This window comes from Jannaschia maritima (genome assembly GCF_030973515.1).
Lineage (GTDB): Bacteria > Pseudomonadota > Alphaproteobacteria > Rhodobacterales > Rhodobacteraceae > Jannaschia > Jannaschia maritima.
The window spans coordinates 1-57,671 of record NZ_JARGZA010000008.1; the positions used below are offsets into that span (position 1 = coordinate 1).

Below are 57,671 nucleotides of genomic sequence, written 5' to 3' on the forward strand. Positions count from 1 at the left end.
CTGATGCAAAGCGAGGGGTTCTCCGCCACGGAAGCCATGCTGGAGGCGGACGGGGCGTTCGCGGCCGCCGCGGCCGCCGCCCGTCCGGACGTGATCGTGCACCTCGCGGCGCAGGCGGGCGTGCGCTACTCGCTGGAGAACCCGCGCGCCTACGTGGACGCGAACCTGATCGGCACCTTCAACGTCATGGAAGGCGCCCGCGCCGCCCGCGACGGGGCCGGCGTGGACCACCTTCTCATGGCGTCCACGTCGTCGGTCTATGGCGCCAACACCGAGATGCCCTTCGCGGAGGTCCAGAAGACCGAGACGCCGCTGACCTTCTATGCCGCGACCAAGAAGGCCAACGAGGCGATGGGCCATTCCTATGCTCATATCTACGGCCTGCCCGTGACGATGTTCCGCTTCTTCACGGTCTATGGGCCCTGGGGACGGCCCGACATGGCGCTGTTCAAGTTCGCCGACGGCATCCGCGAAGGGCGTCCCATCGACATCTACAACCATGGCGAGATGTACCGCGACTTTACCTACGTGGAGGACCTAGTCCGCGGCATCGCGGGCCTGATCGACGCGGTGCCGCCCGCCCCGGACGCGCGGGACGGCGACCCCGTGCCCGGCGACAGCCTATCCCCCGCCGCCCCCTGGCGCGTCGTGAACATCGGCAATTCCGCGAAGGTCCGCCTGCTCGATTACGTCGAGGCGCTGGAGGACGCGATGGGCCGCAAGGCCGTGCGCAACTACATGGACATGCAGCTCGGCGACGTTCCCGCGACCTGGGCCGATGCATCGCTCCTCCAGGCGCTGACGGGCTACCGTCCCGCGACGGACTACCGCGACGGGGTCCGGCGCTTCGTCGAATGGTACGAGGACTGGCGCGGGGCTTGAAGGCCCCGACCGTCATCATCGCCACGCCTCCCCGGCACGCATCGGATCGGCACGAACGTCCCCCGCGCGGAGACCTCCGCTCCCGACGGCGTCGATGGCGCCGCCCTGCATCGTGCGAAGCCCGTGCGGGGCGGGCCGGAACGACGACCCGTCGGGCGACGGGTCCGACGGGTCATCCGACCAGATCGTGGGTCAGGGCGGTGCCCCGCGCGATGGCCACGCGGGCGGGGCGACCGAGGATCTCCGGCAACAGGGGCGGCGCCATCCCATAGCCGGGCCGGATCGAGCGGACGTTGGCGCGGGTCAACGGCTCGCCCGCCGCGATGTCGGCCACGGCATAGAGCGAACGGCGGAACACGCGGTTCGCTTCCTCGGCGGGCTTCGTGCGGTAAGACACTTCGCCCAGGGCGGCCCAGCCGTCGCGGCAATCCCGGCACAGGCGCGAGAACTCGTCCGGCTCCAGGCTGAAGGCGGCGTCTGGGCCCCCATCGGCGCGCGCCAGGGTGAAGTGCTTCTCGATCACGGCCGCGCCCAGGGCCACGGCCGCGACCGACGTGGCGGTGCCGTGGGTGTGGTCCGACAGGCCGCCCACGACGCCGAACGCCTGCGCCAGATGCGGCAGGGTCCGCAGGTTCGACTGATCCGTCGGCGCGGGATAGCTGCTGATGCAGTGCAGGAGGATCAGCTCGTCGCAGCCGTTCCCGCGCGCCGTGGCGACCGCGCGCTCGATCTCGCCCAGATCCGCCAGGCCGGTCGAGACGATCATCGGCTTCCCCTTGCGCGCGACATGGGCGATCAGGGCCAGGTCGTTGGCTTCGAAGGACGCGATCTTGAAGGCGGGCGCACCCAGCCCGTCCAGCAGGTCCGCCGCGCTCTCGTCGAAGGGGGTCGAGAAGATCGTGACGCCGCGGGCGCGGGCGCGCGCGAAGATCGCCTCGTGCCATTCGAAGGGCGTGTGCGCTTCGCGGTAGAGATCGTAGAGCGTGCGTCCGCCCCACGGCCCCCCCTCGATCCTGAAGTCGTCCCGATCGCTGTCGATGGTCATCGTGTCGGGCGTGTAGGTCTGCACCTTGATCGCGTCGCAGCCCGTGTCGGCGGCGGCGTCCACCAGCGCCAGCATCCGGTCCAGCGACCCGTTGTGGTTCCCCGACAGCTCGCAGATCACGTAGGGCGGGTGGTCCGGGCCGATGGCGCGGCCGGCGATCGTCACGGTTGGGTTCGTCATGTGTCGTCCTTCGGGTTCGGTCCGGGGCCTGCGTCGATCTGGCGGATGACGGTGAACGCCTCCGCCGCCGCCAGGCCCACGGAGGCGCCGCGCCATTCGGCCAGGGCGCGCAGGGCGCGGGCCGAACGGGGGTGGGGGAAGTCCCTCATCTCTGCCGCATAACAATCCAGCGCGCGCATCTTGGCGTCCAGGGTCGCCGCGATGTCGACGAAGTGCTGCGGCTGAAACGGGTCGGGGGTGCCGAAGGCCCATTCGGTCGAGGACGCGACCTCGAAGCCCAGGATCGCGCGGACCGGGCTGCCGGACATCGGGCGGAACGCGGTCAGCACCGCCCGGTGGCAGATCCGGTGGTCCACGTTCAGGTCGCCGCCGTGATGGGTGTAGATCAGGTCCGGCGCGCCCGCCGCCCCCTCGATCGCCTGCACAACGTCCAGCAACGGCACCGCGTCGATCCGGTTGTCGGGGAAGTCCAGCTGCACCACGTCCGCCGCGCCCAGCACCGCCGCCGCCGCGCGCGCCGCGTCCCGACGCGGGGCCGCGCCCCCGTCGCCCCGCGCGCCCACCCCGTCGGTCAGGAACAGCAGCCGGACCCGGTCGCCCGCCCCCGCATGCCGCGCGATCGTGCCGCCGCAGCCCAGGGCCTCGTCGTCGGAATGGGCGGCGACCACCAGGACGTCACGGGGCATGGTCGGCCTTCTGGGCGGGGCCGTCGTCGTGGATCGCCAGGCGGTAGCGACGGCCGCGATGCTCGAAGAAGGCCGGATAGCGTTCGTTGTCCACCACGCGCAGCAGGTCGAACTGCGCCGCCAGGGTCGCGTGGGGGTCCAGGCGGCTGTCGGCCGGACGGCGGCGGGGATGCCAGCTGGGTGTGCCGGTCTGTGGACGTCCCACGGGGGGGGCGGGACGGCGCAGGACGTCCAGGCATATCTCCACCGTGGCCGCCCCCTGCGCGGCCCGCAGGGCGTCGCACAGCTCGGTCCCGTCCAGGACGATCTCGGTCGTGGCGAAGACGTCGCCTTCGTCGGCCGCCTCGGCCGCCTCGATCAGCGAGACGGGGATGCGATCCGCCCCGTCCAGCACCGCCCAGGTCATCGGCGCGAAGCCGCGGCCCCGGGGCAGCGCGCTTTCGTGGACCACCAGGGTCAGGCGGTTGCGGGCCAGCACGTCGGGGGGGACGATGTGAACGCAGCCTAAGAGGAATGCGACCTCGCCCCGGGGCACGTCGTCCGCCCGGCGCGCCAGCACGCATTCGTCGCCATCGGCCCGGACCGCCGCCACCAACCGTTCCGCATGCGGCAGGATCCAGCTGTCGTTGTCCACGAGCGCGCAGATCCGCCGCGGCCGACGCCACCAATCCGGCGCCGTTCCGGTCATGCGCCGTCGTCCCGCCGGCGGATGGTGGCCCGGGCCGTCACCGTGCCGTCCGGCGTCAGGGCGGCGTCCCGCAGCGTGATCCGCAGTTCCCCATGATCCAGATAGGCGTGCGGATAGCCGGGCGCGTCCAGCATGCGGATGTGGTCGTGGATCCCCTCGGGCGTGGCGGTCCCCGGCAGGACGCTCTGAGCCGGGGTGCGGCGGGCGAAGGCCTCCTGACCGGTGGCGTCGGGCTGGGGTTCGGGCCGCGGTTCGTCGCGCGCGATGCGGGCCATCAGGTCGATCGCCCGGTCCGCCATGCGCGCGAAGATCGCGTGGGCGGGTCCGTCCAGCGACAGCGGCGCCTTCAGATAGACCGGCCCCGCATCCAGAACGGCCGTCATGCGCAGCGCGGTCAGCACGGTCTCGCGGTGGCCGCGCGCGATCAGGTTCTGCAGCGGGCTGCCGCCGCGGCCATAGGGCACGTCGGTCATGTGGAAGCACACGCATTCCGTGGCCGCCAGCACCGCTTCGGGTACGATATGCGACCAATGCGGAAAGAACGCATAGCGGGGGCGTACGGCCTCCACCGCGGCGGCCAGGTCGGCCTTGACCGTGACGAGCGTCCAGGTGCCCGGCAGCTCGGCCCGTCGGGCGGAGAAGGCCTCCAACGCCCAGGGCCTGTCCGTGGCATACAGATAGCGCGTCATGCCGCCGCCCCCCGCGCCGTCCGGGCCAGGATGACGTCGGCCACCCGCCCCGCGCCCTGCCCGTCGCAGAGTGCCGCCGCCGCCGCCGTCATCGCGGCGCGCGCGTCGTCGTCCAGGAGCGTATCCACCGCTCCGCGCAGCGCGGCGTCGTCCTGCGCCACCGCGCGGGCGGCCCCGGCCCGGTCCAGGGCGCGCGCGATGCCCCGCTGGTTGTCGGCCCAGGCCAAGGTCGCGGCGGGCAGGCCCAGGCAGCAGCGTTCCCACGAGGTCGAGCCGGCCGCCCCCACCGCCAGGTCGGCCTCCGCCATCAGCGCGGCCATGCGGTCGGTGCCGACCAGCAGGCGGGCCGGTCCGGGCCAGGCCTCGACGCGTATGCGCACCGCGTCCAGGTGGGGCGCGGCGGGCCCCAGCACCACGGTCAGGTCCAGCGCGGCGGCGGGCGGGTGGCCCGCCAGCGCGTCCAGCGCCCAGCCGGTCGTGTCCCCCGGATCCGTTCCGCCCATCGTCACCAGCAGCCGCCGCGCGGCACGGTCCCGGCGCGCGGTCAGGGCGGCGTCCCGGGCCCGCTCGAAGTCCGGGCGCAGCAGCGCGTGGTCCGGCCCGATCAGCAGCAGCGCGTCCGCCGGGACGCGGTCCGCGTAATCCGCCGCCGCCGCGCCCAGGTTCTGATCCAGCAGGATGTCGCAGCGATGGTCCCGGCCCACGTCGTCGATCGTCATGACGGGAACGGACATCGCGGCCTCCCACGCCGCGCCCAGGTCGTAATGGTCCACGATCACGCGGTCCGCGTCCCGCGCCAGCCGGGCGGTCGCGGCGGCATCCGCATCCTCGGGCATCACCGGCAATGCGTTGCAGGCGAAGCCCCCGGCGCGCACGGCGTCCATCATGTGGCCCGGCCGGTCCGCGCAGGCGAAGGACACCCGCGCGCCCCGATCCCGCAACGCCCCCGCCAACGCCAAACAACGCGCTACGTGCCCCGCGCCGATGTCGATCGCGGCGTCGGCGCGGATCAGCACGCGGGTCACGCCGCGGCCCCCGCGCGGAACAGGGCCTCGGCGCGGTCCCAATCCTCGGGCGTGTCGATGTCCTGGACCCGGTGGCGCGGCAGCGGCAGGGCGGCGGAATCCGGTCCGATCAGGGGCGCCTCCCCGAACCAGGCGTCACGCGTCCCCCAATAGAACTGCCCCGCGTCGTGCCACGTCTCCGGCAGGTCCTGGCTGCGGGTCAGGGCATGTTCGGGGTGCAGCATCTCCATCCGTCCGTCGCGGCGCAGGGTCACGGCCCGTTGCACGGGAAACGGAAACGTCGCGACGGGCAGCACGAAGCGCGCCCCCGATCGCCGCAACAGGGCCAGCCCCGCCGCCAGATCCGCCGCCCGCACGAAGGGGGCGGTGGCATAGAGGCAGCAGACCGGTCCCGCCCCCGCGTCCAGAGCCTCGATGGCGTGGCGGATGACGGGAATGGTGGGGGTGTGGTCGTCGGCCAGGGCGGCGGGCCGCGCGAAGGGCACATGGGCCCCCGCCGCGCGGGCCACCTCCGCGATCTCGGGGTCGTCGGTGGAGACGGCAACCCGGTCGAAGACGCCGCTCTCCAGGGCCGCGGCGATGGACCACTCGATCATCGGACGACCGGCGAAGGGCCGCACGTTCTTGCGCGGCACCCGCTTGGATCCGCCCCGCGCGGGGATCACGCAGAGCGTCACGCCAGTTGCCGCCGCAGCGCGCGGGTCACGGCCTCCTGCTGATCGTCCGTCATCTGCGCGAAGAGCGGGATGGAGATCGCGCGCGCGTAGTAGTCCATCGAAGCGGGGAACGCGTCCGGCGCGAAGCCCATCGCGGCATAGTAGGGCTGCGTGTGGATGGGGATGTAGTGCAGGTTCACGCCGATCCCGTCCGCCTGCAGGCCCTCGAACACGGCGCGGTGGCGGGACGGGTCGTCCAGCCGCACGACGTAGAGATGCCAGGACGACGACGCCCCCGCCCGCCGCCCCGGCAAGGCCAGCGGCAGACCCGCCAAAGCCGCGTCGTAGGCGTCGGCCCGCGCCATGCGGGCGGCGACGTAATCGTCCAGCCGCATCATCTGCGACACGCCCAACGCGGCCTGCATCTCCGTCATGCGGTAGTTCAGGCCCAGGGCGACCTGCTGGTAGTACCACGGCCCGTGGGAAGCTTCGGTCATCGCCGCGGGGTCGCGGGTGATGCCATGGCTGCGCAGCATCGCCATGCGCCGGGCCAGGGCCGCGTCCTGGGTGACGGCCATGCCCCCTTCGGCGGTGGTGACGATCTTCACGGGGTGGAAGCTGAACACCGTGATGTCCGCCTGCCCCGGCGCGCCCACGAAGGCGCCGTCCCACCGCGCGCCGATGGCATGGCTGGCGTCGTGGACGACCTTGAACCCGTAGCGGTCCGCCAGCCGCCGGATGCCGGCCAGGTCGGGGGGCAGCCCGCCCATCGCCACGGGCACCACGACCTTGGGCAGCGTGCCCGCCGCCTCCGCCCGTTCCAGCTTGGCGGCCAGGGCATCCACGGACATGGCGAACGTGTCCGGTTCGATGTCGACGAAATCGACCGACGCCCCGCAATAGAGGGCGCAATTGGCCGAGGCCACGAAGCTGATGGGCTGCGTCCACAGCCGGTCGCCCGGCCCCAGCCCCAGCGCCAGGCAGGCGACATGCAGCGCCGAGGTGGCCGAGTTCATCGCCACCCCGTGCGCCGCGCCGACATGGCCCGCGACCGCGTCCTCGAAGGCGGGGACCCGGGGCCCCTGGGTCAGGAAGTCGGACCGCAGCACCGCCGCCACGGCGTCCAGGTCGGCCTCCGTGATGTCCTGACGGCCATAGGGGATCATTCACAGAACCCCGATCTTGCTGCGGTTCGCCTCGATCCAAGTGGCCAGCGCCGCCGGATCCATCCAGTCGTCGTTGGTGTCGGATGCATAGCGGAAGCCTTCCGGAACGGGCGTGCCGTCCTTTATGCGCGCGGGGCTGGCGGACCAGTCGTTGATCGCGGGCAGGATTTTGAAGTGCTCAAGATACTCGAACGTATGCGCCGCGTCCTCGGGGCCGATCATCTGCTCGTGCAGCTTCTCGCCGGGGCGGATGCCCACGACGCGCTGCGCGGCCTCGGGCGCCACGGCGCGCGCGATGTCGGGCACGGTCATGGACGGGATCTTTTTCACGTAGATCTCGCCCCCTTCCATGTCGGCCAGGGCGTGCCAGACAAGCTCGACCCCCTGCTCCAGGGTGATCATGAACCGCGTCATGCGCGGATCCGTGATCGGCAGCGTGCCAGTATCCTTCACGGACAGGAAGAACGGGACGACCGATCCGCGCGAGCCCATCACGTTGCCATAGCGCACGACGCTGAACGTGGTCCCGTGCTCGCCCGAATAGGCGTTGCCCGAGACGAACAGCTTGTCGGAGGCCAACTTCGTCGCGCCATAGAGGTTCACGGGGCTCGACGCCTTGTCGGTGGACAGGGCGACGACCCGCTTGACCTTCTTGTCGATGCAGGCGTCGATCAGGTTCATCGCGCCCATCACGTTGGTCTTCACGCATTCGAAGGGGTTGTATTCGGCCGTCGGCACGATCTTCGTGGCGGCCGCGTGGACCACGAAGTCGACGCCGTCGAGCGCGCGGTACAGCCGTTCGCGGTCGCGCACGTCGCCGATGAAGAACCGCACGCGCGGATCGTCGCCGAACCGTTTCGCCATCTCCCACTGCTTCATCTCATCGCGCGACAGGACGATGATCTTGCGGGGACCGAAGCGTTCCAGGGTCATGGGCAGGAAGGCGTGGCCGAACGACCCCGTGCCGCCCGTCACCAGGATGGTACTGTCTCTAAGCATCGTCGCGCTTCCATCCCATCGCCGAACCCCTCCACTCGCGGTGGTCCTCTAATAACATAGGGTGGACCTGCGCCAGACCCCGGTCGGGAAATCGGCCCGGCGCCGCGCGGGCGCCGGACACCGGCGGACCGGACGAACGCCCGTCCCCTGCCGGTCCGGCCCCGTCCGCACGCCGGGCGTTCCCCGTTCCACCCATGGTCGGGCGAACCCCCACAGGAGAGTGATCGCCGCCCCGACGGGGTCCGCCCTTGGCCACCCGCCATAAGGGTTTGTTGTGGCCGGGGCCCATCCGTGCGAGGACGGCCGGAACGGAACGGGGGCGCGACGGCCCCGGCCTAACGTGGGGGCGGGGCGATGAACACCGTATCCAATCGCGCGGACCGACGCGGCGGCCCCATGTCCACCGTGGAAGGGATCCAGCCGGTCCCCGGCCCCTCGGGCGCCGGTGAGGAGATCGACCTCGTCGCGCTCCTCGGCACGCTTTGGCGCGGCAAGCTGTGGATCGTCCTCGCCGGCATCCTGGCCGTATCGATCGGGGGGTTCTACGCCTTCCGCGTCGCGGTGCCGACATACAGCGCCACGGCCGTGGTCTCGCTGACCGGACAGGAACAGTCGATCGTCGACTTCGAGAGCGTGCTGTCCAGCCTCGGCGGGGACCAGGCCTCCGTCAACACCGAGATCGAGGTGATCCGCTCGCGTCAGTTGATCGAGATGGTCGTCGACCACCTGGACCTGCTGGACGACCCGGAGTTCAACGCCGCGGTCCGTCCCCATGAACCCGGCCTCCTGGACCGCCTGCCCTTCTACGAGGCGGCCGGGCCGGAGCCGCCGCCGACGCCCGAACGCCAGCTCGACCGTACCGTGGACGCGGTGCTCGACGTGCTGTCGATCAGCAACATCCGGCAAAGCATGGTCTTCCACATCACCGCCACCTCGGAGGACCCGCGCAAGGCGGCCGCGCTCGCCAACGCCGTGGCCCAGGCCTACATCGACGACCAGGTCGAGGCGAAGCTGGAGGCGACGGCCCGCGCCACGGAATGGCTGGGCGAGCGGATGGTCGAGTTGCGCGGCGATTTTGAGGATGCCCAGGCGGCGCTTCAGGACTTCAGCACCAACTCCGAGATCGTGACCTACGAAGGCCTCGCGGTGCTGAACCGGCAGATCAACGACCTGCGCGACCGGCTGTCCGGGGTCCGCGAGCAGCTGGACGCGACCGAAGGCACCGCACGCACCCGTCTGGAGGCGCAGGCGGTCGCCCTTCGGCGGACGCTGGACGACCTGGAGGAACGCATCGGCGCGCAGTCCGTCGCCCTGGCGGAGCGCCAGGAGCTGGAAAGCCAGGTGGAGCAGTTCCGCGTCCTGTTCGAGTATTTCCAGACCCGCCTGCGGGAAACCGCCGTGCAGCAGGGGATCCAGCAGGCCGACGCCCGCGTGCTGTCTCGTGCGGTCGTGCCGTTCGATCCGGTCGCCCCCCGAAAACCCCTCATCGTGGCCCTTTCCCTGATCCTGGGTCTGCTCGCGGGCGCGGGTGGCGTCCTCGCCAACGAACTGCGCCAGACCGGAGTGCGCAGCGGCGACGAGTTGGAGAAGATGTCGGGGCTCGTGGTCATGGGGCAACTCCCGCGGACCCCCGAGATCCGCAAGCGCGACAGCATCGCCCGCTACCTGCACGACAACCCGACGTCGCGATTGGCCGAGGCGATCCGCAACCTCCGGGTGTCCATCCTGCGATCCGGCTTCGACGCGACCTCCCGCGTCATCCTGTCGACGTCGTCGGTGCCCGGCGAGGGAAAGACGACCCAGTCGACCGCGCTCGCCCAGAGCTTCGCCGACACCGACATCCGGGTGCTGCTGGTCGAATGCGACATCCGGCGGCGTACGATGTCGCGCGCGATGGGGTTCTCCGACGAGTTCGGCCTGCTGGCGGTGCTGTCCGGCGAGGCCGAACTGGCCGACATCGTGCAGCGCGACGACAACATGCCCGGCGTGGACGTCCTCGTAGGCGACCGGGGCAAGACGAACCCGGTGGACGTGTTCTCGTCGGACGCGTTCGACCGCTTCCTCGACCGCGTCCGCCGCGACTACGACGTGGTCGTGCTCGATGCCCCGCCTGTCCTGGCGGTGCCCGATGCGCGCGTGCTGGCGCCCAAGGCCGATACGGTCCTGTATGCGGTGAAATGGAACGATACGCCCCGTACGGCGGTGCGCGAAGGGCTGCGTCTGCTGGAAACCGTGGGCGTGCGGCCTTCGGGACTGGTGCTGACCCAGGTCGATCTGAAGGGGCTGGCCCGCTATGGCTATGGCGATTATGGCCGGTACGGGCAGGGCTATTATGGCGATTGAGGGACGCGGCGGCCACAGGTCGCCGCCGCCTCGATGACCGTGGTACCCTCGGGAGGAACGATCCGTATCCCCGACCGGGTGCGGGGGAACGGTGGAGTACGGTGCATGGGGGCGGGATCGGCTTTGCTGCGGGCGATGGCGGGGCTTGCGCTGATGGCCACATGTGCCACGGCCCAGACGACGCGCGTCTTCGACACGTCGCCCGACCGGCCCCGCCTGACCTGGAACCTCTACGGTGCGCCCGGCCTGATCGACATGCCAACGGCGCGCGGCGCGCCCGACGGCGAACTTGCGTTGACGGTCAGCCATTTCGGTGGGCTGACCCGCAGCACCCTTACCTTTCAAATCCTGCCACGTCTGACGGGGTCGTTCCGCTACAGTCATCTGGAGAGATTCTCGGACCGAACGTCGGGCAACTACGATCGGTCCTTCGATCTGCGCTTCCGACTGCTCGACGAAGGACGATGGGGCTCCTGGACGCCTGCCGTGGCTGTCGGGTTGCAGGACTTCATCGGGACCGGATTGCAAACAGGCGAATATGTCGTTGCCACGAAAGCGATCACTCCGCGCTTCGATGCCAGCGTCGGCATCGGCTGGGGCCGGTTGGCGGGCGTTGGCTCGTTCGACAATCCACTTCGCGTCTTCGGTGACAGCTTAGCCGACCGACCCGGCCGCTCCGCCGGCGATCGGGGGGGCAATGCCAATTTCAACAGGTTGTTCCGCGGCAATGCCGCGATCTTCGGGGGAGCGTCATGGCAGGCGTCTGAGCGGTTAACCCTGTTGGCCGAATACTCGTCGGACGCCTATGCCCGGGCGCAGGCGGACGGTCTGTTCGAACGACGCAGCCCGATCAGCTTCGGGTTCGACTACCAGGCGACGCGCCGGATGTCCGTCGGCGGCTACGTCATGCATGGGGACACCGCGGGGCTCCGCTTCACCTATGCCCTGAACCCGGCCCGCCCCGATATCGCCGGCGGCGCGGAGGTCGGGCCCCCGCCCCTGACGCCGCGCCCGAGCGCCCGGTCCCAAGCGTTCTGGACCGCGCGGGCCACCGCCGAGCGGGTGCTGCGCGACCGTGTCGCCGAGGAACTGGAGACCGTCGACCTGAAGCTCGAAGCCCTGTCCGTCGGGCCGAACCAGGCCACGCTGCGCCTCCGCAACCCGACCTACGGGAACGAGGCGCAGGCCATCGGCCGGGCGGCGCGCGCGATGGCGCGGACGTTGCCCGCCGGGGTCGAGACGTTCCGCATCGTGCCGGTGGTCGACGGACTGCCGGCTGCGACGATCACCCTGCGCCGCGGGGATCTGGAAGCGCTCGAGAACGATCCGGACGGTTCGTTCCGCATGCTGGCCCGAACCCGGATCGACGCCGCCGCGCCGGACGAGGATCCCGGGACCTTCGCGGACGGGCTGTACCCGCGCTTCGAATGGGACGTGGGGCCCTATCTGACCGCCAGCACCTTCGATCCGACGAACCCGCTGCGTCTGGATTTCGGCCTGGCCCTAGACGTCGCGTACCACGTCGTGCCGGGCCTCCTGGCCGAAGGACGCATCCAGGGCCGCGCCCTGGGCAACCGCGACGATCTGGTTCGCGGGTCGGGCTCGGGCGGACTGCCCCGCGTGCGCACGCTGGGGCCCAGGTACAACGATGCCGACGTCACGATGCCGCATGCGACCCTCACGCATCTGAGCCGACCGGCCGACGACGTCTACGCAAAGGCGACGGCCGGCTACCTCGAGCCGATGTACGGGGGCCTGGTCGGGGAACTGCTCTGGAAGCCCGCGAACAGTCGCCTCGCCCTCGGCGTCGAGGTGGCCTATGTGAAGCAACGCGACTTCGATCAGGACCTGGGGTTCCGCGACTACGACGTCGTCACCGGACATGCCAGCGCCTACTATCGCTTCGCCAACGGGTTCAAGGGACAGCTCGACGTCGGGCGCTACCTGGCGGGGGACGTGGGCGCGACGCTGCGCGTCGACCGGACCTTCGCCAACGGGTGGTCGGTCGGGGCCTACGCCACCAAGACCGACGTCTCCTCGGAGGAGTTCGGCGAGGGTTCGTTCGACAAGGGCATCCTGATCGAGATTCCGATCTCGTGGTTCGGCGGCCAGCCCGAACGCAGCAGGCGGGGGATCCGCATCCAACCGATCCAGCGCGACGGAGGGGCGCGCTTGTTCGTCCGCGACCGTCTGGAAGGCCTGGTGGAAGGGTACGACCGGGTCGACCTGGACCGCCGGTGGGGCAAGTTCTGGCGATGAGCGTGCGGCGTATCCTCGGACCGGCGGGTCTTGCCCTCGTCCTGGCGCTCGCGTCCGGCTGCGACCGGATCGTCGATGCGGTCCCTTCGGTCGGCGCCCTCCTCGAACGCGCGGACGGCCCGCCCCCCGCCGCCGCCATCCTGGCGACTCTGTCGCGTCCGGGCCTCGCGCCGTTCGGCTCGGAGCAGCTCGTCGCCGTCCTGGAACGGCGCGACGTGGCCGCCGTCCTCCTGCCCGGCCCCACGGTGGCGGGCACGACGACCTGGATCGCCGCGGATGCGACCACCGTCTCGGTCCGACACGATGGGCTGGTGGTCGCCACGCGCGGGTTGGCCCCCGACCTGATGCGGGCCGACCTGTCCGAGATCGCGTCCGCGCTGGATGCCGGTGCGGGACCGGCCACGCGGGTGCACCGCCATCTCGACGGTCTCGACCGCGAGGTCGTCGCCGCCTACGCATGCCGGATACGGACGGAAGGGCCCGGAACCGTGACGATCCTGGGCAGGGCGATCCCCGCCCTCCACCTGACGGAGCGTTGCGCGAACGGTCGCGTCCGCTTCCGGAACGACTATTGGCGCGACCGGACCGGCCGATACGTGCGGTCCCGTCAGTGGATCGGCGAAGAAGCGGGCCATATCCGCCTCGAATACATCGGACCTTGACAAGGCACCGCCGAGTCAAGGCAAGAAGCAGCTAGCATTCACCACGATGCCCCCAACCGGAGATATGTCATGAAAATCATCCTTCCCGCGCTCCTGGCCGCGGCCCTCGCCCTTCCGGCCGCCGCGCAGAACCTGTCCCCCGACGTGCAGGCGCAGGTCGTGCCGGGCGCGAACCTGACCCAGGTGGCGGCCGCCAACAACGTTCCGCTGCAGGACCTGGTCGCCTATGCGCAGAGCCAGGGCTTCACGACCACGACCATATCCGGTGGTGGTGCCGCGGCCGGTGGTGTCGCGTTGGGCGGTCTGGGCACCGCGGGTGCGGTCGTCGCGGGCGTGGTCGTCGTCGCCGGGGTGGCCGCCGCGCTGGACGACGATTCGTCGTCTTCGACCACCACGACCACGAACTGATCCCTCCGGGCGCGACGCGCCCCGGCGAGGGACCGGAGGAGCCGATCTGCAACAGGTCGGCTCTTTTCGTGTCGGGCGTCGATCCGCTCCGATCCCCGATCGATAGAGGTTGGACGTCGATCGAGCATTTCGGAGGTTGCATGCGTTTCCCCCTGGTTCTGGCATTCTGCATCGCCCTTACGGGGTGCGGCGTGATTTACGTCTCGCCCTCCGTCCGCGACGTGGCCGCGGCCGGTCCCGTGCGCGTCCTGCCGCTGACGGCCGAAACGGTGCTGGTCGCCAACCGCTCCGATTACCGGGCCAAGACCCTGCCCGATGCCTTCTTCGCCACCGCGGGGACGCAGGCGAGGGCCGCTCCGGCGGGCGCGGTGCCGCCGTCCGCCCTCGACCGGCAGGTCCGGCCCGACGCGTTGCGTCTGATCCCGCCCCCGTCCGCCCCGATGGGGCCCTACATCATCGGCGTGGGCGACATCATCATCCTGGCGACCCGCTCCGGTGCCGACACGGTCGAACAGCTGTCGGGCCTGCTCGCCTCCCAGAACCAGCGTCAGGGATACACGGTCCAGGACGACGGCGCGATCGCGGTGCCCGACGTCGGTCGGGTCCGCCTGGCGGGCCTGACCATCGACGAGGCGGAGGCGGCCGTCTTCGAAAGCCTCGTGGAGGCACGGATCACGCCCGCCTTCTCGCTCGAGATCGCGGAGTTCAACTCGAAGAACGTGTCCGTCGGCGGGGCCGTGGGCCAGGCCGCCCTGGTCCCGATCACCCTTCGGCCCCTGACCCTGACCGAGGCGCTGACCGCGGCGGGGGGCGTGCAGACCCGCGACGAGGAGTTCACCTCGATCCGCATCTACCGCGATGGACAACTCTATCAGATACCCTTGGAGGACTATCTCGCCCGCCCCGATCTCCAAAGCCTTCGCTTGGCGTCCCAGGACAGCGTGTATGTCGACGTGGCCTACGACACGGAACGGGCGCTGGCGTACTTCCAGGAACAGATCACCCGCGCGGATTTCCGCCAGGGGCAACGGATCCAGGCCCTGTCGGAACTGCAGACGGCGGTCGACCTCCGGCGGGGCGAACTGATCGAGCGTCGCAGCAACTTCCAGACGCGGGCCGAACTGGATGCCGTCGATCGCGACTACGTGTACCTGACCGGGGAGGTCACGCGCCCGGCCCGCTTCCCCCTGCCCTTCGGCCGCACCGCGAACCTGGCGGATGCGCTCTACGACAACGACGGCTTCGACCTCGAGACCGGGAACTCGCGGCAACTGTACCTCCTGCGTGGTGCGGACGCGTTCGGCGGCGTCACGGCATATCAACTGGACGCTTCCAACGCCGCGAACCTGATCCTCGCCACGAGGCTGGAACTGCGACCCAACGACGTGATCTTCGTGGCCGAGCAACCGATCACGCGATGGAACCGGTCGATCACCCAGATCTTCCCGCAACTCGTCACGCTCGGGAACCTGACGAACTGAGGGACACGACCCCACCGCGAAGCCGGGCCGAGGGCGTCAGGTCGACCCGCCGATCGGTGCCCGGGCCCGGAACGCGACCCCTCCATCCGATCCCGTCGCGGGAGGTTCCGGGACGCGCGACGCACCGGCGGCACGCGGGACCGCGCCCGGAACCGACGCGCGCGACCCGATCCGATCGACGCCATTCCTTTCGCGACCTATGGAGAACCCCGCTGACACAAACGTCGGGGACGACCGGATGACACCACCCAAGCGGATCGTGATGACCGGCGCGACCGGCTTCGTCGGGTCGCAGGTCGTGCCGATCCTGCTGGAGAAGGGCGTCGAGGTCCTCGTCGTGAGCCGCGATCCGATGCGGGCCCCGAAACGCTTCCCCAATTGCAGGACGATCGGCTACGACGCCCTGGCGGACGAAGCCCGCGACACCGACGTGCTCGTGCATATGGCGACGCGAAACAACGACCGCGGGGGCGACGACGCGGATTTCCGGGCGGCAAATGTCGATCTGTTCCGTCGCGTCCTGGATACGGCCTGCGCCGCTGGTATTGGCCTGGTCGTCCACCTGTCGTCCCTGCACGCGCTCGACCCGGCAGATGCGTCTCCCTATGCGAAGTCGAAGCGCGAAGCGGACGCCTTGGCCAGGGCGACCGTCGATCCCAGGGTGGTGACGCTCCATCTCGCGGCCGTGTACGGACGAGGGCCGGATGGCGCGCACGTGTATGCCGGGCGCTTGAAGACGATCGAGCGGCTCCCAAACGCGCTGCGCCCGGTCGCGTTCGCTTGCCTATCCGCGCTGCGCCCGACCCTTTCGGCGGACCGTCTGGCCGAGCATCTGCTGATGCCGCCGGGGGAGGACGCGATCCTTTCGGATGGTCAGCGAGACAACACGGTCTACGCGGCCATTACGGCGATCCTGGATGTCGTGGTCGCCGCCGCGATCTTCATCCTGTTGTTCTGGTTGCTCCTGCTGATCTGGGCCGCCGTTCGGCTCGACTCGCGAGGCCCCGGCCTGTTCGTGCAGGAGCGCGTGGGTCGCGATGGAAAGCACTTCTCGTGTTGGAAGTTCCGGACGATGCGGGTCGGCGTCCAGCAGGCGGGAACGCATGAATTGTCCGGTTCGGCCGTGACCCGGGTGGGTCGCATCCTCCGACCCCTCAAGCTCGACGAACTACCGCAGGCCTGGAACCTCTTGAACCGGAGCATGTCGATCGTGGGTCCGCGACCCTGCCTCCCCGTTCAGCGCGAACTCGTGGATGCACGCGACCGACGCGGCGTCCTCGACATACGACCCGGGATCACCGGCCTTTCGCAAGTCGAGGACATCGACATGAGCACGCCATGCAGGCTCGCCCGACGGGACGCCGACTACGTCGCGCTCCGCAGCATTCCCCTCGATCTGAAGCTCATGGTCCGGACGGTCGGGGGCGGCGGACGCGGGGATCGGACGGATCGGATGTCCGACGAGCCCCGATAGGACCCGAAGCGCGCCGAGGCCGACTTACGGCTCCGCGCCGGAACCTTTAACGTCGGTCCCAAGCAGGAGCGGTCAGGCGTGCCAGTTCATCTCATCCAGACGGGCGTGATCCATCTCGGGTCCGTCGTTCTGTCCGTCGGGGTCGGGGTCGTCCTCGCGCGGTTCCTCGGCCCCGGGGAGTTCGGCCTCTATGCGTTCGCGCTGGCGATCGTGACCCTTTCGGTCGTGCTGGTGGAGTTCGGGCTGCCGACGGTCATGCTTCGCGAGGCTGCCGCGCGGCGCGAGGATCCGGCGATGATCCGAGCGATCGCCTCGCGCCTGGCCGTCGTGGTGCTGGTGAACGGGGCGGTCGCCGTCGGCCTGCTGATCGGCTCGTGGCTGATCGCACGCGTGGCGATGCGGGACGCGGTCCCGTTGGCACCCTATGGACCCGTGCTGGGGATCGGACTGGCGCTCCTTCCGGTCCTCGCGCTCGTCAAGCTCGGCAGCGGGACGCTGCGGGGAACGGGCGCCATGCTCACCGGGCAGACGACGGAGTTCGTGGTCCGGAACCTCCTCCTGTCGCTCGCGGCCCTCGCGACCTTCGCGATATGGCCGGATGCGCGGACGGCCCCGAGCGCGATGGCGATCCATGTCTGCGCCGCCCTCGCGACCCTGGCGATCACGGGGGCCGCCCTCGCGCGGGTCCTGCCCCGACCACCGAAGGCCGCGCGGCCGGACCCGGTCAAGGCACCGGCGATCCGCCCGCGTCTGCGCAGCGGCTTCTTCTTCCTGCTCGGCAGCAGCGCGCTGATCGTCAACACGCAGCTCGACGTCGTCATGGTCGGCAGCCTCCTGGGCGCCGAGGATGTCGGCCTCTACCGGGTCGCCGCACAGGCGGCGATCCTGACCAGCTTCGGCCTGCAGATCGTACAGGTCGCCCTCGCGCCGCGATTCTCCCGGGCCTGGCGCGAAGGCGACCTCGCCGCGATGAAACGGCTGTGGCTGCAGGGTGCGGCGTTCGGGGGCGGGCTGGCCCTGATCGCGCTGGCGGCCTTCGCGTCATCGGGACGGGTCCTGCTGGCCACGGTCTTCGGGGACGCCTATTCGGGCAGCTTCACCGTCCTCCTCATCCTCTGCGTCGGCTATGCTGCGAACGCCGCCTGCGGCCCGGTCGGCGTGATGCTGTCGATGGCCAACCGCGAACGCCTCGTGGCGGCGTGCATATGGGCGACCTTGCTCGGCAACGTGGCGCTCAACTTCACCCTCATCCCCCTTTTCGGCCTACAAGGCGCGGCGATCGCCACGGCGGTGGCCGTGGCGGGCCTGCAAGGCGCGATGGCCATCGTCGCCTATCGAACCCTGAACGGATAGAGGCGTTGGAATGACCAGGAAACCGCATCTCGCGATCTTCTTGCCCAGCCTGCGGGGTGGCGGCGCGGAACGGGTGATGGTCACCGTCGCGAACGGCATGGTCGACCGGGGCTACCGCGTCGACGTTCTGTTGACCAAGGCGGAAGGCCCCTACCTGCAGGACGTGGACCGCACGATCGAGATCGTCGACTTCGACAGGACGCGGGTCCTGAGCTCCTTCCTTCCGCTCGTCCGGTATCTTCGAAGGGAGAAGCCGGACGCCATGCTGTCCGCGATGAGCCACGTCAACGTCGTCGCGGCGCTGGCGCGAACGGCGTCCCGGACGAGCACGCGCCTCGTCGTCAGCGAGCGGAACGACGTGAAGCAGATCGAAGGGCGCAGCCCGATCGGTCTTGCGATGCGGACGACCTACCCCTCGGCGGACCACGTCGTCGCCGTGTCGGAAGGGATCGCGCGCGACCTCCGACGGCTCCTCCATCTGCCCGACGGCAAGGTCTCGCACATCCCCAACCCCGTGGACGTCGAGCGGATAAGGCGACAGGGGCAGGCGCGCCCCGAACATCCGTGGTTCGCCGACGCGGCCGGACCGATCGTCGTCGCGACGGGCCGGCTCGAGGCGCAGAAGGACTATCCCACGCTCCTGAAGGCCTTCGCATCGATGCGGGGGAAGCGCGGGGTCCGCCTCGCGATCCTCGGACGGGGATCGCGGGAAGGGGACCTGCGACGGCAGGCGTCGGACCTGGGCATCGCGGACAGGGTGCACTTCGCCGGGTTCCAGAAGAACCCCTATGCGTGGATGACCCATTCCGCGCTGTTCGTCATGTCGTCGCGGCACGAAGGCTTTCCGAACGCCCTGCTGGAGGCGATGGCCTGCGGCACGCCGGTCGTCAGCACGGATTGCCCGACGGGGCCGCACGAGATCCTGGATGGCGGACGCTGGGGCGCCCTGGTGCCCGTCGGCGACCCGGAGGCGCTGGCCGACGCCATGTGCCAAACCCTCGACGATCCCGGCCCGCCCGACGTCCTCGGCCGAAGCAGGATCTTCGATCCCCGGTCGATCACGCTCTCCTACGCCCGGGCCCTCGGTCTCGAAGCATGAGAGCGCCGCCGCCCCATCCGCAAAGGTTCGCCGCCGGCCCGCGGATCGTGGTCCCGACGCGAACGCTCTACGCGGTCGTGTTCTCGCTGGCCTATGCGAGCGTGCTCGCGAGCCTTCCCGTCGACGCCTTCATCGACAGGGAGAACTATCTCTCGTATGCGGGCCGCAGCGACATCATCCTGGAAAGATCCCGCGCCCTCGGATGGCTGGTCATGCTCTTCAACGAGCCGGCCTGGCTGTATCTGAACATCCTGATCGGAACGTATCTTCCGGCGGAAGGCACCCTGCGGGTCATCATCTTCGGCTCCGCCCTCGCGCTGTCCATGACGACCTTCGCCCTGTGCCGGCGCAACGTGATCTGGGCGTCCGTCTTCCTTCTCGTCCCGATGGTCCTGAAGAACAACGTCATCCACCTCCGTCAGGGCGTCGGCATCGCCGTGTTCATCACGGGCTATCACCTTCGGCACAGGGCCGTCGGGAAAGGGCTGATGGCCGTTTCGGGGTTCGTCCACGCCTCGTTCTTCATCATCGGCTTCATCGGGACCGTGATCTGGTGCATGGACATCGCTCGCCTTTCGGCGCGCGGCAAGGTCGTCATCGCCACCTTGTCCTTCGTCGCGCTCGGCACCGTGGTCATCGTCATCGCCGGCTTCCTCGGCGCGCGCCAGGCGGAGGTCTACGAAGACTTCGACCTTTCGGGAAGCGGGTTCGGATTCGTCTTCTGGCTGCTCCTCATGGCGGTCTTCCTGTCGTCCGGAAGGGCGTTCCTCGCGCGCCACACGTTCCCGATCGCGATCGTGGGCTTCTACATCGCGACCTACTTCACCGTTCCCTTCACCGCGCGGGTGCTGGAAAGCGGCATGGTGCTGATCCTGGTGGCCAGCCTGGACCTGACGGGGTGGCGCAAGCCGACCTTCCTCGCGATGATCGTTACCCTCTCGCTGGCCTTCTACGCGTCCCGGATCGGCGAGCCGTGGCTCGGATGGGGCGCGCCATTCTGAGGGGGTCCGGCCGAGCCGTCACCGATCCCGCGCGCCCGGCGGCGTCCTTCATGCCGATCCGGGTCGCGGGACGGGCGTCCCGTCCGATCCGGGAGGTATGGCTCATTCCCGCCACGACCTGTACCGCTCCCCGCGGGCGGAGCGCGGACTATTGCGAAGGCGGACGACCATGTGTGGACTCGTAGGGTACTGGGCCCCTGGGGAAGCGTTCTCCGATCGTCTGATCGACGGAATGGCCGAACGGATCGCCCACAGGGGCCCCGACAGTTCGGGCCGATGGCACGACCGGAAGGCCGGCCTCGCCCTGGGTCACCGGCGCCTGGCCATCGTCGATCTTTCGACCGCCGGACATCAGCCGATGACCTCGCCCTCCGGGCGCTACGTGATCAGCTACAACGGCGAGATCTACAACTTCGCGGAGATCCGGGACGAGTTGGCCCGCATCGGCCGGGCGCCGGACTGGAAGGGGCATTCCGATACCGAGGTCCTCCTGGCCGCGATCGACGCCTATGGGCTCGAGGAAACGCTTTCCCGCTTGGACGGCATGTTCGCCTTCGCGCTATGGGATCGGTCGGACCGGGTCCTGACCCTGGCGCGGGATCGGCTGGGAGAGAAGCCCCTCTACTATGGCCTGTCGAACGGCGCCCTGCTGTTCGGATCCGAGCTATCGGCCTTCGCGCCGTTTCCCGGATACGAACCGCGGATCGACCGAAGCGTGCTGGCGCTCTTCTTGCGGCACAACTACATCCCCGCGCCCCACAGCATCTTCCAGGGGATCCACAAGTTGCGACCGGGGCATTTCGTGCGCCTCGAAGGTCCGGGGGACGCGGACGCGCCGACCACCTGCTATTGGGACATCGTCGAGCGAACCCTGGAGGCCGAGCCGGAGCCCGGCGACGCGGCCCATCTGAAGGCCCGGCTGGACGGGATGCTGCACCGATCGGTGGCGCGTCGCATGGTCGCCGACGTGCCGCTGGGCGCCTTCCTTTCGGGCGGGTTCGACTCGACCCTGGTCGCGGCGATCATGCAGGCGCAGTCGGATCGACCGGTCAAGACGTTCACGATCGGCTTCTCGGAGGAAGGGTACGACGAGGCGCATCACGCCCGCGCGGTGGCCGATCACCTGCGGACCGACCACACGGAGCTCTACGTCTCGCCCTCGCAGGCACGCGACGTCATCCCGCGCCTGCCCGAAATCTGGAGCGAGCCCTTCTCCGACAGCTCGCAGATCCCGACCTTCCTCGTCAGCCGCCTCGCGCGCGAGGACGTGACCGTCAGCCTGTCGGGTGACGGCGGGGACGAGTTGTTCGGGGGTTACGGACGCTACGATCTCGTGGCGCGGACATGGAAGCGCATCGACGCCGTTCCCGCGATCCTGCGTCGCACAACGGCGGCCGGGCTGCGAGGGGTTCCGAACGGCGTCCTGCGCGGGATCGAGCGGGCCCTGCCCTCGCGCCTGCGGGCGATGCATCCGGCGGACCGGATGCCCAAGGTCGCCGCGATCCTCGGCGCCGGTTCGGGCATGACGTTCTACAAGCAGATGGTCTCCCATCAGATCGACCCCACCGCCCTGGTCCTCGGATCCCAGGGCGAACCGCGGACCCTGCTCGACGATGGCGCCCGGCTGGCGGAGCGCGTGGGCCTCGACGCCGCGATGGCCCTGGCGGACACGGTCACCTACCTGCCCGGCGACATCCTGACGAAGGTCGACCGGGCCGGCATGGCCGTCAGCCTCGAAGGGCGCATCCCGCTGCTCGACCACGAGCTGGTCGAATTCGCGATGCGGGTCCCGCAGGCCTACAAATGCCGTGACGGCCAGTCCAAGTGGCTCCTGCGACAGGTCCTCTACGACTACGTGCCCCGTTCCCTGATGGAGCGTCCGAAGATGGGGTTCGGCGTTCCGATCGAGCATTGGCTGGGCGGCGCCCTCCGCGACTGGGCGGAAGCCCTGCTCGGCGAGGATCGCCTGAGAAGCGACGGATACTTCGATCCGAAGCGGGTCCGCCGGATGTGGCTCGAACATACGAGCGGCAAGCGGCGCTGGCACGCGCAGCTCTGGGACGTCCTCATGTTCCAAGCCTGGCTCGACCGCCATCGCGAGACGACCGTCGCCTCGAACGCCGCAGCCTAGCGGGTTCGCGGCTCCCGCGTCGCGACGCCCCATGCGGTCCGATGGGACGTCGGACGACATCCGAGGCATCGGCGCCCCCCGCACGTTGTCTCTCCCGGACCCTTCGGCTAGCACGTCGTGCCGAACCGATGTCGGAGACCCATGACCGCCCCGCCCGCCACCATCCTCCACGTGATTTCGGGGCTCGGCATCGGCGGTGCGGAACGCGCGCTCTACGAATTGCTGCGCGGCGGTCTGAACGATCGGTACGGCAACCGCGTCCTGTCGCTGACCGATGCGGGGGCCTATGGTCCGCGCCTGCACGACCTTGGGATCCCGGTCGACACGCTCGACATGCGCCGTGGGCGTCCCTCGGTCGGCGCGGCGGCACGCCTGCGCCGCATCGTCGCCGCGACGCGCCCTGCCCTGATCCAAGGCTGGATGTATCACGGAAACGTCGCGGCCAGCGTGACGGCCGCGACGCTGCGATCGCGACCGGTCGTGACGTGGAACGTCCGCACATCGCTGAACGAAGGCGCGCCCGTCCGGCCGCTCGTGCGGGTCTCCGCCCGGCTTTCGCGCGCATCGCGGCCCCGGGCGATCCTCTACAATTCCGACCGCGCCCTTCGACAGCACGAAGCGGCGGGCTTCCTGGCGAACGGACGGGTGATGCCCAACGGTTTCGACATCGGACGGTGGCGGCCCGACCCCGAGGCCGGGTCGCAACTGCGCGACACGCTGTCGATCCCGGCCCGTTGCCGGGTGGTGGGCTACGTCGGGCGCGTGGATCCGGCGAAGAACCCGCCGAACCTGCTGGCCGCATTGAAGTCCGTCCTGGCCCACGACCCGTCGATCCACGCGGTCGTCGTCGGCCGGGACTGGGACACGGTCGTCGGACGCGATGCGTCCCCCCGGCTCCATCTCCTCGGGCAGCGCGACGACGTGGTGGCACTGATGCCGGGCTTCGACCTGCTCTGCCTCGCCTCCGACTACGAGGGGTTCCCCAACGTCGTGGGCGAGGCCATGGCCTGCGGCGTGCCCGTCGCCACGACCGACGTGGGCGACGTGGCGGAGATTGTCGGACCCACGGGCCGGGTGGTCCCGATCCGCGATCCCGACGCCCTGGCCCAGGCGATCCTGGAAGTGTCGGGCATGGAGCCCGAGGCGCGGCGCGCCCTCGGCATGGCGGCCCGCGCCCGGGTGGTGGACCGCTACGGGATCGATGCGGCGGTGGGGCGTTACGCGACCCTCTACGAGGGGCTGATCGGGTCCTGACGTCCCCGGAACGCCGGCGGTGCATCCGGTGACGCGGCTCGTCGGGGCGGGCATGCCCGTCATCGGTCAGCGGCGACGGCCCTCCGACACGGCTCGGACGGTTCGCCGCGGCGGACGCCGGACGCGGGGCCCCCGGACCGACGATGGCCCAATCGCCGGGTCCCGCGCCGTCCGGTCCCCGGCCGGACCATGGGGGATGTCGGGCGCCGAACGACGCTGCGGCATGATGCGCGTCTTGCCAGACCGGGCATGGGACCCCTAGGCTGCGGACCAGGGACAGGTTCGACGCACCCCTTCCGCCCCGAACGGGCGGATGCAGGCGCGGCGTCGAACGGCAGCGACAGGGGAGGTGACGATGCCGGAGATTTCGATGCGCGTGAACGGGACGGACCGGACCGTCCGGGTTGAGAACCGGACGCTTCTGGTCCACGCCCTGCGCGACGGGCTGCGCCTGACGGGGACCCATGTGGGATGCGACACGTCGCAATGCGGGGCCTGCACGATCCACGTCGACGGCGCCCCCGTGAAGGCCTGCTCGATGCTCGCGGTCGAAGCGGACGGCGCGGAGGTCGAGACCATCGAAGGGCAGGCCATGTCGGACGGGTCGCTGAACACGATCCAGCAGGCGTTCCAGGACCACCACGGCCTGCAATGCGGCTTCTGCACGCCGGGCATGGTGATGGCGACCGCCGCCCTGCTGCGCGAGAACCCCAAGCCCGGCGACGCCGAGATCCGGCACGCGCTGAAGGGCAACATCTGCCGCTGCACCGGATATCAGGGGATCGTGAACGCGATCCTGGCCGCCTCCGGGCAACCCGTGCCTGCGGCGATGGACAGCGAACCGGCCCCCGTGGCCGCCGAATAAGAACGACGACACACAGGGAGGATACGTCATGTTGGACGGCGGCATCGGCACCGCGACCAAGCGGCGCGAAGACGTTCGGTTCCTGATGGGACGCGGCAAGTACACCGACGACCACACGCCGGCGGGCACCTGTTACGCCGCCTTCGCGCGGTCTGACATGGCGCATGGGCGCATCGTGTCCATCGACGCGGCCGCGGCCGAAGGCATGCCCGGCGTGCTGGCCGTCTTCACCGGCGCCGACTTCGCCGACGTGGGCAGCAACCCGGCCGGTTGGCTGATCAACAGCCGCGACGGCACGCCGATGTACGAGCCCAAGCGCCCCGTCCTGGCGCATGGCAAGGTCCGGCACGTGGGCGACGCCTATGCCGCCGTGATCGCCGAGACGCGCGAGCAGGCGATGGACGCCGTGGAGGCGCTGGAGGTCGAGATCGAGCCGTTGGACGCCGTGGTCGACATGGCCGCGGCCCTGGCCGACGGCGACAACCGCGTCCACGACGACCTTCCCGGCAACCAGTGCTTCGACTGGGGCTGGATCGAGGACAACCGCGAGGCGACGGCGGCGGCGATCGAGGCCGCGCCCCACGTCACCACGCTGGAGCTGGTCAACAACCGCCTGGTCCCCAACGCGATCGAGCCGCGCTGCTCCATCGGCGAGTACGATCCCGGCACCGGTGACTACAAGCTAACGACGACGTCGCAGAACCCGCACCTGACGCGGCTGCTGATCTCCGCGTTCGTGCTGGGCATCCCGGAGAACAAGCTGACCGTGATCGGCCCCGACGTGGGCGGCGGCTTCGGATCGAAGATCTACCATTACGGCGAGGAGGCGCTGGTCCTGTCCGCCGCCAAGCGCCTGGGCCGTCCGGTCAAGTGGACCGCCACCCGGTCGGAAGCGTTCCTGACGGACGCCCACGGCCGCGACCACGTCACCAGGATCGAGCTGGCCTGCGAGACGGACGGCACCTTCATCGCCTTCCGCACGGAAACGATGGCCAATGTCGGCGCCTACCTGTCGAACTTCTCCACCGCGACGCCCACCTTCCTGCACGGGACGCTGATGGCGGGGAACTACACCGTCCCCAACGTCTACGTGAACGTGAAGGCCGTGTTCACCAACACCGCGCCCGTGGACGCCTATCGTGGCGCGGGCCGGCCGGAGGCCACGTATTCCCTGGAACGCGTGATCGACAAATGCGCGCGAGAACTGGGGATCGACCCCATCGCGATCCGGCGCAAGAACTTCATCCAGCCCGACCAGTACCCCTATGCCTCCGCCGCGGGGCTGGAATACGATTCCGGCAACTACGACGCCCTGATGGACGTGCTGGAACGCCGCGCGGACCTCGCCGGGTTCGAGGGGCGGCGCGCGGAAAGCGAACGGCGCGGCAAGCTGCGCGGCCTGGGGATCAACAGCTACATCGAGGCCTGCGGCATCGCGCCGTCGAACCTGGTGGGCCAGCTGGGCAGCCGCGTGGGCCTCTACGACGCGGCCACCGTGCGGGTGAACGCGACGGGCAACATATCGGTCATGGTCGGCGCGCACAGCCACGGTCAGGGGCACGAGACCGCGTTTCCGCAGATCGTGGCCGACATGCTCGGCGTCGATCCGGCGACCATCGAGATCGTCCATGGCGACACGTCGAAGATCCCCTTCGGCATGGGCACCTACGGGTCGCGGTCGCTGGCGGTCTGCGGATCGGCCGTGCACCGCGCGACCGAGAAGGTGATCGTCAAGGCCAGGAAGATCGCCGCCCACATGATGTCGGTCTCCGCCGACGACGTGGACTTCGCGGACGGCCAGTTCAGCGTGCCCGGCACGAACAAGTTCGTGGCCTGGGGCGACGTGGCGCTGAAGGCCTACATCCCCCACGACTTCCCCTTGGAGGAGATCGAGCCGGGATTGGAGGAGACGGCGTTCTACGACCCCGCCAACTTCACCTATCCCTCGGGCGCCTATGCCTGCGAGGTGGAGGTCGACCCGGAGACGGGGGTCGTCGACGTCGTGTCCATGGTGGCCGCCGACGACTTCGGCAACGTCGTCAACCCCTTGATCGTCACGGGCCAGGTCCAGGGCGGGCTGGCGCAGGGCATCGGCCAGGCCCTGCTGGAGCAGACGACCTACGATGCGGACGGCCAGCTCCTGTCGGCCAGCTACATGGACTACGCCATGCCGCGCGCCGACGACCTGCCGACCCTGGTGGTGGACCATTCCTCCGTCACGGAATGCACCCACAACCCCCTGGGGGTGAAGGGTTGCGGCGAGGCGGGGGCCATCGGCTCGCCACCCACGGTGGTCAACGCGGTGATCGACGCGCTGGCCCGCGGCGGCCACGACGTCGCCCATATCGACATGCCCCTGACGCCCGTGCGCGTCTGGACGGCGCTGCAGCAGGCCTGAGGGGGGGACGGGACATGTACGACTTCGACTTCGCCAACCCCGCCACCCTGGACGAGGCCGTGGCCGCGCTGGGGCGCGGCGACGCGCAGGCCCTGGCCGGCGGGCAAACCTATCTGCCCGCGCTGCGGCAGCGCCTGGCCGCGCCGGACACCATCGTCAGCCTGAAGCGCGTCGAGGGCCTGTCCGACATCGAGGCCACGGTCGACACCCTGCGCATCGGGGCCATGGCCACCCACGCCCGGATCGCGCGGGAAACGGCGGACCGGTTCCCCGCCCTGTCCCGCCTGGCGGGCAACATCGGGGACATGGCCGTGCGGTCGCGCGGCACGCTGGGGGGCAGCCTGGCGAACAACGACCCCTCCGCCTGCTATCCGGCGATGGCGCTGGCCACGGGCGCCACGATCCACACCAACGCCCGCGACATCGCGGCGGAGGACTTCTTCCGCGGCATGTTCGAGACGGCGCTCGACGACGGCGAGATCATCACCGCCGTCACCGTGCCCGTCGCGCAGGCCGCGCATTACGAGAAGTTCGTCCAGCGCGCGTCGCGCTTCGCCCTCGTGGGCGTGTTCGCCGCCCGCTACCCGGACGGGGCGCGCGTCGCCGTCACCGGCGCGTCGAGCGGGGGCGTGTTCCGCTGGACCGAGGCGGAGGAACGGCTGTCCGACAGGTTCGAGGCATCCGCGCTGGATGGCCTGACGATCGCGCCGGACGACATGATCGAGGATCTGCACGCGACGAAGCCGTACCGCGCGCATCTGGTCTCCGTGATGACGCGCCGGGCCGTCGAGCACGCCTGACGCACGCCCCGACCCGGCCGTCCGGGTCGGACGCCGATCCCGCCGGACCGGGAAGACCCCCGCCCGACTGCGTCCGACGCGTGGCCTATCCGCGTTCGACGGGCTCCACCGGGCCGCCCCGCTCGGCCCAGGTGCCGAACCCTTCGCGCAGGTGCGACGCGGCGAAGCCCATGTCCTGCAGGGTGGCGACCGTCAGGGCCGACCGCCAGCCCGACGCGCAGTGGAACACGTACCGCTTGCCCGGCTGCGCGAAGACGTCCTTGTGGTACGGGCTGTCGGGATCGACCCAGAACTCGATCATGCCGCGCGGCGCATGGACCGAACCCGGGATGGCGCCCGTGCGCTGGCGTTCGCGGACGTCCCGGATGTCGACGACCACGACGTCGGGATCGTCCAGCATCGCGATCAGGTCCGCCGTCTCCACCTCGTCGATGCGGGCGCGGGCCTCGTCCACCATCTGCGCCGCGGTTCGCTTCAAGGCCATGCGTCCCACCCTTCCGTCCATCCGGTCCGCCCGACGTTGACACCGCCCGGCGCCGCGATGCAACGGTGCCCCGTCCGACGATCCGAGGGGTTGCGATGCGCCCGACCGAGCCGACCCATACCGACATCCGCATCCGCGCGGGCGTGGACATCGGGGGCACCTTCACCGACGTGGCGCTGGCGGGGCCGCACGGCCTGACGACCTGCAAGGTCCTGACCGACTATGCCGGGCCGGAACGCGCGATCCTCGACGGCCTTCGCCAGGCGGCGGACCAGGCGGGGGTGGCGCTGTCGGACGTGGCCCAGGTCATCCACGGCACGACCCTGGTCACGAACGCCCTGATCCAGCGCCGCGGGGCCCGGGTGGCGTTCGTCACGACGCAGGGCTTCCGCGACGTGATCGAGATGCGGTCCGAGAACCGGTTCGAGCAGTACGACCTGAACCTGGTCCTGCCCGAACCCCTCGTCCCGCGCGAGGATCGGCTGACCGTGCCCGAACGCGTCGGCCCGGGGGGCGAGGTCCTCCTGCCCCTGGACGAGGACGCGCTGGGGGACGTAGTGGCCCGCATCGCCGCGGGCGGGTACGACGCGGTGGCCGTGGGCCTGATGCACGCCTATGCGAACGACGCGCACGAACGCCGCGTCGCGGCCGCCCTGCGGACCGCCCTGCCCCGGGTGCCGCTGTCCCTGTCCTCCGTCGTCTCGCCCCAGATGCGCGAGCTGCCGCGCTTCAACACGACGGTGGCCAACGCCTACGTGCAACCGATGGTGGCCGCCTATCTGGGGCGTCTGGTGGACGACCTGCGGGGCGCGGGCATGGCCGGTCCGGTCTTCATGCTCCATTCGGGCGGCGGCCTGATGTCGGTGGAGGACGCGGCGGCCCAGCCCGTGCGGCTGCTGGAATCGGGGCCCGCGGGCGGGGCGATCTTCGCGGCCCGCTACGCCCGCGCGCACGGCATCGACCGGGCGCTATCGTTCGACATGGGCGGCACCACGGCCAAGATCTGCCTGGTGGAGGACGGCGCGCCCAAGACCGCGTCGACGTTCGAGGTCGCGCGCACCTATCGGTTCAAGAAGGGCTCGGGGATGACCGTCTCCACCCCCGTGGTCGAGATGGTCGAGATCGGGGCCGGTGGCGGGTCGATCGCGTCCATCGACGCGATGGGCCGCATCCAGGTCGGCCCCCGCTCCGCCGGGTCGGAACCGGGGCCCGCCTGCTATGGACGCGGCGGGACAGACCCGACCGTCACCGACGCCAACCTCCTGCTGGGGCGCCTCGACGCGGACGGGTTCGCGGGCGGCACCATGCCGCTCGATCAGGGCGCCGCCGCCCGCGCGGTCGACGCGCACTTGACCCGGACCGGCCTGGACCCCCGGGACGCGGCCTTCGGCGTGACCGAGATGGTGGACGAGAACATGGCCAACGCCGCCCGCGTCCACGCGGTCGAGAACGGGCGCGACGTGGAACGCTTCACGATGGTGGCGTTCGGCGGGGGCGCGCCGCTGCACAGCTGCCGCCTGGCCGAGAAGCTGGGCCTCGACGCCGTCCTCGTGCCCCCCGGCGCGGGCGTGGGATCGGCCATCGGCTTCCTGACCGCGCCCTTCAGCTTCGACGCGACCCGCGGCCTGTTCCAGCGGATGGACGCCTTCGACGCGGACGCCGTGAACGACGCCCTGGCCGACATGGAGGCGGAGGCGAGCGGCTTCGTCGCCGCCGGCGCGGACGGGGCGTCCACGACGACCGCCCTGACCGCGCACATGCGCTATGCCGGCCAGGGGTGGGAGATCCCCGTTTCCCTGCCCCACCGCCGCCTGACGCCGGACGACGCCGCCCGGATCGAGGCGGCCTTCGCCGACGCCTATCGCGCGCTGTTCGGCCGGACCATCGACGGCCTGGCCTGCGAGGTCACGAACTGGTCGCTCCTGGTATCCACCCCCCTGCCCGAGATCGTCCCGGCCGACCGCTTCGCCACCGGCGACCCGGTCGCGGCGGGCGCCCGCCGCCCCTTCTACGACGCGGCCCTGCGGCGCATGGTGGACGCGGCGGCGGTCCCGCGCAGCGCCCTGACGCCCGGCACCGCGCTCGACGGACCCGCCGTGGTGGTCGAGGACGAGACGACCACGATCGTCACCTCCGCCTTCCGGGTTGTCGGACAGGGGGACGGCTGCCTGCTGCTCCTGCGCAAGGAAGACGCGCCATGACCGGAACGATCGACCTCCAGATCATGTGGAACCGCCTGATCGCCGTGGTGGAGGAACAGGCCACCACCCTGATCCGCACCGCGTTCAGCACCTCCGTGCGCGAAGCGGGCGACCTGTCGGCGGGCCTGTTCGACGCCCGCGCCCGCATGATCGCGCAGGCCGTCACCGGGACGCCCGGCCACGTCAACGCGATGGCCGAGAGCGTGGGACACTTCGCCCGCGCCATCCCGCCCGCCGAAACGTATCCCGGCGACGTCTTCCTGACGAACGACCCCTGGCTGGGCACGGGCCACCTCCACGACATCACCGTCGTCACCCCCGTCTTCCGCCGCGACAGGCTGATCGGCTACTTCGCCTGCACCGCGCATGTGGTGGACGTGGGCGGACGCGGCTTCGGCCCCGACGCCTCGGAGGTGTACGAGGAGGGGCTGCTGATCCCCATCACCAAATTCGCCGAACGCGGACGGGTGTCGCGCGACCTCGTGCGCCTGATCCGCGCCAACGTCCGCACCCCGGACCAGACGGTGGGCGACATCCATTCGCTCGCCGCCTGCAACGAGGCGGGGGACCGCAGGCTCCAGGCTATGCTGGACGAGTTCGGCTTGGACGATCTGCAAGCCCTGTCGGACCACATCGTCGAAGCCAGCCGGAACGCGACGCGCGCGGCCATCGCGGCGGTGCCGGACGGAACCTATCGCAACCACATGCGCGTCGACGGATTCGAGGCGCCGGTGGACATGCATGTCCGCCTGGACGTGACGGGCGACCGGCTGGATTGCGACTTCGCGGGCACGTCCGGGCCCAGCCGGTTCGGCGTCAACTGCCCGGAGGTCTATACCCGCGCCTATGCGTGCTACGGCCTGAAGGTCGCCATCGCACCCGACGTGCCGAACAACGCGGGCTCGCTGGAACCCTTCGCCATAACCGCCCCCGAAGGCTGCATCCTGGCCGCCCGCCGCCCCGCGCCCGTGTCGGTGCGGCACGTGATGGGCCATCTGGTGCCCGACGTCGTCCTGGGCGCGCTGCACGGCGCCCTACCCGGCACCGTGCCGGCCGAAGGCGCAGCCGCCCTGTGGAACATCCAGATCTCCGCCCGCGCCGCGGACCCGGACGCGGACCTGCCCTCGGCGGAGGTGCTGATGTTCAACTCCGGCGGCACGGGCGCGCGGCCGGGGCTGGACGGGCTGTCGGCCACCGCCTTCCCGTCCGGCGTCTCGACCATGAGCGTGGAGGCGACGGAGCATACGGGTCCGATCGTCGTTTGGCGCAAGGACCTGCGCGAAGGATCGGGCGGGCGGGGCCGCCAGCGCGGGGGCCTGGGCCAGGTGATCGAGATCGAGCCGCGGGCGGGCTACGAGATGTGGTTCAACGCGATGTTCGACCGCGTCGCCCACCCCGCCCGCGGGCGGGACGGCGGGGAACCGGGGGCCGGGGGCCGGGTCGAGCTGGCCGACGGCACCCCCCTGCACCCGAAGGGCCGCCAGAAGGTCCCCGAAGGCGCCCGCCTGCGCCTGTCCCTGCCCGGCGGCGGCGGCCTGGGCGACCCCGCCGAACGCGATCCGGAAGTCGCGGCCCGCGACGTCGCCGCAGGCTACGTCCGGGGATCGGACCGGGACGGAACCGGGCGATAGGCCGCCACCGGACCGGGGCGGGCAGCCCGAATCGCCGCAGCCGTCGGACGGAACGCAGACGCGGCGCAGACGCGCGGCAGACACGCGCCGTCCCCGACCCCGCGCCGCGTCGTCGCCGCGCCCCGGCGGCTCCGGCGCCCCGCGAAGCCCAGGCATCGTTGCAAATCCCGCGCCCTTGCGCCCGGCACGTGCTCCGGTCCAATCTGATCCCGCCGGCACCCCCGTCGCGCCCCAGGCCCGAGAACAATTTCGCCGCAGCGCAGCGAAACCCGTCTCACCGCGCCGCGCCTGCGTGGACGACGGCCCCGCCCCTGCCCGACCGCAACCGATGGCGCAGGGCCGCCCCCATCGCGTCCACCGCGGTCACCGCGCCCAGCACGACCAACAGCAGCGCGGACACCTGACCGTAATCCAGGATGCGCAGCGACCCGATCAGCTCCGTGCCGATCCCGCCCGCGCCGACCATGCCCATCACGGTGGAGGCGCGGAAGTTGTACTCCCACCGGTACATCGCGATGTCGGCGAATTGCGGCCACACCTGCGGCAGGATGGCGTGGCCAACGACCTGCAGGCGCGACGCGCCCGTCGCCTCCACCGCCTCGATCGGCGCGGGATGCGCGTGCTCGATCCCTTCGGCGAAGAACTTGCCCACCATGCCGACCGAATGCAGCCCCAACGCAAGCACGCCCGGCAGCATCCCGAACCCCACCGCGGCCACGAAGACGATGCCCAGGATCAGCTCCGGTATGGCGCGCAGGACGTTCAGGACCCCCCGCGCCGCGGCGTGCAGCCACCGGTTCGGCGTCGTGTTCCGCGCCGCCAGCAGCGCCAGCGGCAGCGACGCCGCCAGCGCCAGGGCCGTGCCCGCGACCGACATCGCCAGCGTTTCGGCCATGGGAACGACCCAGTCCCGCCAGCGTCCGAAGTCGGGGGGCAGCATCTCGGCCAGCAGCGTGCCGATGGCGGGCAAACCGTCCGCCAACCGGGCCCCGTCCAGCATCCCCGTCGTCCAGAAGCAGGCCGCCACCACGGCCAGGACCAGCCCCCCCCGCCACCGGGCCCGTCTGCGGCGCGCGCGGTCCGCGGCCAGGATGGACCGGATCAGGGTGTCCCGGCCCGGCGGCGTCATTCGTCCTGCACGGTCCGCCGGATGTCGCGGATCACGTCGAAGGCCGCATCGTCGATGGGCGCGAAGCCTTCCGCCTTGAACGGCGCCAGCACGGCGTCGCCCATCGCGGTCCCGGCTTCCAGGTCCAGGAACGCCGCGCGGATGCGGTCCTGCAACGCGGCCGTCAGGTCGGTGCGCAGGACCCAGGGGTATTGCGGCAGCGCGGCGGTGTGGCCCAGCACGACGACGCGGTCCGCGTCGATGGTGCCCCGTTCGACCAGCCGCTCGAAGATGGGCTCGCTCAGGCCGCCGATCGGGGCGTTGCCCAGCTCGACGTTGCGGGCCACCGCGTCGTGCGCCCCCGTGAACCGCGGGGTGTAATCCTCGCCCGCGACCGCGCCCTCCCCCAGCAGCGCATACCGCGGCGCGTAGTGGCTGGAGGTGGAGGCCGGATCCCCGAACGCCACGTCGATCCCCGACCCCGCCACGTCGGCCAGCGCGGCGATCCCCGCATCCGCGTTCGCGATCAGCACGGAGCGATAGGTCGTGGCCCCGTCCGTCACCCGCGCCGCGAACGGCTCGATGTCGATCGCCCCGCCCGCCACGCGGTCCTTCGCGATCGTATAGGACACGGGGCCGAAATACGCGACGTCGATGCGCCCGAAGCGCATCGCCTCGATCATCGACGAGTAATCCGTCGTCACCACCATCTCGACCCCGCGGCCCAACGCCTCCTCCAAATGCGCGGCCAGCGGCGCGTTGTCCTGGATCACGGTCGCCGCGTCCTCGTCGGGCAGCAGGGCCACGCGCAGGGTGTCCGGGTCGTGGGTCCCCTGCGCCGCGGCCCCCGCCGCCAGGGCCGTCAGGGCGGTCAGCGCGGCGGAGACCATCCGGGTCGCGGATCGGATCGGCATGGGCGTGGGACCTTTTGGGCTCGGGTCGCGGGCGGCGTCGGGGGCCGTGCGTCGTGCATATCGGATGGCCCGTCAAGGCGCGTCGCGGCCGCCCCGTTCCGTCAAAGCGACCCCGCCAGGCGGTCGGCCTCCCCCGGATGCATGGCCACGCTCTGGGCCGCGGCGGGAAAGGTCCCCGCTTCCACGTCGGCGGTCCAGGCGCCCAGGGCGCGGACGCGTTCCTCGTGGACGCGGGCCTGCAGCGCCGCGACGTCGCCATAGGCGCGGGCGTGGCGCGGCAGGCGTCCGGGACCGCCGCACACGTCGTCCTGGAACAGGAACGCCACCTCCCCCGCCGGACCGGAACCCAGCGACACGACGACGAGGCCGGTGCGCGGCGCGATCGCGGCCAACGCGTCCTGCGCCACCAGCTCCGCCTCCACGGCGAAGGCGCCCGCATCCTCCAGGCGGCGGAAGGCCTCCGCCAGGGCCTTCGCCTCCGCGGCGTCGCGGCCCACGGCGCGGACCCGCCCCCGCCAGGTCGACTTGCGCGGCACGAAGCCCAGATGCCCCATCACGGGGATCTCCTCGCGCGCAAGCACCTCGACCATGGCGGGGCTGCGACCCGTGATGACCGCATCCGCCCCCGCGGCGACCGCTCCGAAGGCCGCGCGCAGCATCTCGTCGGCGGTGATCGCGGCGTCGAAGCCCAGGGCGGCGGTCAGGAAGGCGTGCGGCGCATGGCTGCGGACCTGCGGCACGCTCGCGGCCCGGCAGACCAGCATCCCGATGCCCGCCGCATGGGCCGCCGCCGCCTCCTCGCGCGTTTCGGCCGTGGTCTGCACGGCGCGGCGGCCGGTGCCCTTCAGCGTGCGCAGGCTGGCCACCGTCCAGTGGCGTTCCACCGGGCGGCCGCCGAAATCGAACAGGCGCGCCGTCACGTCAGCTTGTCGGCATAGTAGTCCGGCGCCACCGTTCCGGGCTTCGAGAACCAGTCCCGCACCTCCACCCCGGAATAGAGCAGGATGTTCCCCCACGGGTCGAACGCGCCCGTCCGGACGATGCACTTCGCCCGCGCGGCCAGTCCGCCCAGGATGTCCTCGTGCGTCTCGAACCCATGCTCGGCGTCGGGGAACAGGCCGCGCACGGTTTCCAGAAGCGGCGCGTTGTGCTCGGGCAGCGTGTCGGCATAGGCGACCTTCTCGGCGATGAATGCGTCCGCGACGGCGCCCAGAACGGTCTTCAGGTCGGGCACGTCGGGCACCAGCGCCAGGTCGATGCGCCAGGCATCTCGCGGGATGGGGAACCCCGCGTCGCAGACGATCATCAGGTCGCCGTGGCCCATGCTGGCGATCGCATGGGACAACTCGGCGTTCAGCAGGCGGGACCGCTTCATCGGGACCTCCGGGGTTGGGGAACGTTGGACAGAAAGGCGTCGGCCTGCGCCCGGTCGGGCAGCGCGGGGATGACCCCGAGCGCGGTGCAGGCATGGCCGCCGCAGGCCACCCCCATGCGCACCGCGTCCATCAGCGGCCGGCCCTCGGCCAGGGCGGTGGCGAAGCCCGCGTTGAACGCGTCGCCCGCCCCGGTCGTGTCGACGGGGGACAGGGGCAGCGCCTCGACGGTGGTCTCGCCCTCCTCCGTCAGCACGAGCGCGCCGCGCCCGCCCAACGTGACCACGACGTTCGACACGCCCCGCGCCCGCAACTCGCGGGCCAGCTCGCGGGACGAGCGCGGATCGTCGGGGCGCAGCCCGAGCAGGATCCGAAGCTCCGATTCGTTGGGCGTCATGTAGTCGACATTCGGAAGGACGTCCGCCGGGACGGGCGCGGCGGGGGCCGGGTTCAGGATGGTGCGCGCGCCGTGCCGCCGCCCCAACGCCATGGCGCGCGCCGCGGCGGCCATCGGGATCTCCAGCACGGTGGCGACGACGTCGCTCCGCGCGATCCGGTCCTCGGCGGCGTCCACGCGGGCGGCGTCCATCGCCTCGTTCGCGCCCATGTCGAGCAGGATGAAGTTGTCCCCCGCCTCGTTCAGGATGATGAACCCCGCCCCCGTGGCCCGGGCGTCGTCCACCCGGACATGCGTCGCGTCGACCCCGTCCGCCCGCCACAGGGCATGACCGACCTCGGCCAGCTGATCGCGCCCGACGACCGCGACCAGGGCCGCGTCCGCGCCCAGGCGCGCGGCGGCGACCGCCTGGTTCGACCCCTTGCCGCCCGGACCCATGTCGAACTCGCGCCCGAACATGGTTTCGCCGAAGACGGGCAGCTTGGGCGCCCGCATCGTCAGCCCGACGGCGAAGCTGCCGACCACGGTGATGACCGGTCCGCCCGTCATGGCACGGCCCTCTGCATGATCGCCTCCTCGGTGATGGCGGCGCCCGTCAGCTCGTCGGACAGCCGCCCGGCGCGCACGACCACGACCCGCGACGCCTGCAGCACCAGCTCCGTCATCTCCGACGTGATCATCACGATGCCCACGCCCTCGGCGGCCACGTCCCGCAGGATGGCATAGATCTCCGCCTTCGCGCCCACGTCCACGCCGCGCGTCGGCTCGTGCAGGATCAGGACGCGGGGGTCGCTGACCAGCCCGCGGCTCAGGATGATCTTCTGCTGGTTGCCCCCCGACAGCGTGGCGATGCGCTGGCCCAGGCTGCTGATGCGCGCGTCCAGCCGCGCCACCTGCGCGCGTGCCGTGCGCTCCACCGCGCGGCGGCGCAGGATGCCCGCCCAGGACACCGCCCCGAGGGTGGAGGCGACGACGTTGTGGGCCACCGACATGGTCGACAGCATGCCCCCGTTGCGCCGGTCCGCGGGGATGTACGCCAGCCCCGCGCGCAGGGCGGCCCCCGACGACGCGCCGACCTCGCGCCCGTCCACGCGGACGGATCCGCTGCGCGGTCGCAGTCCGAACAGGGCATCGCCCAGGCTGTCCTTGCCCGAATCCGGCAGCCCGCCCACCCCCAGGATCTCGCCCGCCCGCAGCGTGAAGGACACGTCCGCGACGTCGGGCGCGCAGGCCAGACCCGCGACCTCCAGCACCGCGGGGGCGTCGGCGCTGGCCTCCGCGGCGGGGCTCAGGGCGAAGGGCGTCGCGCCCACCAGGTCGCGACCCACCATCGCGCGGATCAACCGGTCCTCGTCGGCGTCGGCGGCATTCATCGTCTCGACGTGGCGGCCGTCGCGCAGGACGCTGATCCGGTCGGCCAGACCCAGGACCTCGTCCAGGTAATGCGACACGTAGAGGACGCAGACCCCCTCGCCGCGCAGCTGGCGCACGACGCGGAACAGCTCCTCCGACTCGCGGGGGGACAGGGCGCTGTTGGGCTCGTCCAGCACCAGCACGCGGACGTCGCGCCCGATGGCGCGCGCGATCTCGACCATCTGCATCTCGGCCACCGACAGGCGGGACACGGGCGTGTCGGGGTCGACATGACCCATGCCCAGCCGCGCCAGCGCGCGCCGCGTCATGTCGCGCATCGCGGCGCGTGGCATGGGCCGCACCGCGCCGCGCGCCGCGACGGTGGGCATGGTGACGTTCTCGGCCACCGTCAGGTTCCGGCACAGCGCCAGCTCCTGGTACACGACGCCGATGCCGCGGGACTGCGCGTCCAGCGGACCGGCCAGACGCACCGGCGCGCCGCCCAGGTAAACCGCGCCCGCATCGGGCGACAGGTCGCCGCCCAGCACGTGCATCAGCGTGGACTTGCCCGCGCCGTTCTCGCCGATCACGGCGTGGACCTCGCCCGGCCGGAAGGCCAAGCTGACGTCGTCCAGTGCCAGGACGCCCGGGAACCGCTTGGTCAGCCCCCGGACCTCCAGGATGGCATCGCCGTCCGTCACTGGACTTCGGCGATGTTGTCCTGCGTATAGATGCCGACGCCCGTATCGACGTCCTCGATCGTTTCGCCGGCCAGGAACCGCCGGATCAGGTCCACCGCCTCGTAGCCCTGACGCTCCGGCGCCTGGTCGATCGTCGCGTCGATCACGCCGTCGGCCACCAGCGCCACGGTCCCGTCCAGCAGGTCGAAGCCCACGACGTCGATGCGGTCCACCGCGCCGTTGCGCTCGACCCATTCGCCCGCCGCGGGGGTGGAGCAGCATTCGAGCGACAGGATCCCGTCCACGTTCGGGTTGGCCAGCATCGCGTTCTCGATGGAGGCATAGATCTCCTGCGGATCGGTGCCGGTGTTGATCGTGGCGATGACCTCGACCCCGGCCTCCTCCAGTGCCTCTCGCGCGCCCGTCTCGCGGTCGATCGACCACTGCGCGGCGGCGTCCAGCGTGGTGATGACCACCCGCCCCTCGCCGCCCAGCACGTCTGCCATCAGCTTGCCTGCCTCGCGGCCCGACTGAACCAAGTCCTGTCCCGCGAAGGCCAGCCGCCCCGAATCCGGGTTGTCGGTGTTGTAGGTCACGACGGGGATGCCGGCCTCCATCAGACGGTCGATCAGGGGCGCCACGGCGTCCGTCGACACCGACGAGATCGCGAGCCCGTCGATCTGGTCCATCAGGGTCTCGATCTCCGAGATCTGGCCGTCGGCGTCGGCGCCCACGGGGCCGATGAAGCGGGCGGTGACGCCGTCCTCCGCATCGGCGCGCTCGACGCCCGCGCGCACTGACGGCGCGAACTCGTTGCTGACGTCATGATAGCTGACGAAGACGTTCAGCTCCTCGCCCGCCTCGACCTTCTGGGCGATCCGGTCGGACAGGGCGAAGTCGGACACGTTGGCCTGGGCCAGGGCGGCCGCGGGCGCGCAGGCGATCAGGCCGATCGCGAACAGGGTTCTCATGGTCTTTCCTCCCTTTGGTGGGGCCACCATTCGACGGCGGGCCCCTTCGTTCAACCGCCTCGGCGACGGCTCCACTTGTCGATGGCCACGGCCACGATGATCACCAACCCGATCATCAATTCCTGGACGAAAGGCGACACGCCCATCAGGACCAGTCCGTTGCGCATCACGCCGATGATCAGCACGCCCAGGATCGTGCCCAGGATCGTGCCCTCCCCACCGGCCAGCGACGCGCCGCCGATGATCGTCGCGGCGATCACGTCCAGCTCCAGCCCCAGGCCGGTGCGGCCCGCCTGACCGGAAGGCAGGAACGCCATCGCCAGAATGCCCGCCAGGGCGGCCAACGTCCCCATGACGGTGAACGCCCAGATCTTCACGGCTTCGATGCGGATCCCGCTGATGCGCGCGGCCTTCGCGCTGCCGCCCACGGCGAACACGCGGAACCCGAAGGTCGTGCCCGCCAGCACCGCCCAGGCCACGGCGGCCACGGCGGCGAAGAACACCAGCTGCATGGGGATCACGTCGAACAGGCGCCCCTGCCCCATGAACTCGAACGCCGCCAGCGTGTCGGGGTCTGCGCCGAGGCGCTCGTTCACCGTGACGGGACGGCCGTCGGTCAGGATCAGCGCGGCGCCGCGCACGATCGACAGCATGCCAAGCGTCGCGATCAGGCTGGGCAGGCGGCCATAGGTCGACAGCAGCCCGTTGATCGCCCCGATCACCGCACCGCACAGCAGCCCCGCCGCCAGCGCGGGCAGCAGGGCCCAGCCGCCCACGATCAGCATGCCGGTGGCCAGCCCCGCGAACGCATAGATCGAGCCGATGGACAGATCGACCTCGCCCGAGATCAGAACGAAGGTCATGCCGACCGCCATGATGCCCAGAAGCGACACCTGGCGCCCGACGTTCAGCAGGTTCGTCTGCGTGAGGAAGCTTTCGGTCGCCAGCGACAGCACCACGCAGAGCGCGATGAGCGCCAGGGCGACCCCCGTCTCGCGCAGGCCGAACAGGCGGGACAGGGCGCCGCGCCGGGTCCGGCCCGGCGCGGACTGGACGTCCGCTGCGCTCATGCGGCGTCCTTGAAGCTGCCGGCGGCCACCGTCTTCAGTTCCTCGTAGTTGCCATAGTCGCGCACCCGCTTGAAGGGCGCGTTCTCGACCGCGTTGTACGAGCAGATGTAGCCCCAGCGATGCTGATCGGACCGGTTCGCGTCCGACCGGTGCAGCAGGTTGCCGTGGAAGACCAGCGCGTCGCCGGGCTCCATCTCGACATAGACGTGCTCGAACCGTTCCAGCGCGGCGTCCAGATGCTCCTGGCTCACGTTGGTCTGCCCGTCCTCGCGGATGTGGTCCAGGCGGCCCAGGGCGTGCGTGCCCTTCAGGACCTGCAGGCAGCCGTTCTCCCGCGTGGCGCGGTCGAGGCTGACGTAGATGCTGTTCATCTGCGGCGCCAGGCAGCCATAGTTGTACCAGTACCCGAAGTCCTGGTGCCATTCCCAGGCCCCGCCCTCGCGCGGCTGCTTCATGGTCATCTTGTGGCTGTACAGGTAGATCGGCGCGCCGATCGTCGACTCCGCCAGGCCCACCATGCGCTCGTCGCGCGCCAGCAGGCCGTACTTGTCGTCGCCCGCGGTGGTCCACATCTTCAGGAGCGTCGCATTGCCCTGCTTGTCGCCCTTGGACATGATCCCGCCCGCCGCGGCCTCCGCTTCCAGCTGGGCCCGGGCGTGGCCGCGGAAGTCCTCCACCTCGTCGGGGGACAGCAGGCCCTTGCGGATGAAGTAGCCGTCCCGGGCATAGGCCGCCGCTTCGTCGGCGGTCGGTCGGATGTCGGTGTCGTTCGCCATGCTCTCGTCTCCCCTGAGGCGGCCCCGGCCCCGTGGCCCGGCGGCGTTGCGTTCGGTGCAATCTGGCCTCCGGGCGCCCATCCGTCGATTGACGTTCCAGCCGTCCGTTTTGTACGCAACGCGCATGGCCGACCCCGTCCATCGCATCGACCTGACCCACATCCCGGCCGCGGGGTGGACCCGAACGGGCATGACCGTCACGCGGGCCGGACGGTTGACGGCGGGGCCGGGCGATGCGGTCCGGCGGCCGGCGTATCCCGGCCAGGACCTCCTGCTATGCCTGTCGGGACGCGGCACGATCGACAGCGGCGGGCGGGCGCAGCGGGTGGCCCAGGGCGATCTGGCCTGGATCGCCAACGACGGGCCCCACGGTCACAGGGCCGACGAGGCCGATCCCTGGACGCTGGCTTGGTGCCGGATCGACGGGCCGGAACTGGGTGCGATGCGGTCCGCGCTCCACCCCGGGGCGCAGACGGTGACGCGCCTGGCCCGGCCCGCGGGCGCGCTGGCCTGGTTCGAACGCCTGTTCGCCCTGCTGCGCGCCCCCTCCCCCGGCGTGGGGACGGATCTGCGGCTGAACCGGATGGTGGCCGAACTGCTGGACCACCTGCCGCAGGGCTGGGGGGACGATTGCGGGCGCGGGATGCCGAAGGTGCTGGACCCCCTGCTGCGGGCGATGCGCGCCCGTCCCGAACTGGCGTGGTCCGCCGGGGAGATGACCGCCGTCACCGGCCTGTCCGAAGCACAGTTGCGCCGCCTGTTCGCACGTCACCTGTCCCTGGCCCCGCGGGCCTGGCTGCGGCGCGAGCGGATCACCCTCGCGCAGCGGCTGATCGCTGAAGGGAACACGCCCCTGAAGACCGTGGCGCTGCGCTGCGGGTTCTGCGACGTCTATCACTTCTCGCGCGCCTTCCGGCAGGAAACGGGCCTCGCCCCGGGGGCATGGCGCGCGGGACGGGTCTGACGGCGATCCGCCCGCGAACGACCCTGCGTCACTCCGCCATCGAGCGTTCCACCACGTCGGCGGGATAGCGCAGCGGATCGGGCGTGGCCGATGCCAGCCGCAGATAGCCCAGCACCCGCCCGTCACGCTTGGGATCGACCATCAGCATCTCGCCTTCGTAGATGCGGAAGTTCGTCATCGCCTCCACGTTGTCGAAATGAGTGATAACCAGCAGGGGTCCCTCCCCCTCGCCCCCGTCCCAGTCCATCACGACCTCGCGCAGCGATGCGCCGTCGCCCCCGTTCCGCGTTCCCAGCCGCGTCAGGCGCGGATCCAGGTCCGCGGTCATGCCGTCGAGCGCGTTCATGTCGAGGTTCAGCATCCCGCGCTCCAGCGCGGCATATGTCTGTTGCGCCGCGCAGCGTTCGGACACGAGGATCCGGCCGGGGCGCAACTCGTTGACGACGAGCAACGTGCCCAGCTGCCGCATCGCATCGTCGCCGCGGTTGGACAGCGGCCGTTGTCCCGTGCAGTCCATCGGTCCGGCCTCCGGGTCGTCGGGGGCGTCCCAGTCGGACGGACCGGCGCGCATCACGAAGACGATGTCGTTGCGGAAGAGCTCATCCAGCATCTGCCACGGCTCGAAGCGGATCGCTTCCGTGACGGCCATGTCCTGGGGCGTCTCGCTCTCCATGGTCATGGTCATCTCGCCGGTGAAGCCCGACACGGGCGCGATGGCGGCGGACCAGCCGTCGCCCTTCATCTCGCGCGCCTCCTGCGCGGCCGCGACCGATGCCAGGACGCTCAGCGCGACGGCGGCGGCGGCGGCGGCGATGCGACGGGGGCTCATTCGAAATGCCCCACGTCGGGCGTGGCGGATGCCAAGCGCAACATGCCCAGCACCCGACTCCCCTCGCGCGGGTCGAGCAGCAGCATCTGACCTTCGAACACCGAAACGTCCGTAAGCTCCTGAATGTTCGTGAAGTGCGAGATCACCAGCAGCGGCCCCTGTCCGTTTCCGCCGTCCCAGTCCTCGATGAAGTCGCGCATCGCCGCCACGTCGGGGGCGCCCTGCAGCGCCAACAACAGGTTCAGGTCGCTCATGGTCTCGACGGCGATCCCGTCCAGCGCGGCGGGGTCGGCGTCCAGCATGCCCCGACGCATCGCGTCCAGCGTTTCCTGGTTGCGGCACCAGTCGCTGACGACGATCCGTCCAGGCCGCAGGTCGTGGGCCACCATCAAGGCTCCCAGCTCGTACATCTGCCGCTTGCCCGGTTCGGTCATCACGCGCTGGTTCTCGCAATCGTCCGGCGCCACGTCGGTCGCGTCGCGCATGGACCAGTCCGTCGGGCCGTGTCGCATCAAGAGGACGACGTCGTCGCGCAACAACGCATCGAGCGTTTCCCACGGGGCGAACGTCAGTTCCTCCGCCACGACCCGGTCGGGGTCGCTCGCCGACCCAGGCATCACCATGCTCAACCGACCGCCATCGCCGTCGCGCGCGACGGCGCCCGACATGGTCTGCGCGGCTGGGGGCAGCGCCGTCGCCAGCATGGCCGCCAGCGCGAGGGCGAGGGGTCGGTACGGTCTCATGATGTGGCATCTCCCGGTTCGGTGGCAGGGGCGGGGCGGGGCCCGCATCCGGTATATGACATGTCATGGCGGGATCCCCACCCCCATCGACGCACGGACGTCGTGCGGAGTTGACAGCTGTCAACTCGAACGACGTGCCGTCCATCTGCTCGGTCCGGCCTGCCGCCGAGTTGACAGCTGTCAACTCGAGCGGGCCGATGGCCAGTTGCGGGTCCGCAACGGGGTCGGGCCGCACACGGACGATACTTGCGCGATGCATCCCGCCGCGGTCAGATACGCCAACGAGCAGTCAGAACGCCGCGCGCCGTAACAAGCGCCCAGACGGCGCAGCACCGGAGGCCAGGACATGGACGGCACACCCCCGAACGAAGGGGCCAGCTTGGGCCGGCCCGATCCCGCGCGGAAACCCCGGATCGACGAGTTGGTGGGTCGGCACGCCCATCTGTTGTCGCAACGCCTGCAGGCCCACCGCGCGCAACTGTTCCCGCCCGATGCGCGCCGGGTCATGCGCTCCTTCACGTCGGGGGAGGCGGCCAAACTGCTGGGCGTCAAGGACGCCTATCTGCGGCGGCTGCATCTGGACGGTCGAGGCCCCGAACCCGCCACGAAGGCCGGCCGGCGGCACTACACCACGCGGGACCTGTCGGACCTGCGCGACCTCTTGGAGGCGGGCGCCAAGCAGCCGGGCACCTATCGTCCCGGTCGCCGTTCGGGCGATCACTGCCAGGTCGTGACGGTCATCAACTTCAAGGGCGGCTCCGGCAAGACGACCACCGCGGCGCATCTGGCGCAGAAGCTGGCGCTCGACGGGTATCGCGTCCTGGCGATCGACCTGGATCCCCAGGCCAGCCTGTCGGCGCTGCACGGCTATCAACCGGAGATGGACCTGCCGGATGGCGGGACGATCTACGACGCGATCCGCTACGACGACCCGGTGCCGCTGCGCGACGTGATCCGCCCGAGCTACATCGCCGGGCTCGACATCGTGCCGGGCAACCTGGAGCTGATGGAGTTCGAGCACGACACCCCCCGTGCGCTGGCGGGCGGGGCAGGGGAGGCCGGGTTCTTCTTCACCCGGATCGGCCATGCCCTTTCGGACGTATCGGATGACTACGACGTCGTGGTCGTCGATTGTCCGCCGCAATTGGGGTTCCTGACCATGTCGGCCCTTTCGGCCGCCACCGCCGTTCTGGTCACCGTGCATCCGCAGATGCTGGACGTGATGTCGATGTGCCAGTTCCTCCTGATGGTGTCGAACCTGCTTGGCGTGGTCGCGGATGCGGGGGGCGACATGTCGTACGACTGGATGCGCTATCTGGTGACGCGGTACGAGCCGGGGGACGGGCCCCAGAACCAGATGGTGGGCTTCATGCGGGCGATGTTCGGCGATCACGTCCTGAACCATCCGGTCCTGAAATCCACGGCCATCTCGGATGCGGGCTTGACCAAGCAGACGCTCTACGAAGTGGATCGCACGCAATTCACCCGCGCCACGTACGAACGGGCGCGCGACAGTCTGGACGCGGCCAACGCGGAGATCGCTGGCTTGATCCAAGGGGCATGGGGACGCTGACATGGCACGCAAGGATCTGTTGAAGGGGTTGATGGACGCGCCCGCACCACAGGCGGGGACGCGTGAGGCAGCGTCCGGCAGGCGGGACCCGGCCCCCCGCGCCGCGGGAGGCGCCATCGGGGCGGTCAGTCGATCGGTCGCCGACCTCAAGTCGCGCGCCGTGATCGAGGTCGATGCCCGCATGATCGACGGTGCGGGCATCGCCGATCGCATGGACGAGGATGCCGACCTCGACCGACTGGCCGAGTCGATCCGGGAATACGGCCAGCAGGTTCCCGTCCTGTTGAGGGTCAATCCGAACGATCCCGAACGGTGGGAGGTCGTGTACGGCCGCCGCCGGGTCGCGGCGCTGAAGCGTCTGGGCCAACCCGTCCGCGCGCTGGTGCGCGACCTGAACGACCGTGCGCTGGTGATCGCGCAGGGTCAGGAGAACGCGCATCGCAAGGACCTGACCTTCATTGAGCGCGCGAACTTCGCGCGTCAGATGGTCGATGCGGGATACGACCGCACGACCATCGGGGCCGCGCTGGCTGTGGACAAGACCGTCATCAGCCGGATGCTGAACGTGATGGATCGCGTCCCGTTGCAGGTCGTGCACGCGATCGGCGCGGCCCCGTCCTTCGGTCGCGACCGTTGGATCCGGCTCGCCGATGCGATCGGGGATCGCGGCGCGGACGCGGTCGCGGCGCTGGCCGAAGGCGACACGTCGGACGATCGCTTCTCGGCCGTGATGGCGGGCCTCGCCAGACCGAGGCGGCAGGCGGATCCCAGAAGGGTGGTGTCCGGGCCTGGGGGGCGCATCGCGACCGTCCAGGTCGAGGGAGGTCGCGCCAGGTTGACGGTCGAGGATGCGCGGTTCGGTGATTGGTTGGCCGGGCGGTTGGAGCGGCTTCATGACGAATGGGTGGCCGCGCGGGAATGATCGGCGGGGGGTCTGGGGACGCGGTTCTCCGCCCGATCCTCGCCTGTGTTATATCGTGTTAAGGAGTCGTGTTACGCGTGAGCTTGTTTAGCCCAAGCGTCTGACTTCGTTCGACTTATCACGGCTCTGCGGCATCGCCAGTCACCGATCCCCCGAACGATCGTCACGGATCCCCCGGTTCAGGGTCATCGTTCCCCCGAACGCTGGCATCAGGGCGGTTCGAGCGGCGCGATCGTCACCGATACCCCGAATTTCGCATGCTACAGATGCTTGTGGTCATCGAAACCCCGAATCCCTTGACATGGTCACCGTTCCCCCGAATATCGGCCTATGGTCACCGATTCCCCGAATGATGCATCCGGCGACGTCCTGATCGTCACGGATCCCCCGAATGTGGACGATCACCTCCTGCCCGATCGTCATCCCCAAACGGAACTGTTCGTGTGCGACGTGGGCGACGCCGTCCTGAAGGACATCGTCCAGGAGATGGAGCATCCGTTCTATTCGCTGTCGAAGAAGCCTGAGACGACGGTCCGTCGCTACGAGCACAACGGCCATTGGCTGGAGGTGACGCCGAGCGTGAAGGGCTTGGCGACCATTTACGACAAGGACATCCTGATCTACGCGATCAGCCAGATCATGGGCGCCCTGAAGCGGGGGCAGAAGGTCGCCAAGCGGGTCCGTATCAACAGCCACGAGTTCCTGGCCTTCTCGAACCGCGGCACGGGGGGCAAGGACTACAAGGCTCTGGTGGAATCGCTCGAACGGCTGCGCGGCACGACGATCAGCACCAACATCCGGTCCGGCGACGAGGAGCAGATCGACACGTTCGGCCTGATCGAATCGTCGTCCGTGCGGCGCAAGTTCGGCTTGGACGGGCGTCTGCAATGGGTCGAGGTGACGTTGTCGGACTGGGTGTTCAACGCCATCCGCAACCAGGAGGTGCTGACGCTCCATCCATCCTACTTCCGGCTGCGCAAGCCCATGGAGCGGCGCATCTACGAACTGGCGCGCAAGCATTGCGGGCAGCAGCGGCAATGGCGGTGCGGGATCGGGATCCTGCACAAGAAGTCGGGCTCCAAGTCGCCGGTGAAGCATTTCCGCTATCTGCTGAAGGACATCGCGGAAACGAACCATCTGCCGGACTATACCATCGAACTGGAGGAGGGGGGCGAGATCGTCCGCTTCACCAACCGCGGCACGATGCACGAAGCCGCGGAGGCGAAGGCGCTGGAATCGACGGGGGCGGTCCGGTTGTCGGACGCGGGAATGCAGGCCGGGCGGGAGGCCGCGCCGGGCTGGGACATCTACGTCTTGGAACAGGAATGGCGGTGCTGGATGGCCGATGGCGGCCTGGATGCGCCGCGGGATGCGGACAAGGCCTTCGCCGGCTTCTGCCGCAAATGGTACGAGCGGCGTGGCGCGCCGTGACGCGGTGCATTCTGGGGCCGGCGGGGGCGGTCCGCCGCGTTGCAACGCCGCCCCGTTTCCCCTAGCTGGTCAGCGAACTGGTCAGGAGGGTTCGGCATGTGGAGCTTGCAGGATGCCAAGGCCCGCTTCTCGGCCGTGGTGGACGCCGCCATGGCGGGCGAGCCGCAGGAGGTGACGCGCCGGGGCAAGCCCGCGGTCGTCGTCGTGTCCGTGGAGGAATGGCGGCGCTTGAGCGAGGCGAGCCAGACGCGCACGGAGGCGGAGGCCTTCAAGGAGCACCTGCTTTCGATCCCATGGCGCGAGGATGTGCCGGATCCATTTCCACGCATCGACGCTCAGGCGCGACCCGTCGAGTTTTGAGCTTCCGTCTCGACACGGACGTCCTGTCGCTATCGCGGCGGCTGGATCGGGCGCCTGCGATCTAGGGCTGGATCGACGCGCAGGACGCAGGGGCTCTCTATATCAGTACCGTCACCATCGGTGAGATCGCGCGTGGCATCGCGCTGCAGCGTCCTCGCGATCCGGGATTCGCTGAGGATCTGCAACGGTGGTACGACGGCGTCGTGAGGCAGTCGGCCTCCCGGATCCTGCCGTTCGGAATTTCCGATGCAGAAGTCTGGGGGAACTTTTGTGCTAGGGTCGGGCATGTCTCGTACGACCTGATGATCGCGGCGACCGCGCATGTCGTCGGCGCGACCGTCGTAACCTGCAACGGGCGGCATTACGACCGCACCGGGGTGGCACTGGTGGAACTGCCCGTCACGTAGCATGGGCGGATATGCAATGCTGCGCCCGCCTCCGACGATCGCGATCCGCCGATCCACGCTCTAGGCCGGCGTCGCGGGCGCGCGCCGCCGGGGCAGCCAGCGCTTCTCGCCCAGCATCAGCATGGCGGGGGTGACGATCAGGGTCAGGATCGTGGCGACGACCAGGCCGCCCGCGATGGCCGAGGACAGTTCGGTCCACCACTGCGTGGACGGGGCGCCGTAGATCACCTCGCGGGTGAAGAAGTTCAGATTCACGCCGATCACCATGGGCATCAGCCCCAACGCGGTCGTGATGGACGTCAGCAGCACGGGACGCAGGCGTTGCGCGCCCGTGCGCAGCGCCGCCGTGCGGGGGTCGAGGCCCGTTCGCCGCAGATCATTGTAGGTGTCGATCAGCACGATGTTGTTGTTCACCACGATCCCCGCCAGCGCGATGACGCCGATGCCGCCCATCACCACGCCGAAGGGTCGCCCCGTCACGAGAAGGCCGAGCAGCACGCCCGCGACCGAGAAGACGATGGCCGACATCACGACGAAGGCCTGGAGGAAGCTGTTGAACTGGATCACCAGGATCACCAGCATCAAGCCGATCGCGGCCGCGAACGCGCCCACGAGGAACGTCATCGCCTCGGCCTGATCCTCCGCCTCGCCGCCGAAGGACCAGGTGGCGCCGGGCGGCAGGTCGGCCCCCTCCAGGGCGCCGGACAGGGCCGCGACCTGCTGGTCGACCAGCAGGCCGGGCGCGACGTTCGCCTCGATCGTGACGACGCGGCGCTCGTCCTCGCGGCGGATCACGCCGACGCGCTCCGAAGGCAGGAAGGTCACGAAGTTCTGGATCGGCACCAGCCCCGCGGCGGTGGGCACGCGAAGGGCGCCCAGCTCCGCCAGGCTGCGGTCGTCGCGCGGGAAGCGCACGCGGATGTCAAGCGCACCATCCGCGTCGTCGGGGCGGTAGTCGGCGACCGTGATCCCCTGGGTCAGCAATTGCACCGCCTGGCCCAGCAGGCTGACATCGGCGCCGAAGCGCGCGGCCTCCTCCCGGTCCACGAGGATCGACACCTCGACGCCGGGCAGGGGGCGCGTGTCGGTGACGTCGGTGAACCCGCCGATCCGCTCCATCTGCGCCAGCACGACCTCGACCGCTCGCGCCTGCGCGTCCGGGCTGCGGGCCTGGACCTGCAACTGCACCGGCTTGCCCGCGGTGGGGCCGCCCTGCTCGGTCTGGACCTGCACGTCGATGCCCGCGATGTCGGCGACGGCGTCGCGGATGTCCCCGCCGATCACGTCCGCCGTGCGCCGGCGGTCCCAGTCGATCAGGTCCAGTTGGATCGTGCCGATCGTCTCCTCGTCGCCTTGCCCCGCGCTCATGGTCGAGCGGGCATAGACGGACGCGACCTCCGGCATGTCCAGCAGGCGGGCCTCGACGGCGCGGACCAGGGCGTCGCGCTCCCAGATCGAGAAGTTGTCGCGCGCACGGATCTGGACCTGCATCGCTTCCGGCTCGACGGATGGGAAGAAGGTCAGGCCGCGGCCGAACTGCCCATAGGTCGCGAACGCCCCCAGCAGCAGGGCCACCGCCAGCATGAGCGTGGCGCCGGGGCGCAGGATGGCCCATTGCAGAACGCGAACGTAGGCGCCCGTCAGGCCGCCCACCTCGCGCGGGTCGCCCCCTTCCGCGGCCTGCAACGCGCGGCGCGAAGCGGCGGTCTGCGGCTGCCGGCGGCCGATCACGCCGCCCACGACGGGGATGAAGATCAGCGCCATGAAGAGCGAGGCGAACAGCGTCACGATCACCGTGATGGGCAGGAACTTCATGAACTCGCCCACCATGCCCGTCCAGAACAGCAGCGGGAAGAACACGGACAGCGTGGTCGCAGTGGACGCGATCACGGGCCAGGCCATGCGCTTGGCGGCCTGGGCATAGGCCTCGCGCGGGGTGGCCCCGTCCTGCAGGCGGCGGTCGGCCAGCTCGGTCGTGACGATCGCGCCGTCCACGAGCATGCCGACGACCAGGATCAGGCTAAACAGGACGACGATGTTCATGGTCGCCCCCATCGCCCACAGCGCCACGACCCCCGCCAGGAACGCCCCCGGGATCGCCAAGCCAACCAGGATGGCCGACCGCAGCCCCAGGGCGAAGACGATCACGATCATCATCAGGATCACGGCGGCGATGACGTTGGCCTCCAAATCGGACAGGAGGTCCTGCACCTCCTCCGACTGGTCCTGCAGGAACGTTACCTGCACGCTTTCGGGCCAATCGACGCGCAGGTCGGCCACCGTGGCGCGCACGGCGGCCACGGTCTCGATGATGTTGGCGCCGGACCGCTTCTTGACCTCCAGCGACAGGGCGGGCTGGCCGTCGATGCGCGCGAAGCCGTCGGGATCCTCGAAGGCGCGGCGCACGGTGGCGACGTCGCCGAAGGTGACGACGGCATCGCCACGGACCTTGATGGGCAGGTCCATCACGTCCTCCACCCCCTCGATGAGCCCGGGAACCTTCAGGACGATGCGTCCGCCGCCCGTCTCGATGGCGCCGGCGGCGATTAGGCGGTTGTTGCGCTGGACCTGGGCCACGACCTCGTCGAAGGACAGGCCGTAGGTCTGGAACACGGTGGGGTCGATCAGGACCTCCAGGAACTCGTCGCGCTCGCCGCCGATATCGACCTCCAGGACGCCGGGCAGGCCTTCCAGCGCCTCCTGCGCGTCGTTTGCCAAGCGGTTGAGGGTGCGTTCGGGGACCGGGCCGGACAGGACCGCCGTGACGATCGGGAACAGGGCGGTGTTAATCTCGGTCACGTTCAGGTCGGTCGCGTCCGCCGGCAGCTCCGACTCGACGCGGTCCACGGCGTCGCGCACGCGGTCCAGCGCCTCGTCGATGTCGCCGCCCGCCGTGAACTCCAACTGCACGGAGGCGAAGCCCTCCGCGGCCTCCGAGGACATGGTGTCCAGATCCTCGATGCCCCCGAACTCCGCCTCCATGGGCTCCAGCAGCAGGCGTTCCGCGTCCGCGGGGCTGATGCCGTCGAGCGTCGTGCTGACATAGACCAGGGGGAGGGGGATCTCCGGGTTGGCCTCCTTCGGAATGGACGCATAGGACAGCGCGCCCACGGCCAGGATGACCGCCAGGGCCAGGATCACCACTCGCGTGCGCGAGAAGGCGGCGTCGATCAGGGCGTTCATTCCACCACCTCCGCGGGTTCGGCCAGATCCGTTTCCGGCTGGGGGGTCACGGCCTCGCCGTCGCGCACGAAGCCCTGGCCCACCGTGATCAGGTCCACGGCGTCGGGCAGGCCCGTGACGAAGATCCCTTCGATCTCGGCGCGCACGACCTCCACCGGATAGAAGGCGACGCGCCCGTCCTCCACGGCCTTGACGCCGATGCGCCCTTCGGGGCCCAGCGACACGATGGAGGGCGAGATGAAATGCGCCCGCGCCCGGCCGGTGGGGATCGTCACCTCGGCCGAGATGCCGGCGCGGATGGCGCCGTCGCGGTTCGGGACTTCGATCTCGACGAGGAAGGTGCGCGTTTCGGACGCCGCGGCCGTGCCGACGAAGGCGACCTCGCCCTCCGCGGTTTCGCCCGTGATGAAGGACACGGCGGCGGGCTGTCCGCTCTCGATGCGCTGCAGGGCCTGCTGGGGGACCTGGATGGCGACCGTCAGGGGGCTGTTGTCCACGATCCGCCCGACCTGGGTGCCGGCCTGCACGAACTCGCCCGCGTCCAGGCTGAGCGTTTCCACGCGGCCGGCGAAGGGGGCGGTGATCCGCGCGGCGTCCAGCGCCTCGCGCGCGGCGGCCACCTGGGCCTCGGCGGCGGTCAGGGCGGTGCGGGCGTCGGTCACGCGATCGACGGTCGCGACCCCGCGGTCCAGAAGCTGGGACGCGTTGTCGAACTCCCGCTGGGCGCGCTCGGCCTCGCCCTCGGCGCGGCGGAGGTCGGCCTCCAGCCGGGTGGTGGACAGGCGGGCGATCACCTGGTCGCGCTCGACGTCCCGGCCCTTGTCGACCAGCACCTCCGCCACGTCGCCGGACGCTTCGGCCAGAAGCGCGGTGTCCCGATCGGGCTGGGCCTGCCCTTCGGCGCGGAAGGTCAGCGTGACGTCGTCGGCCACCGAGGGGCGGACCGCGACGGCCGTGGGGGCGGGGGCGTCGGCGCGCGCGACGACGGGGTCCGGGTCGTTTCCGGGCAGGACGAGGCCGGACCCCATCCAAGCGACGACCGCCACGAGGATCAGGCCCGCGATCCAGGTGGATCGGCGCGCGCCCGGGTCGTCGCGGAAGCGCAAGGCGTCCGGCCGGGAGGTGTCGTCGGAGGTATCGGTCATCGGTGCGCCCTGTTCGGCCGTCCCGCCATGCCGGGGCAGGTCGTGACCTAACGATGCGGGCGCCGCTGTCAATTTGCCCGGGCGGACGGGCGGCGGGTCAGGCCGGGACGGGACCCGGCAGGGGCATGCCGCCCGCGCGCGTCACCGCCCGCGCGCCGCAGGCGATGCCGGCCTCCAGGCAGGCGGCGTCGGTGCCCCCCGCGAGCCAGCGATCGAGGAAGCCCGCGTCGAAGGCGTCGCCCGCGCCGGTCGCGTCGACCGCGTGCAGGGCGGGAGCGGGGCGGGCGAGGATCGTCCCGCCGCGGCGCAGCTCGGCCCCGTCCGCGCCGCGCTTGACCGCCGTGACGGCGGGCCAGCGGTCCAGGCCCCGCGCGGCCAGGTGCGCGACCTCCGCCGCATTGGGGAAGAACAGGTCCAGCCGGGGCACGAGGTCGGCGAAGCCGGGATCGGGCGCGTCGTCCCAGGCGCAATCGGCGGACAGGCTGGCGCCGAGGTCGCGGGCCAGGTCGAGCAGGGCGGGGTGGTCGGTCAGGGTCCGCAGCTCGCCCACGTGGAGGTGACGGACGCCCGCGCGGCGCAGGGCGTCCGCATCCAGGGGCGGGATGGCGGGGCCGGGGGCGCGGGTCACGAAGGCGCGGTCGCCATCCAGGGGCAGGGCCACCGTGACCTGAGGCTCGGACCCCGTCGCGGGGCGGCAGGGGGACAGGTCGACGCCCGCGGCGATCAGGTCGCGGGTCACGGCGGCGTCGAAGGGCGCCGCGGGAAGGTGCGCGGCCAGCAGCGTCCGCCGCCCCAGCGCGGCCAGCCATGCGGCGGTGATCGCCGCGCCCCCGCCGGCCGCGACGGTCAGCCCGTCCGCGAACACCTCGCGCCCCGCTTCCGGCGGACGGGGCAGGCCGGTGAAGATCAGGTCGGCATAGACCCGCCCGACGCACAAGACGGCGCCGTCCCCGTCGCGGCCGTCCATGTCAGGCCACGCGCAGGGCCGCGCCGGAGGCGGCGTCGAACACGTGCAGGTCCTGTGCGGCGGCACCCAGCCGGACGGTGGCGCCAACGGCGGGCGGTGTGCGGGCATCGGCCTTCGCCACAACCTCGCCCGACGGCGTGTCGACGTAGATCAGCGTGTCGGGGCCCAGCGGCTCGCGCACGGTGACGCGCCCCTCGACCAGGGGGGCGTCGGTCACGGGGTGCAGGTCGTCGGGGCGGATGCCGACGAGCACCGCGCCGTCCGACGCCCGCGGCACGGTGCCCGGCGGCAGCGACGCGCCATCGAGCAGGTTCATGCTGGGCGCGCCGATGAAGCGGGCGACGAAGGTGTTGGCGGGACTGCGATAGACCTCGTCCGGGGTGCCGACCTGCTGGATGTGGCCGTCCTTCATGATGACGATGCGGTCGGCCAGGGTCATCGCTTCCACCTGGTCGTGCGTGACGAAGACGATGGTGGATCCGACCCGCTGGTGCAGCTTCTTGATCTCCAGCCGCATCTGGGTGCGCAGCTGCGCGTCGAGGTTGGACAGGGGTTCGTCGAACAGGAACACGGCCGGGTCGCGCACCATGGCCCGCCCGATGGCGACGCGCTGGCGCTGCCCGCCCGACAGCTGCGACGGCTTGCGGTCCAGCAGCGCGGTCATGTCCAGAAGGGCCGCCACCTCGTCGATGCGGCGCTCCTTGTCGGCGCGGGGCATCCGGGCGGCGCGCAGGCCGAAGCCGATGTTCTTGCGGACCGTCATGTGGGGATAGATCGCGTAGTTCTGGAACACCATCGCGATGTCGCGGTCCTTGGGCTCCAGGTCGTTCACCACCCGGCCCCCGATGGACACGGTGCCGCCGCTGATCTCCTCCAGGCCCGCGATCATGCGCAGCGTGGTGGACTTGCCGCAGCCCGACGGGCCGACCAGCACCACGAACTCGCCGTCGCGGATGTCCAGGTCGATGCCGTGCAGGACCTGCGTCTCGCCGTAGCGCTTGATCAGGTCGGCGATGGCGATGTCGGCCATGGCGGTCAGTCCTCCAATGCGGCGAAGGCCGCGGCCCGGGCGGCGGCGGCCTCCGCGTGGCGGTCGGTGCGCGCGCGCGCGTTGGCGCGCAGCACGTCCAGGTCCTCGCGGTAGCGGATCAGCGCCTCCGCCAGGGCGGCGGGGGCGGGGCCGCCCAGCCGGTCCCGGCGGGCGACGAACGCGTCCGGCGAGACGGCCTCCGCGAAGGCGTCGCGGTCCAGGGCGGCGTCGCGTCCCGCCGTCGCGCGGAAGGCGTCGGCGAAGGCGTCGAACCCCTGTCCCAGGGGCACGCCGCGGGCGATCGCGGCGCGCGCCGTCTGGGCCGCGACGTGATGGGCCTGTCGGAAGGTCAGCCCTTCGGCGCGCACGAGCGTGTCGGCCAGCTCGGTGACGGTGACGCAGGCCGCGTCGGCGTTGCGCCGCACGCGCGCGCCGTCGATCCGCGCGCCCCGCAACACGGCCTCCATCAGCGCCAGCATCCGGTCGCCGCCCGCGAAGGCGGCATAGCCGGCCTGCTGCACCTCGCCCTCGCTGTCGTTCATGTCGGTGAAGGGCGTGTTGCGCATCGTGTCCACGACCGCGTCGCAGCGTCCGGCGGTCATCGCGGCCAGATGGCGCATGTGCTCGATCGGGACGGGGTTGCGCTTCTGCGGCATGATCGAGCTGACCTGCACCAGCGCGTCCGACAGCCGGAGTTGCCCGACCTCGAACGCGGACCAGAACGCCATGTCCTGCACCACCCGCCCCAGATGGACGAAGATCAGCTTCAGAGCGGAATAGAGCCCCGTAACGTAATCGACGGAGGCGATGCAGTTGTAGGAGTTGGTCATGGGCCGCGTGAAGCCCAGAAGGGTCGCGACCTGCGCGCGGTCCACGGGGAAGCCCGACGTGGTGATCGCGGCCGCGCCCATGGGGCACAGTTCCAGGGCGTCGCACGCCTCGCACAGGCGGTGGGCGTCGCGCAAGAGGACCTCGGCCACGGCGCAGAGATAGTGGCCCCAGGTCGTCGGCTGCGCGGGCTGGCCATGGGTGTAGGCCACGATCAGGGTGGACCGTTCGCGGTCGGCGATGCGCAGCAGCCGGTCCGCCAGGGCGTGGATCAGCGCCAGCGTCCGCGCGGTCCGGTCGCGCAGGGCCATCTTGAACACCGTGTGGTCGATGTCGTTGCGCGACCGCGCCGTGTGAAGCGCGCCGCCCAGGTCCCCCAGGCGCGCGCGCAGCTCGTGCTCGACGAGGAAGAACCAGTCCTCGTGCGCACCGGTATAGGTCTGCGCGTCGCGGTCCAGGTCGGCCGCGATGCCGCGCAGGGCGGCGGCGATGCGGGCGCCGTCGGCGCGCGACAGGATGCCGGTATCGACCAGCATCACCAGATGCGCGCGGTCGATGGCATCCATGTGGTCGGCGAAATGGATCTTCACCCCCTCGAACAGGGGGGCCAGCACCGTGTCCCGATAGGTCGGGTCGGGGAAGGTGGGGGCGTCGGTCATGGGGAAAGCCACTCGGACTTGCTGTTGTGTCCGGCCGCGCTTGCGCGCAACCGTTCGTCGCTTCGGACATGCCCCCGGCATGTCCGATCCGGCGATGCCGGACCGCCCCTCATCCCTTCAGCCCCGCCATCACGACGCCGCGGATGATGAACCGTTGGAATATCAGGAACACGACGAGGGTGGGGATGGTCGAGATGGCCGCGCCGGTCATGATCAGCTCCCACGCGACGTCGACCTCGTCCCCGAAGCCGGACAGGCCCACGGGCAGGGTGTAGAGCTCGACGGAGTTGGTCACGATCAGTGGCCACAGGAAGGCCGTCCAGTTGCCCAGGAACACGAAGATCGCCAGGGCCGCCAGCGCGGGCTTCACCAAGGGCATCGCGACGGTCCACCAGATCTGCAGCTCGTTCAGGCCGTCGATGCGGGCGGCTTCGAGGAAGTCGTCCGGCACGGACTCGAAGAACTGCTTCATCAGGAACGTCCCGAAGGCCGTCATGAGGCCGGGGAACATGATGCCCCAGTAGCTGTCGAGCCATCCGAACTGCTGGGACATCAAGTACCAGGGGATCACCAGCATCTCGGTCGGGATCATCAGCGTGGACAGGATCGCGATGAAGACCAGCTGACGACCGGGGAAGCGGAACTTGCACAGCGTGTAGCCGACCAGGCTGTCGAACAGGACGTTCGAGATCGTGGTGATGGTGGCGATGACGAGCGAGTTGACGAACCAGTCGTAGAAGCGCCCGTCCTCCAGCACGTAGGTGTAGTTCTCGATCGTCGGCTCTTCGGGGATCAGGTTGACGTCATAGACCTCGTGCGGCCATTTCAGCGACGTGCTGACCATGTAGACCAGCGGCATCACCATCAGCACGCCGCCCAGGAACAGCAGGATCCAGCGCACCGCCTGACCGTGTCCGCGCGGCCCGCGCCCGGTGGGGTTCCGCAGCAGCCCTTCGGTGGTGGGCTTGGCGGGGGCGGGAACGTCGGTCAGGCTGGCCATGTCAGTCGCTCCGCAGGATCCAAAGCTGCGCCAGGCTGACGATCAGCAGGATCAGGAACAGCACCACCGTCTGCGCCGCGGCGTATCCCATGTCGAACGACGTGAACGCCGTCTGATAGATCATCAGCACCAACGGCTTGGTGCTGTCGAGCGGACCGCCCGGGTTGTTCGTCGTCATGTTGAAGACGTGGTCGAAGATCCGCAGGAACCCGATGGACGAGAAGACGACGATGAACACGATCGTGGGACGCAGGAGCGGGATGGTGATCTGGGTCAGCTGCGTCCACCAGCCGACGCCGTCCACGCGCGCGGCCTCGTAGTACGTCGTGGGGATCGCGCGCAGGCCGGCCATGAAGATGATGATCTGGAAGCCCAGGCCCGCCCAGATCGCGGGCGCCAGCACGGCGGGCAGGGCGTTGGTGGTCGAGTTCAGGAACTCGATCTGCGGGATGCCTACCGAAGCGAGCAGTTTGTTGAACAGCCCCGACGGCACCGGCTGATAGAACCAGCGCCACACCCAGGCCATCGCGACGGCCGACGTCATGAACGGCAGGAAGTAGAGCATCCGCAGGAAGCCGTGCATGAACCGCACCTTGTCCAGGTGGTACGCGATCACGAACGAGATCAGCAGAGACAGCGGCGTTCCGATCAGCAGGTACTCGAACGTATTGACGAACACCTTCCAGAAGACCGGATCGTTCCACAGCTTGGCGTAGTTCTCCCACCCCGCCCAGGTGCGGCTGCCCAGGAGGTTCCAGTCCTGGAACGAGATCAGGATCGCGTTCCCCGTCGGATAGAACCGGATGACGCCGTAGAACAGCACCGGCAGGGCCAGGAAGGCCCAGGCCCAGGCGATCTGCTTCTGCCGGATGGTCAGGTTGGCGAACATGGGCGGCCCAGCCTTCTTGCGGCGTCCATCCCCGGGCTCGACCCGGGGATCTCTCGCGGCGGGAGGCCCCCGGTCGAGCCGGGGGTCGACGGTACGCGGGCCGGAACCCCCGCATCGTCAGTTGGTCGCGTTGGCCTCGTCCAGGATGGCCTGCTCGCCTTGGGCCGCCTGCGTGAGGCTGTCCGCGACGGACTGCCCTTCCAGGGTGATGCGCTCGACCATCTGAACCATCTGCTCGC

General features: G+C 70.4%; 51 protein-coding genes (1 of these 51 running past the window's edge). 23 read left to right on the forward strand and 28 right to left on the reverse strand.

Annotation, left to right across the window (positions count from 1 at the left end; all coding sequences use genetic code 11):
* On the forward strand, positions 1-882 hold an 882-nt coding region (locus tag P0084_RS09140), incomplete at its 5' end, for an NAD-dependent epimerase/dehydratase family protein (RefSeq protein WP_308916532.1).
* 172 nt (positions 883-1,054) lie between these two features.
* Here P0084_RS09140 and pseI read toward each other — a convergent pair.
* The 8 genes from pseI to pseB are packed head-to-tail and all read right to left on the reverse strand — an operon-like array spanning position 1,055 to position 8,016.
* Positions 1,055-2,107, reverse strand: coding sequence for a pseudaminic acid synthase (gene pseI, locus P0084_RS09145; protein ID WP_308916533.1), 1,053 nt, complete (start codon positions 2,105-2,107; stop codon positions 1,055-1,057).
* Complete coding sequence (locus P0084_RS09150; protein WP_308916534.1) at positions 2,104-2,793, reverse strand: PIG-L deacetylase family protein; 690 nt, start codon at positions 2,791-2,793, stop codon at positions 2,104-2,106. Before P0084_RS09150 ends, pseI begins: the two co-directional genes overlap by 4 nt.
* Positions 2,783-3,481, reverse strand: coding sequence for a formyltransferase family protein (locus P0084_RS09155; protein WP_308916535.1), 699 nt, complete (start codon positions 3,479-3,481; stop codon positions 2,783-2,785). Before P0084_RS09155 ends, P0084_RS09150 begins: the two co-directional genes overlap by 11 nt.
* Positions 3,478-4,170, reverse strand: a complete 693-nt coding sequence (locus P0084_RS09160) for a formyl transferase (RefSeq protein ID WP_308916536.1) — start codon at positions 4,168-4,170, stop codon at positions 3,478-3,480. The genes P0084_RS09155 and P0084_RS09160 overlap by 4 nt, the downstream gene beginning before the upstream one ends.
* Positions 4,167-5,195, reverse strand: coding sequence for a UDP-2,4-diacetamido-2,4,6-trideoxy-beta-L-altropyranose hydrolase (gene pseG / locus P0084_RS09165; RefSeq protein WP_308916537.1), 1,029 nt, complete (start codon positions 5,193-5,195; stop codon positions 4,167-4,169). The genes P0084_RS09160 and pseG overlap by 4 nt, the downstream gene beginning before the upstream one ends.
* Positions 5,192-5,872, reverse strand: a complete 681-nt coding sequence (gene pseF / locus P0084_RS09170; RefSeq protein ID WP_308916538.1) for a pseudaminic acid cytidylyltransferase — start codon at positions 5,870-5,872, stop codon at positions 5,192-5,194. The genes pseG and pseF overlap by 4 nt, the downstream gene beginning before the upstream one ends.
* A complete protein-coding gene (gene pseC / locus P0084_RS09175; RefSeq protein WP_308916539.1) occupies positions 5,869-7,017 on the reverse strand; it encodes a UDP-4-amino-4,6-dideoxy-N-acetyl-beta-L-altrosamine transaminase in 1,149 nt (382 codons plus the stop codon). Before pseC ends, pseF begins: the two co-directional genes overlap by 4 nt.
* Positions 7,018-8,016 carry a UDP-N-acetylglucosamine 4,6-dehydratase (inverting) gene (pseB, locus tag P0084_RS09180; protein WP_308916540.1) on the reverse strand — a complete coding sequence of 333 codons (999 nt, stop codon included), beginning with the start codon at positions 8,014-8,016 and terminating at the stop codon, positions 7,018-7,020.
* A 354-nt stretch (positions 8,017-8,370) separates the two neighbouring features.
* Here pseB and P0084_RS09185 point away from each other — a divergent pair, with 354 nt between their 5' ends.
* The 14 genes from P0084_RS09185 to P0084_RS09250 all read left to right on the forward strand — a co-directional run bounded on the left by P0084_RS09185 (position 8,371) and on the right by P0084_RS09250 (position 27,544).
* Complete coding sequence (locus P0084_RS09185; RefSeq protein WP_308916541.1) at positions 8,371-10,359, forward strand: GumC family protein; 1,989 nt, start codon at positions 8,371-8,373, stop codon at positions 10,357-10,359.
* A 105-nt stretch (positions 10,360-10,464) separates the two neighbouring features.
* Positions 10,465-12,618: a YjbH domain-containing protein gene (locus tag P0084_RS09190; RefSeq protein ID WP_308916542.1), complete on the forward strand. Its 2,154-nt coding sequence runs from the start codon at positions 10,465-10,467 to the stop codon at positions 12,616-12,618.
* Positions 12,615-13,280: a YjbF family lipoprotein gene (locus P0084_RS09195; RefSeq protein ID WP_308916543.1), complete on the forward strand. Its 666-nt coding sequence runs from the start codon at positions 12,615-12,617 to the stop codon at positions 13,278-13,280. Before P0084_RS09190 ends, P0084_RS09195 begins: the two co-directional genes overlap by 4 nt.
* 69 nt (positions 13,281-13,349) lie before the next feature.
* Positions 13,350-13,688: a hypothetical protein gene (locus P0084_RS09200; RefSeq protein WP_308916544.1), complete on the forward strand. Its 339-nt coding sequence runs from the start codon at positions 13,350-13,352 to the stop codon at positions 13,686-13,688.
* A gap of 140 nt (positions 13,689-13,828) precedes the next feature.
* Positions 13,829-15,169: a polysaccharide biosynthesis/export family protein gene (locus P0084_RS09205; RefSeq protein WP_308916545.1), complete on the forward strand. Its 1,341-nt coding sequence runs from the start codon at positions 13,829-13,831 to the stop codon at positions 15,167-15,169.
* A 238-nt stretch (positions 15,170-15,407) separates the two neighbouring features.
* Positions 15,408-16,643 (forward strand): sugar transferase, encoded by a 1,236-nt coding sequence (locus tag P0084_RS09210; RefSeq protein ID WP_308916546.1) that lies wholly within the window; start codon positions 15,408-15,410, stop codon positions 16,641-16,643.
* Positions 16,644-16,721: 78 nt separating this feature from the next.
* Entirely contained in the window at positions 16,722-17,996 is a 1,275-nt protein-coding gene (locus P0084_RS09215; RefSeq protein WP_308916547.1) for an oligosaccharide flippase family protein, read from the forward strand.
* Between the two features lie 10 nt (positions 17,997-18,006).
* Positions 18,007-19,095 carry a glycosyltransferase gene (locus P0084_RS09220; RefSeq protein ID WP_308916548.1) on the forward strand — a complete coding sequence of 363 codons (1,089 nt, stop codon included), beginning with the start codon at positions 18,007-18,009 and terminating at the stop codon, positions 19,093-19,095.
* A gap of 47 nt (positions 19,096-19,142) precedes the next feature.
* Complete coding sequence (locus P0084_RS09225; protein WP_308916549.1) at positions 19,143-20,096, forward strand: hypothetical protein; 954 nt, start codon at positions 19,143-19,145, stop codon at positions 20,094-20,096.
* A gap of 169 nt (positions 20,097-20,265) precedes the next feature.
* Positions 20,266-22,227: an asparagine synthase (glutamine-hydrolyzing) gene (gene asnB / locus P0084_RS09230; protein ID WP_308916550.1), complete on the forward strand. Its 1,962-nt coding sequence runs from the start codon at positions 20,266-20,268 to the stop codon at positions 22,225-22,227.
* A 141-nt stretch (positions 22,228-22,368) separates the two neighbouring features.
* Positions 22,369-23,481 carry a glycosyltransferase gene (locus P0084_RS09235; protein ID WP_308916551.1) on the forward strand — a complete coding sequence of 371 codons (1,113 nt, stop codon included), beginning with the start codon at positions 22,369-22,371 and terminating at the stop codon, positions 23,479-23,481.
* Between the two features lie 355 nt (positions 23,482-23,836).
* Complete coding sequence (locus P0084_RS09240) at positions 23,837-24,346, forward strand: (2Fe-2S)-binding protein (protein ID WP_308916552.1); 510 nt, start codon at positions 23,837-23,839, stop codon at positions 24,344-24,346.
* Positions 24,347-24,374: 28 nt separating this feature from the next.
* A complete protein-coding gene (locus P0084_RS09245) occupies positions 24,375-26,744 on the forward strand; it encodes a xanthine dehydrogenase family protein molybdopterin-binding subunit (protein WP_308916553.1) in 2,370 nt (789 codons plus the stop codon).
* A 14-nt stretch (positions 26,745-26,758) separates the two neighbouring features.
* Positions 26,759-27,544 carry an FAD binding domain-containing protein gene (locus P0084_RS09250; protein WP_308916554.1) on the forward strand — a complete coding sequence of 262 codons (786 nt, stop codon included), beginning with the start codon at positions 26,759-26,761 and terminating at the stop codon, positions 27,542-27,544.
* Positions 27,545-27,629: 85 nt separating this feature from the next.
* On the opposite strand, the gene P0084_RS09255 is transcribed toward P0084_RS09250, so the two are convergent.
* Entirely contained in the window at positions 27,630-28,028 is a 399-nt protein-coding gene (locus tag P0084_RS09255) for a rhodanese-like domain-containing protein (protein WP_308916555.1), read from the reverse strand.
* A 95-nt stretch (positions 28,029-28,123) separates the two neighbouring features.
* Between P0084_RS09255 and P0084_RS09260 the strand changes: the two genes are divergently transcribed.
* A complete protein-coding gene (locus P0084_RS09260; RefSeq protein ID WP_308916556.1) occupies positions 28,124-30,229 on the forward strand; it encodes a hydantoinase/oxoprolinase family protein in 2,106 nt (701 codons plus the stop codon).
* The gene (locus P0084_RS09265) at positions 30,226-31,860 is read left to right on the forward strand and encodes a hydantoinase B/oxoprolinase family protein (RefSeq protein WP_308916557.1); all 1,635 of its coding nucleotides are present in this window, start codon (positions 30,226-30,228) and stop codon (positions 31,858-31,860) included. Before P0084_RS09260 ends, P0084_RS09265 begins: the two co-directional genes overlap by 4 nt.
* A gap of 274 nt (positions 31,861-32,134) precedes the next feature.
* On the opposite strand, the gene phnE is transcribed toward P0084_RS09265, so the two are convergent.
* The 9 genes from phnE to P0084_RS09310 form a co-directional block, all read right to left on the reverse strand.
* Positions 32,135-32,989, reverse strand: coding sequence for a phosphonate ABC transporter, permease protein PhnE (gene phnE / locus P0084_RS09270; RefSeq protein WP_308916558.1), 855 nt, complete (start codon positions 32,987-32,989; stop codon positions 32,135-32,137).
* On the reverse strand, positions 32,986-33,882 hold the full coding sequence (gene phnD, locus P0084_RS09275) for a phosphate/phosphite/phosphonate ABC transporter substrate-binding protein (protein ID WP_308916559.1): 897 nt from the start codon (positions 33,880-33,882) through the stop codon (positions 32,986-32,988). Before phnD ends, phnE begins: the two co-directional genes overlap by 4 nt.
* 101 nt (positions 33,883-33,983) lie before the next feature.
* Positions 33,984-34,802: a 3-methyl-2-oxobutanoate hydroxymethyltransferase gene (locus P0084_RS09280; RefSeq protein ID WP_308916560.1), complete on the reverse strand. Its 819-nt coding sequence runs from the start codon at positions 34,800-34,802 to the stop codon at positions 33,984-33,986.
* On the reverse strand, positions 34,799-35,257 hold the full coding sequence (gene rbsD / locus P0084_RS09285) for a D-ribose pyranase (protein WP_308916561.1): 459 nt from the start codon (positions 35,255-35,257) through the stop codon (positions 34,799-34,801). Before rbsD ends, P0084_RS09280 begins: the two co-directional genes overlap by 4 nt.
* Positions 35,254-36,201: a ribokinase gene (locus tag P0084_RS09290; RefSeq protein ID WP_308916562.1), complete on the reverse strand. Its 948-nt coding sequence runs from the start codon at positions 36,199-36,201 to the stop codon at positions 35,254-35,256. The genes rbsD and P0084_RS09290 overlap by 4 nt, the downstream gene beginning before the upstream one ends.
* Complete coding sequence (locus P0084_RS09295) at positions 36,198-37,706, reverse strand: sugar ABC transporter ATP-binding protein (RefSeq protein ID WP_308916563.1); 1,509 nt, start codon at positions 37,704-37,706, stop codon at positions 36,198-36,200. Before P0084_RS09295 ends, P0084_RS09290 begins: the two co-directional genes overlap by 4 nt.
* A complete protein-coding gene (locus tag P0084_RS09300; protein ID WP_308916564.1) occupies positions 37,703-38,656 on the reverse strand; it encodes a sugar ABC transporter substrate-binding protein in 954 nt (317 codons plus the stop codon). The genes P0084_RS09295 and P0084_RS09300 overlap by 4 nt, the downstream gene beginning before the upstream one ends.
* Before the next feature lie 50 nt (positions 38,657-38,706).
* Positions 38,707-39,726: an ABC transporter permease gene (locus P0084_RS09305; RefSeq protein ID WP_308916565.1), complete on the reverse strand. Its 1,020-nt coding sequence runs from the start codon at positions 39,724-39,726 to the stop codon at positions 38,707-38,709.
* Positions 39,723-40,502, reverse strand: a complete 780-nt coding sequence (locus tag P0084_RS09310) for a phytanoyl-CoA dioxygenase family protein (protein ID WP_308916566.1) — start codon at positions 40,500-40,502, stop codon at positions 39,723-39,725. The genes P0084_RS09305 and P0084_RS09310 overlap by 4 nt, the downstream gene beginning before the upstream one ends.
* A gap of 124 nt (positions 40,503-40,626) precedes the next feature.
* On the opposite strand from P0084_RS09310, the gene P0084_RS09315 reads away from it, so the two are divergent.
* A complete protein-coding gene (locus P0084_RS09315) occupies positions 40,627-41,466 on the forward strand; it encodes an AraC family transcriptional regulator (RefSeq protein ID WP_308916567.1) in 840 nt (279 codons plus the stop codon).
* 28 nt (positions 41,467-41,494) lie between these two features.
* Here the strand turns inward: P0084_RS09315 and P0084_RS09320 are convergent, their stop codons facing one another.
* Positions 41,495-42,295: a hypothetical protein gene (locus tag P0084_RS09320; protein ID WP_308916568.1), complete on the reverse strand. Its 801-nt coding sequence runs from the start codon at positions 42,293-42,295 to the stop codon at positions 41,495-41,497.
* Positions 42,292-43,038: a histidine phosphatase family protein gene (locus tag P0084_RS09325; protein ID WP_308916569.1), complete on the reverse strand. Its 747-nt coding sequence runs from the start codon at positions 43,036-43,038 to the stop codon at positions 42,292-42,294. Before P0084_RS09325 ends, P0084_RS09320 begins: the two co-directional genes overlap by 4 nt.
* Positions 43,039-43,384: 346 nt before the next feature.
* Here P0084_RS09325 and repA point away from each other — a divergent pair, with 346 nt between their 5' ends.
* The 5 genes from repA to P0084_RS09350 all read left to right on the forward strand — a co-directional run bounded on the left by repA (position 43,385) and on the right by P0084_RS09350 (position 47,731).
* Entirely contained in the window at positions 43,385-44,611 is a 1,227-nt protein-coding gene (repA, locus tag P0084_RS09330) for a plasmid partitioning protein RepA (RefSeq protein WP_308916570.1), read from the forward strand.
* Position 44,612: 1 nt separating this feature from the next.
* Positions 44,613-45,533, forward strand: a complete 921-nt coding sequence (repB, locus tag P0084_RS09335) for a plasmid partitioning protein RepB (RefSeq protein ID WP_308916571.1) — start codon at positions 44,613-44,615, stop codon at positions 45,531-45,533.
* A gap of 393 nt (positions 45,534-45,926) precedes the next feature.
* Entirely contained in the window at positions 45,927-46,964 is a 1,038-nt protein-coding gene (locus P0084_RS09340) for a replication initiator protein A (RefSeq protein ID WP_308916572.1), read from the forward strand.
* 96 nt (positions 46,965-47,060) lie between these two features.
* Positions 47,061-47,324, forward strand: coding sequence for a type II toxin-antitoxin system Phd/YefM family antitoxin (locus tag P0084_RS09345; RefSeq protein ID WP_308916573.1), 264 nt, complete (start codon positions 47,061-47,063; stop codon positions 47,322-47,324).
* A 71-nt stretch (positions 47,325-47,395) separates the two neighbouring features.
* Entirely contained in the window at positions 47,396-47,731 is a 336-nt protein-coding gene (locus P0084_RS09350) for a PIN domain-containing protein (RefSeq protein WP_308916688.1), read from the forward strand.
* Positions 47,732-47,791: 60 nt separating this feature from the next.
* Here the strand turns inward: P0084_RS09350 and P0084_RS09355 are convergent, their stop codons facing one another.
* The 8 genes from P0084_RS09355 to P0084_RS09390 form a co-directional block, all read right to left on the reverse strand.
* The gene (locus P0084_RS09355) at positions 47,792-50,914 is read right to left on the reverse strand and encodes an efflux RND transporter permease subunit (protein WP_308916574.1); all 3,123 of its coding nucleotides are present in this window, start codon (positions 50,912-50,914) and stop codon (positions 47,792-47,794) included.
* Positions 50,911-52,059, reverse strand: a complete 1,149-nt coding sequence (locus P0084_RS09360) for an efflux RND transporter periplasmic adaptor subunit (RefSeq protein ID WP_308916575.1) — start codon at positions 52,057-52,059, stop codon at positions 50,911-50,913. Before P0084_RS09360 ends, P0084_RS09355 begins: the two co-directional genes overlap by 4 nt.
* A 97-nt stretch (positions 52,060-52,156) precedes the next feature.
* Complete coding sequence (locus P0084_RS09365; protein WP_308916576.1) at positions 52,157-53,026, reverse strand: carbohydrate kinase family protein; 870 nt, start codon at positions 53,024-53,026, stop codon at positions 52,157-52,159.
* A 1-nt stretch (position 53,027) separates the two neighbouring features.
* Positions 53,028-54,056, reverse strand: coding sequence for an ABC transporter ATP-binding protein (locus P0084_RS09370; protein ID WP_308916577.1), 1,029 nt, complete (start codon positions 54,054-54,056; stop codon positions 53,028-53,030).
* Positions 54,057-54,061: 5 nt separating this feature from the next.
* Positions 54,062-55,543 (reverse strand): argininosuccinate lyase, encoded by a 1,482-nt coding sequence (gene argH, locus P0084_RS09375; RefSeq protein ID WP_308916578.1) that lies wholly within the window; start codon positions 55,541-55,543, stop codon positions 54,062-54,064.
* A gap of 109 nt (positions 55,544-55,652) precedes the next feature.
* Positions 55,653-56,543, reverse strand: a complete 891-nt coding sequence (locus tag P0084_RS09380; RefSeq protein WP_308916579.1) for a carbohydrate ABC transporter permease — start codon at positions 56,541-56,543, stop codon at positions 55,653-55,655.
* Between the two features lies 1 nt (position 56,544).
* Positions 56,545-57,432 carry a carbohydrate ABC transporter permease gene (locus tag P0084_RS09385; protein WP_308916580.1) on the reverse strand — a complete coding sequence of 296 codons (888 nt, stop codon included), beginning with the start codon at positions 57,430-57,432 and terminating at the stop codon, positions 56,545-56,547.
* Positions 57,433-57,549: 117 nt separating this feature from the next.
* Positions 57,550-57,671: the 3' portion of an extracellular solute-binding protein gene (locus tag P0084_RS09390; RefSeq protein WP_308916581.1), read on the reverse strand. Its footprint extends 1,141 nt past the window's final position; only the last 122 of its 1,263 coding nucleotides appear in the window; the start codon falls outside the window, past its right edge; its stop codon occupies positions 57,550-57,552.

What these genes read in the sequence shown, in the direction of transcription:
- P0084_RS09345 (WP_308916573.1), top strand. Translation starts at nt 47,061, where the DNA reads ATGTGGAGCTTGCAGGATGCCAAGGCCCGCTTCTCGGCCGTGGTGGAC.
- P0084_RS09245 (WP_308916553.1), top strand. Translation starts at nt 24,375, where the DNA reads ATGTTGGACGGCGGCATCGGCACCGCGACCAAGCGGCGCGAAGACGTT.
- rbsD (WP_308916561.1), bottom strand. Translation starts at nt 35,257, where the DNA reads ATGAAGCGGTCCCGCCTGCTGAACGCCGAGTTGTCCCATGCGATCGCC.
- argH (WP_308916578.1), bottom strand. Translation starts at nt 55,543, where the DNA reads ATGACCGACGCCCCCACCTTCCCCGACCCGACCTATCGGGACACGGTG.
- P0084_RS09315 (WP_308916567.1), top strand. Translation starts at nt 40,627, where the DNA reads ATGGCCGACCCCGTCCATCGCATCGACCTGACCCACATCCCGGCCGCG.
- P0084_RS09290 (WP_308916562.1), bottom strand. Translation starts at nt 36,201, where the DNA reads ATGACGGGCGGACCGGTCATCACCGTGGTCGGCAGCTTCGCCGTCGGG.
- phnE (WP_308916558.1), bottom strand. Translation starts at nt 32,989, where the DNA reads ATGACGCCGCCGGGCCGGGACACCCTGATCCGGTCCATCCTGGCCGCG.
- P0084_RS09365 (WP_308916576.1), bottom strand. Translation starts at nt 53,026, where the DNA reads ATGGACGGCCGCGACGGGGACGGCGCCGTCTTGTGCGTCGGGCGGGTC.
- phnD (WP_308916559.1), bottom strand. Translation starts at nt 33,882, where the DNA reads ATGCCGATCCGATCCGCGACCCGGATGGTCTCCGCCGCGCTGACCGCC.
- asnB (WP_308916550.1), top strand. Translation starts at nt 20,266, where the DNA reads ATGTGTGGACTCGTAGGGTACTGGGCCCCTGGGGAAGCGTTCTCCGAT.
- repB (WP_308916571.1), top strand. Translation starts at nt 44,613, where the DNA reads ATGGCACGCAAGGATCTGTTGAAGGGGTTGATGGACGCGCCCGCACCA.
- P0084_RS09320 (WP_308916568.1), bottom strand. Translation starts at nt 42,295, where the DNA reads ATGAGCCCCCGTCGCATCGCCGCCGCCGCCGCCGCCGTCGCGCTGAGC.
- P0084_RS09385 (WP_308916580.1), bottom strand. Translation starts at nt 57,432, where the DNA reads ATGTTCGCCAACCTGACCATCCGGCAGAAGCAGATCGCCTGGGCCTGG.
- P0084_RS09160 (WP_308916536.1), bottom strand. Translation starts at nt 4,170, where the DNA reads ATGACGCGCTATCTGTATGCCACGGACAGGCCCTGGGCGTTGGAGGCC.
- repA (WP_308916570.1), top strand. Translation starts at nt 43,385, where the DNA reads ATGGACGGCACACCCCCGAACGAAGGGGCCAGCTTGGGCCGGCCCGAT.
- P0084_RS09235 (WP_308916551.1), top strand. Translation starts at nt 22,369, where the DNA reads ATGACCGCCCCGCCCGCCACCATCCTCCACGTGATTTCGGGGCTCGGC.
- P0084_RS09155 (WP_308916535.1), bottom strand. Translation starts at nt 3,481, where the DNA reads ATGACCGGAACGGCGCCGGATTGGTGGCGTCGGCCGCGGCGGATCTGC.
- P0084_RS09300 (WP_308916564.1), bottom strand. Translation starts at nt 38,656, where the DNA reads ATGAGAACCCTGTTCGCGATCGGCCTGATCGCCTGCGCGCCCGCGGCC.
- P0084_RS09255 (WP_308916555.1), bottom strand. Translation starts at nt 28,028, where the DNA reads ATGGCCTTGAAGCGAACCGCGGCGCAGATGGTGGACGAGGCCCGCGCC.
- P0084_RS09240 (WP_308916552.1), top strand. Translation starts at nt 23,837, where the DNA reads ATGCCGGAGATTTCGATGCGCGTGAACGGGACGGACCGGACCGTCCGG.
- pseI (WP_308916533.1), bottom strand. Translation starts at nt 2,107, where the DNA reads ATGACGAACCCAACCGTGACGATCGCCGGCCGCGCCATCGGCCCGGAC.
- P0084_RS09380 (WP_308916579.1), bottom strand. Translation starts at nt 56,543, where the DNA reads ATGGCCAGCCTGACCGACGTTCCCGCCCCCGCCAAGCCCACCACCGAA.
- P0084_RS09305 (WP_308916565.1), bottom strand. Translation starts at nt 39,726, where the DNA reads ATGAGCGCAGCGGACGTCCAGTCCGCGCCGGGCCGGACCCGGCGCGGC.
- P0084_RS09260 (WP_308916556.1), top strand. Translation starts at nt 28,124, where the DNA reads ATGCGCCCGACCGAGCCGACCCATACCGACATCCGCATCCGCGCGGGC.
- P0084_RS09360 (WP_308916575.1), bottom strand. Translation starts at nt 52,059, where the DNA reads ATGACCGATACCTCCGACGACACCTCCCGGCCGGACGCCTTGCGCTTC.
- P0084_RS09325 (WP_308916569.1), bottom strand. Translation starts at nt 43,038, where the DNA reads ATGAGACCGTACCGACCCCTCGCCCTCGCGCTGGCGGCCATGCTGGCG.
- P0084_RS09150 (WP_308916534.1), bottom strand. Translation starts at nt 2,793, where the DNA reads ATGCCCCGTGACGTCCTGGTGGTCGCCGCCCATTCCGACGACGAGGCC.
- P0084_RS09210 (WP_308916546.1), top strand. Translation starts at nt 15,408, where the DNA reads ATGACACCACCCAAGCGGATCGTGATGACCGGCGCGACCGGCTTCGTC.
- pseC (WP_308916539.1), bottom strand. Translation starts at nt 7,017, where the DNA reads ATGATCCCCTATGGCCGTCAGGACATCACGGAGGCCGACCTGGACGCC.
- P0084_RS09310 (WP_308916566.1), bottom strand. Translation starts at nt 40,502, where the DNA reads ATGGCGAACGACACCGACATCCGACCGACCGCCGACGAAGCGGCGGCC.
- P0084_RS09355 (WP_308916574.1), bottom strand. Translation starts at nt 50,914, where the DNA reads ATGAACGCCCTGATCGACGCCGCCTTCTCGCGCACGCGAGTGGTGATC.
- pseB (WP_308916540.1), bottom strand. Translation starts at nt 8,016, where the DNA reads ATGCTTAGAGACAGTACCATCCTGGTGACGGGCGGCACGGGGTCGTTC.
- P0084_RS09370 (WP_308916577.1), bottom strand. Translation starts at nt 54,056, where the DNA reads ATGGCCGACATCGCCATCGCCGACCTGATCAAGCGCTACGGCGAGACG.
- P0084_RS09185 (WP_308916541.1), top strand. Translation starts at nt 8,371, where the DNA reads ATGAACACCGTATCCAATCGCGCGGACCGACGCGGCGGCCCCATGTCC.
- P0084_RS09265 (WP_308916557.1), top strand. Translation starts at nt 30,226, where the DNA reads ATGACCGGAACGATCGACCTCCAGATCATGTGGAACCGCCTGATCGCC.
- P0084_RS09195 (WP_308916543.1), top strand. Translation starts at nt 12,615, where the DNA reads ATGAGCGTGCGGCGTATCCTCGGACCGGCGGGTCTTGCCCTCGTCCTG.
- P0084_RS09200 (WP_308916544.1), top strand. Translation starts at nt 13,350, where the DNA reads ATGAAAATCATCCTTCCCGCGCTCCTGGCCGCGGCCCTCGCCCTTCCG.
- P0084_RS09205 (WP_308916545.1), top strand. Translation starts at nt 13,829, where the DNA reads ATGCGTTTCCCCCTGGTTCTGGCATTCTGCATCGCCCTTACGGGGTGC.
- P0084_RS09190 (WP_308916542.1), top strand. Translation starts at nt 10,465, where the DNA reads ATGGGGGCGGGATCGGCTTTGCTGCGGGCGATGGCGGGGCTTGCGCTG.
- P0084_RS09250 (WP_308916554.1), top strand. Translation starts at nt 26,759, where the DNA reads ATGTACGACTTCGACTTCGCCAACCCCGCCACCCTGGACGAGGCCGTG.
- P0084_RS09220 (WP_308916548.1), top strand. Translation starts at nt 18,007, where the DNA reads ATGACCAGGAAACCGCATCTCGCGATCTTCTTGCCCAGCCTGCGGGGT.